At 68.5% G+C, this 57,132-nt stretch carries 55 protein-coding genes and 1 tRNA gene (1 of these 56 only partly in view); 23 read left to right on the top strand and 33 right to left on the bottom strand.

Annotated features, from left to right (window positions below):
* From MOQ72_RS14470 to MOQ72_RS14455, 4 genes are all read left to right on the top strand, one after another.
* Positions 1-354 carry the 3' portion of a YbaB/EbfC family nucleoid-associated protein gene (locus MOQ72_RS14470; RefSeq protein WP_242183966.1) on the top strand. Its footprint begins 114 nt before the window's first position, so only the last 354 of its 468 coding nucleotides appear in the window; its start codon lies beyond the left edge, outside the window; the stop codon is at positions 352-354.
* Between the two features lie 15 nt (positions 355-369).
* Entirely contained in the window at positions 370-672 is a 303-nt protein-coding gene (locus tag MOQ72_RS14465) for a type VII secretion target (RefSeq protein WP_242183965.1), read from the top strand.
* Positions 669-1,946, top strand: coding sequence for a WXG100 family type VII secretion target (locus MOQ72_RS14460; protein WP_242183964.1), 1,278 nt, complete (start codon positions 669-671; stop codon positions 1,944-1,946). Before MOQ72_RS14465 ends, MOQ72_RS14460 begins: the two co-directional genes overlap by 4 nt.
* A 279-nt stretch (positions 1,947-2,225) precedes the next feature.
* Positions 2,226-2,786: a ferritin gene (locus MOQ72_RS14455; protein WP_242183963.1), complete on the top strand. Its 561-nt coding sequence runs from the start codon at positions 2,226-2,228 to the stop codon at positions 2,784-2,786.
* A 24-nt stretch (positions 2,787-2,810) separates the two neighbouring features.
* On the opposite strand, the gene MOQ72_RS14450 is transcribed toward MOQ72_RS14455, so the two are convergent.
* The 16 genes from MOQ72_RS14450 to MOQ72_RS14375 all read right to left on the bottom strand — a co-directional run bounded on the left by MOQ72_RS14450 (position 2,811) and on the right by MOQ72_RS14375 (position 18,166).
* The gene (locus tag MOQ72_RS14450) at positions 2,811-3,311 is read right to left on the bottom strand and encodes a hypothetical protein (RefSeq protein WP_242183962.1); all 501 of its coding nucleotides are present in this window, start codon (positions 3,309-3,311) and stop codon (positions 2,811-2,813) included.
* Positions 3,311-3,889 carry a SigE family RNA polymerase sigma factor gene (locus MOQ72_RS14445; RefSeq protein WP_372495368.1) on the bottom strand — a complete coding sequence of 193 codons (579 nt, stop codon included), beginning with the start codon at positions 3,887-3,889 and terminating at the stop codon, positions 3,311-3,313. Before MOQ72_RS14445 ends, MOQ72_RS14450 begins: the two co-directional genes overlap by 1 nt.
* A 122-nt stretch (positions 3,890-4,011) precedes the next feature.
* Positions 4,012-4,962: a DUF5926 family protein gene (locus tag MOQ72_RS14440; protein WP_242183961.1), complete on the bottom strand. Its 951-nt coding sequence runs from the start codon at positions 4,960-4,962 to the stop codon at positions 4,012-4,014.
* Positions 4,963-5,109: 147 nt separating this feature from the next.
* Positions 5,110-5,940 carry a glycerophosphodiester phosphodiesterase gene (locus tag MOQ72_RS14435; RefSeq protein ID WP_242183960.1) on the bottom strand — a complete coding sequence of 277 codons (831 nt, stop codon included), beginning with the start codon at positions 5,938-5,940 and terminating at the stop codon, positions 5,110-5,112.
* A 66-nt stretch (positions 5,941-6,006) separates the two neighbouring features.
* On the bottom strand, positions 6,007-6,924 hold the full coding sequence (locus MOQ72_RS14430) for a DUF4328 domain-containing protein (RefSeq protein ID WP_242183958.1): 918 nt from the start codon (positions 6,922-6,924) through the stop codon (positions 6,007-6,009).
* Positions 6,921-7,280, bottom strand: coding sequence for a rhodanese-like domain-containing protein (locus MOQ72_RS14425; RefSeq protein ID WP_372495367.1), 360 nt, complete (start codon positions 7,278-7,280; stop codon positions 6,921-6,923). The genes MOQ72_RS14430 and MOQ72_RS14425 overlap by 4 nt, the downstream gene beginning before the upstream one ends.
* A 397-nt stretch (positions 7,281-7,677) precedes the next feature.
* The gene (locus tag MOQ72_RS14420; RefSeq protein ID WP_242183956.1) at positions 7,678-9,294 is read right to left on the bottom strand and encodes a monocarboxylic acid transporter; all 1,617 of its coding nucleotides are present in this window, start codon (positions 9,292-9,294) and stop codon (positions 7,678-7,680) included.
* Complete coding sequence (locus MOQ72_RS14415) at positions 9,291-9,605, bottom strand: DUF485 domain-containing protein (RefSeq protein WP_242184074.1); 315 nt, start codon at positions 9,603-9,605, stop codon at positions 9,291-9,293. Before MOQ72_RS14415 ends, MOQ72_RS14420 begins: the two co-directional genes overlap by 4 nt.
* Positions 9,606-9,944: 339 nt before the next feature.
* Entirely contained in the window at positions 9,945-11,687 is a 1,743-nt protein-coding gene (locus MOQ72_RS14410) for a sodium/solute symporter (RefSeq protein ID WP_277954069.1), read from the bottom strand.
* Positions 11,688-11,732: 45 nt separating this feature from the next.
* A complete protein-coding gene (locus MOQ72_RS14405) occupies positions 11,733-12,143 on the bottom strand; it encodes a hypothetical protein (RefSeq protein WP_242183952.1) in 411 nt (136 codons plus the stop codon).
* Between the two features lie 16 nt (positions 12,144-12,159).
* Entirely contained in the window at positions 12,160-12,936 is a 777-nt protein-coding gene (locus tag MOQ72_RS14400) for a LytR/AlgR family response regulator transcription factor (protein WP_242184072.1), read from the bottom strand.
* A gap of 665 nt (positions 12,937-13,601) precedes the next feature.
* Positions 13,602-14,507: a S49 family peptidase gene (locus tag MOQ72_RS14395; protein ID WP_242183951.1), complete on the bottom strand. Its 906-nt coding sequence runs from the start codon at positions 14,505-14,507 to the stop codon at positions 13,602-13,604.
* A gap of 9 nt (positions 14,508-14,516) precedes the next feature.
* On the bottom strand, positions 14,517-15,779 hold the full coding sequence (locus MOQ72_RS14390; RefSeq protein ID WP_372495378.1) for a GAF domain-containing sensor histidine kinase: 1,263 nt from the start codon (positions 15,777-15,779) through the stop codon (positions 14,517-14,519).
* A 159-nt stretch (positions 15,780-15,938) separates the two neighbouring features.
* On the bottom strand, positions 15,939-16,790 hold the full coding sequence (locus MOQ72_RS14385; RefSeq protein ID WP_242183949.1) for an Fpg/Nei family DNA glycosylase: 852 nt from the start codon (positions 16,788-16,790) through the stop codon (positions 15,939-15,941).
* A gap of 154 nt (positions 16,791-16,944) precedes the next feature.
* Positions 16,945-17,382 carry a DUF983 domain-containing protein gene (locus MOQ72_RS14380; protein WP_242183948.1) on the bottom strand — a complete coding sequence of 146 codons (438 nt, stop codon included), beginning with the start codon at positions 17,380-17,382 and terminating at the stop codon, positions 16,945-16,947.
* Between the two features lie 184 nt (positions 17,383-17,566).
* Positions 17,567-18,166 (bottom strand): RNA polymerase sigma factor, encoded by a 600-nt coding sequence (locus MOQ72_RS14375; protein ID WP_242183947.1) that lies wholly within the window; start codon positions 18,164-18,166, stop codon positions 17,567-17,569.
* 110 nt (positions 18,167-18,276) lie between these two features.
* On the opposite strand from MOQ72_RS14375, the gene MOQ72_RS14370 reads away from it, so the two are divergent.
* The gene (locus MOQ72_RS14370; RefSeq protein WP_242183946.1) at positions 18,277-18,687 is read left to right on the top strand and encodes a PPOX class F420-dependent oxidoreductase; all 411 of its coding nucleotides are present in this window, start codon (positions 18,277-18,279) and stop codon (positions 18,685-18,687) included.
* Positions 18,688-18,757: 70 nt separating this feature from the next.
* Positions 18,758-18,830 (top strand) — tRNA-Gly (locus MOQ72_RS14365).
* 224 nt (positions 18,831-19,054) lie between these two features.
* Here the strand turns inward: MOQ72_RS14365 and MOQ72_RS14360 are convergent.
* Positions 19,055-19,264: a dodecin gene (locus tag MOQ72_RS14360; RefSeq protein ID WP_242183945.1), complete on the bottom strand. Its 210-nt coding sequence runs from the start codon at positions 19,262-19,264 to the stop codon at positions 19,055-19,057.
* Positions 19,265-19,593: 329 nt separating this feature from the next.
* Here MOQ72_RS14360 and MOQ72_RS14355 point away from each other — a divergent pair, with 329 nt between their 5' ends.
* Positions 19,594-20,676: an alpha-hydroxy acid oxidase gene (locus MOQ72_RS14355; RefSeq protein ID WP_308197874.1), complete on the top strand. Its 1,083-nt coding sequence runs from the start codon at positions 19,594-19,596 to the stop codon at positions 20,674-20,676.
* A gap of 166 nt (positions 20,677-20,842) precedes the next feature.
* Here MOQ72_RS14355 and MOQ72_RS14350 read toward each other — a convergent pair whose 3' ends face one another.
* Both MOQ72_RS14350 and MOQ72_RS14345 read right to left on the bottom strand, forming a co-directional pair.
* Positions 20,843-21,616 carry a hypothetical protein gene (locus tag MOQ72_RS14350; protein WP_242183943.1) on the bottom strand — a complete coding sequence of 258 codons (774 nt, stop codon included), beginning with the start codon at positions 21,614-21,616 and terminating at the stop codon, positions 20,843-20,845.
* 93 nt (positions 21,617-21,709) lie between these two features.
* A complete protein-coding gene (locus MOQ72_RS14345) occupies positions 21,710-21,997 on the bottom strand; it encodes an antibiotic biosynthesis monooxygenase (protein WP_242183942.1) in 288 nt (95 codons plus the stop codon).
* A gap of 334 nt (positions 21,998-22,331) precedes the next feature.
* On the opposite strand from MOQ72_RS14345, the gene MOQ72_RS14340 reads away from it, so the two are divergent.
* On the top strand, positions 22,332-22,772 hold the full coding sequence (locus MOQ72_RS14340; RefSeq protein WP_242183941.1) for a hypothetical protein: 441 nt from the start codon (positions 22,332-22,334) through the stop codon (positions 22,770-22,772).
* Between the two features lie 82 nt (positions 22,773-22,854).
* Here MOQ72_RS14340 and MOQ72_RS14335 read toward each other — a convergent pair whose 3' ends face one another.
* The 4 genes from MOQ72_RS14335 to MOQ72_RS14320 all read right to left on the bottom strand — a co-directional run bounded on the left by MOQ72_RS14335 (position 22,855) and on the right by MOQ72_RS14320 (position 27,228).
* Positions 22,855-23,154: an antibiotic biosynthesis monooxygenase gene (locus MOQ72_RS14335; RefSeq protein WP_242183940.1), complete on the bottom strand. Its 300-nt coding sequence runs from the start codon at positions 23,152-23,154 to the stop codon at positions 22,855-22,857.
* Between the two features lie 486 nt (positions 23,155-23,640).
* The gene (locus MOQ72_RS14330; RefSeq protein WP_242183939.1) at positions 23,641-24,501 is read right to left on the bottom strand and encodes a restriction endonuclease; all 861 of its coding nucleotides are present in this window, start codon (positions 24,499-24,501) and stop codon (positions 23,641-23,643) included.
* Between the two features lie 333 nt (positions 24,502-24,834).
* Positions 24,835-25,491, bottom strand: a complete 657-nt coding sequence (gene msrA, locus MOQ72_RS14325; protein WP_242183938.1) for a peptide-methionine (S)-S-oxide reductase MsrA — start codon at positions 25,489-25,491, stop codon at positions 24,835-24,837.
* Between the two features lie 21 nt (positions 25,492-25,512).
* Complete coding sequence (locus MOQ72_RS14320; RefSeq protein WP_242183937.1) at positions 25,513-27,228, bottom strand: acyltransferase family protein; 1,716 nt, start codon at positions 27,226-27,228, stop codon at positions 25,513-25,515.
* Positions 27,229-27,450: 222 nt separating this feature from the next.
* Here MOQ72_RS14320 and MOQ72_RS14315 point away from each other — a divergent pair, with 222 nt between their 5' ends.
* Positions 27,451-28,725, top strand: a complete 1,275-nt coding sequence (locus tag MOQ72_RS14315) for a flagellar basal body-associated FliL family protein (RefSeq protein WP_242183936.1) — start codon at positions 27,451-27,453, stop codon at positions 28,723-28,725.
* 32 nt (positions 28,726-28,757) lie between these two features.
* Here the strand turns inward: MOQ72_RS14315 and MOQ72_RS14310 are convergent, their stop codons facing one another.
* Positions 28,758-32,003 (bottom strand): glycosyltransferase, encoded by a 3,246-nt coding sequence (locus tag MOQ72_RS14310; protein ID WP_242183935.1) that lies wholly within the window; start codon positions 32,001-32,003, stop codon positions 28,758-28,760.
* A 185-nt stretch (positions 32,004-32,188) separates the two neighbouring features.
* Between MOQ72_RS14310 and MOQ72_RS14305 the strand changes: the two genes are divergently transcribed.
* The 3 genes from MOQ72_RS14305 (at position 32,189) to MOQ72_RS14295 (ending at position 34,773) form a co-directional block, all read left to right on the top strand.
* Positions 32,189-32,443 carry a hypothetical protein gene (locus MOQ72_RS14305; RefSeq protein ID WP_242183934.1) on the top strand — a complete coding sequence of 85 codons (255 nt, stop codon included), beginning with the start codon at positions 32,189-32,191 and terminating at the stop codon, positions 32,441-32,443.
* Positions 32,406-33,911, top strand: coding sequence for a sensor histidine kinase (locus MOQ72_RS14300; protein ID WP_242183933.1), 1,506 nt, complete (start codon positions 32,406-32,408; stop codon positions 33,909-33,911). The genes MOQ72_RS14305 and MOQ72_RS14300 overlap by 38 nt, the downstream gene beginning before the upstream one ends.
* 199 nt (positions 33,912-34,110) lie before the next feature.
* Positions 34,111-34,773 carry a response regulator transcription factor gene (locus MOQ72_RS14295; RefSeq protein ID WP_242183932.1) on the top strand — a complete coding sequence of 221 codons (663 nt, stop codon included), beginning with the start codon at positions 34,111-34,113 and terminating at the stop codon, positions 34,771-34,773.
* Between the two features lie 40 nt (positions 34,774-34,813).
* Here MOQ72_RS14295 and MOQ72_RS14290 read toward each other — a convergent pair whose 3' ends face one another.
* Positions 34,814-35,941: a baeRF11 domain-containing protein gene (locus MOQ72_RS14290; protein WP_242183930.1), complete on the bottom strand. Its 1,128-nt coding sequence runs from the start codon at positions 35,939-35,941 to the stop codon at positions 34,814-34,816.
* A gap of 283 nt (positions 35,942-36,224) precedes the next feature.
* Between MOQ72_RS14290 and MOQ72_RS14285 the strand changes: the two genes are divergently transcribed.
* The 3 genes from MOQ72_RS14285 (at position 36,225) to MOQ72_RS14275 (ending at position 40,004) form a co-directional block, all read left to right on the top strand.
* Positions 36,225-37,124, top strand: coding sequence for a DMT family transporter (locus MOQ72_RS14285; protein WP_242183928.1), 900 nt, complete (start codon positions 36,225-36,227; stop codon positions 37,122-37,124).
* Between the two features lie 189 nt (positions 37,125-37,313).
* Complete coding sequence (locus MOQ72_RS14280; RefSeq protein WP_242183925.1) at positions 37,314-38,837, top strand: SLC13 family permease; 1,524 nt, start codon at positions 37,314-37,316, stop codon at positions 38,835-38,837.
* 9 nt (positions 38,838-38,846) lie between these two features.
* On the top strand, positions 38,847-40,004 hold the full coding sequence (locus MOQ72_RS14275) for a glycerate kinase family protein (RefSeq protein WP_242183924.1): 1,158 nt from the start codon (positions 38,847-38,849) through the stop codon (positions 40,002-40,004).
* Positions 40,005-40,060: 56 nt separating this feature from the next.
* On the opposite strand, the gene MOQ72_RS14270 is transcribed toward MOQ72_RS14275, so the two are convergent.
* Together MOQ72_RS14270 and MOQ72_RS14265 are read right to left on the bottom strand one after the other, a co-directional pair.
* A complete protein-coding gene (locus tag MOQ72_RS14270) occupies positions 40,061-41,869 on the bottom strand; it encodes a gamma-glutamyltransferase family protein (protein ID WP_242183923.1) in 1,809 nt (602 codons plus the stop codon).
* A gap of 268 nt (positions 41,870-42,137) precedes the next feature.
* The gene (locus MOQ72_RS14265; RefSeq protein WP_242183922.1) at positions 42,138-43,430 is read right to left on the bottom strand and encodes a UDP-glucose dehydrogenase family protein; all 1,293 of its coding nucleotides are present in this window, start codon (positions 43,428-43,430) and stop codon (positions 42,138-42,140) included.
* A 156-nt stretch (positions 43,431-43,586) separates the two neighbouring features.
* On the opposite strand from MOQ72_RS14265, the gene MOQ72_RS14260 reads away from it, so the two are divergent.
* The 4 genes from MOQ72_RS14260 (at position 43,587) to MOQ72_RS14250 (ending at position 46,946) form a co-directional block, all read left to right on the top strand.
* Positions 43,587-44,549, top strand: coding sequence for an aldo/keto reductase (locus MOQ72_RS14260; protein ID WP_242183921.1), 963 nt, complete (start codon positions 43,587-43,589; stop codon positions 44,547-44,549).
* Between the two features lie 342 nt (positions 44,550-44,891).
* A complete protein-coding gene (locus MOQ72_RS44500) occupies positions 44,892-45,014 on the top strand; it encodes a hypothetical protein (protein ID WP_277954067.1) in 123 nt (40 codons plus the stop codon).
* A 104-nt stretch (positions 45,015-45,118) separates the two neighbouring features.
* Complete coding sequence (locus MOQ72_RS14255; protein WP_242183920.1) at positions 45,119-45,877, top strand: SDR family NAD(P)-dependent oxidoreductase; 759 nt, start codon at positions 45,119-45,121, stop codon at positions 45,875-45,877.
* 22 nt (positions 45,878-45,899) lie between these two features.
* Entirely contained in the window at positions 45,900-46,946 is a 1,047-nt protein-coding gene (locus tag MOQ72_RS14250) for an NAD(P)-dependent alcohol dehydrogenase (protein ID WP_242183919.1), read from the top strand.
* 49 nt (positions 46,947-46,995) lie between these two features.
* Here MOQ72_RS14250 and MOQ72_RS14245 read toward each other — a convergent pair whose 3' ends face one another.
* Positions 46,996-48,627 (bottom strand): TM0106 family RecB-like putative nuclease, encoded by a 1,632-nt coding sequence (locus tag MOQ72_RS14245; RefSeq protein ID WP_242183918.1) that lies wholly within the window; start codon positions 48,625-48,627, stop codon positions 46,996-46,998.
* A 224-nt stretch (positions 48,628-48,851) separates the two neighbouring features.
* Here MOQ72_RS14245 and MOQ72_RS14240 point away from each other — a divergent pair, with 224 nt between their 5' ends.
* Positions 48,852-49,370, top strand: a complete 519-nt coding sequence (locus tag MOQ72_RS14240; RefSeq protein ID WP_372495377.1) for a DUF6474 family protein — start codon at positions 48,852-48,854, stop codon at positions 49,368-49,370.
* Positions 49,371-49,543: 173 nt separating this feature from the next.
* On the opposite strand, the gene MOQ72_RS14235 is transcribed toward MOQ72_RS14240, so the two are convergent.
* The 5 genes from MOQ72_RS14235 to MOQ72_RS14215 are packed head-to-tail and all read right to left on the bottom strand — an operon-like array spanning position 49,544 to position 54,786.
* Positions 49,544-50,560: a glycine betaine ABC transporter substrate-binding protein gene (locus tag MOQ72_RS14235; RefSeq protein ID WP_242183916.1), complete on the bottom strand. Its 1,017-nt coding sequence runs from the start codon at positions 50,558-50,560 to the stop codon at positions 49,544-49,546.
* On the bottom strand, positions 50,557-51,324 hold the full coding sequence (locus MOQ72_RS14230; protein ID WP_242183915.1) for an ABC transporter permease: 768 nt from the start codon (positions 51,322-51,324) through the stop codon (positions 50,557-50,559). The genes MOQ72_RS14235 and MOQ72_RS14230 overlap by 4 nt, the downstream gene beginning before the upstream one ends.
* The gene (locus MOQ72_RS14225; protein ID WP_242183914.1) at positions 51,321-52,505 is read right to left on the bottom strand and encodes an ABC transporter ATP-binding protein; all 1,185 of its coding nucleotides are present in this window, start codon (positions 52,503-52,505) and stop codon (positions 51,321-51,323) included. The genes MOQ72_RS14230 and MOQ72_RS14225 overlap by 4 nt, the downstream gene beginning before the upstream one ends.
* Positions 52,498-53,145 (bottom strand): ABC transporter permease, encoded by a 648-nt coding sequence (locus MOQ72_RS14220; protein ID WP_242183913.1) that lies wholly within the window; start codon positions 53,143-53,145, stop codon positions 52,498-52,500. Before MOQ72_RS14220 ends, MOQ72_RS14225 begins: the two co-directional genes overlap by 8 nt.
* Before the next feature lie 3 nt (positions 53,146-53,148).
* Entirely contained in the window at positions 53,149-54,786 is a 1,638-nt protein-coding gene (locus MOQ72_RS14215; protein WP_308197878.1) for a BCCT family transporter, read from the bottom strand.
* 299 nt (positions 54,787-55,085) lie between these two features.
* On the opposite strand from MOQ72_RS14215, the gene MOQ72_RS14210 reads away from it, so the two are divergent.
* The 3 genes from MOQ72_RS14210 (at position 55,086) to MOQ72_RS14200 (ending at position 57,025) form a co-directional block, all read left to right on the top strand.
* On the top strand, positions 55,086-55,667 hold the full coding sequence (locus MOQ72_RS14210; RefSeq protein ID WP_242183910.1) for a hypothetical protein: 582 nt from the start codon (positions 55,086-55,088) through the stop codon (positions 55,665-55,667).
* Positions 55,668-55,805: 138 nt separating this feature from the next.
* Complete coding sequence (locus MOQ72_RS14205) at positions 55,806-56,492, top strand: YcnI family copper-binding membrane protein (protein ID WP_242183908.1); 687 nt, start codon at positions 55,806-55,808, stop codon at positions 56,490-56,492.
* On the top strand, positions 56,489-57,025 hold the full coding sequence (locus MOQ72_RS14200; protein WP_242183907.1) for a copper resistance CopC family protein: 537 nt from the start codon (positions 56,489-56,491) through the stop codon (positions 57,023-57,025). Before MOQ72_RS14205 ends, MOQ72_RS14200 begins: the two co-directional genes overlap by 4 nt.
* Positions 57,026-57,132 lie beyond the last annotated feature (107 nt).

Here is a 57,132-nt window from a genome sequence, read left to right as displayed (position 1 = left end):
AGCGCCAACGGGGTCCGGCTCACCGTGAACGCCAATGGCGCGCTGCAGGAGCTGGAGATCAGCCGGGAAGCGATGCAGCGCGGCCCCACCGAACTGCGCAACACCATCCTGCGGCTCAACGGCACGGCCCAGGGCAGCGTCGCCCAGCGGGTCGCGCAGGCGGTGGAGCCCGTGGCTGGCGCGGACGCCATGCAATTCCTGCGCAGCCGCATCACCGAAGCCGAAGAAACCGCCGCAGCCAGCCCCGCGGCTCCGACCCCCGCGCAGCGCCCAGCGCCCCAGCAGGCACCAAGACGCGGCGCTGCCGACTACGACGACTTCGACGACGACATGCCGCAGACGTTCCTGCGCTGAACCACTGGAGCGACCATGAGTTTCACCGTCACCCCGCATCGCCTGGCCACGCACGGCGAGTACCTGAGCGGCCTCGCCGACCAGATCGACGCCGCCGGGAAGTCGGGCGGCGGCATCGACTTCGGCATCGAGAGCTTCGGGCTCGTCGGCCAGATCTTCTCGCTGGACGCCCGGGAGACCTCGCGGCGGGCCGCCATCGAGATCGGCAAGTTCGCCGAGCACACCCGCAAACTCGCCACCGGCGTCGATGACTGCGCCAAGGACTACCGGCAGACCGACGACGACATCGCGTCCTGCCTCGAAGGGATCGAGCCGTGACCGACGTCTTCCGCGACGTGAACACCGCTTCCGGGTTCACCTCTGGAGCCGGACCCGTCGACTCGGCGCGGGCCACCTTCACCGCGCTGAGCAACGAGGACTGGGGCGAGTTCGCCGCCAGCGCGGGAGTCCTGGCGCTGGACGGGCTGATCACCGCGATCGACCCGATCGGCGTCGCGCTCGCCGCCGGAGTCGGTTGGCTGATGGAGCACTTCTTCGTGTTCCGCGACATCCTCGACTTCTTCGCCGGTGACCCGGTGGCCATCAAGTCCGGTGCCGACACCTGGCAGCAGGTCCGCGGCGACCTGGAGAAGCTGGCCGGGCAGATCCCCAGCACCGTCGACCAGCACACCGCCGATTGGTCCGGCCCGGCTGGCGATGCCTACCGGCAGCGGTCCGAGGAACTCGCGCACGGCGTCGCAGCGATGTCCGTGGCGGCCGGTACCGCCTCGGCCACCATCGCCACCGCGGGCACGATGGTCGCCACCTGCCGCGGCCTGATCCGCGACATCATCGCCGCGGTGGTCGCCGAACTGGTCAAGGGCGCGCTCGCGGCCATCGCGAGCTCGGTGATCAGCTTCGGCGCTTCGGTGGCGGGCTTCCTCGGCTACGCGGTCGGCCGCATCGGCATGACGGTGGCGAAGTGCACCGCCAAGATCGCCCAGCTGGTGGCCAAGCTCGGCAAGGCGGGCAGCTACCTCGCCAGGGCGATCGACGACATGGCCAAGACGATGGCCGAGGTCGGCGGCAAACTCGCTGGCGCTGACGGCAAGCTAGGTGCGACGGGCAACGCGATCAGCAAGGGCGGCGACGCGCTCGGCGCGACGAGCAGCGCGCTGGCCAAGGGTGGTGGCTCGCTCACCGGGGCGGCGGGCAAGGTCTCCGACGCCGGGACGAGCCTCGGTCGCAAGGCCGACGACTTGGCCGAATCCGGCACCGCGCTGCGCGGTCGCGCCGACGACCTCGGCCAAGCCGCCAAGAACCGCACCGAGACGGCTGTCGAGAAGGCCCCGCCGTGGCAGGAGCCCTCGGGCAGCGGCAGGGTCTACCACGCCGCCGAACAGATCTCCGACGTGCGCAAGCCCGGCAGCATCGTGATGCGCGGCACGCTCGGCGGCGAGCAGTACCACCAGCAGAACTACGCCGAGGACGGCGGCCGCTACTACGACGGCTACAACTTCTGGGGCAACAACACCCCGGACAGCGATGACGGCTTCCACGACTTCGTGGACAGCTCGGTCCCGAAAGCCGACGACCAGTTCCCGACCACTTGATCGGGTGGATATTTGAAGGGCACCCTTGACCGATGCGACTCGGCCCTGGGTGCCCCTTCGCGGGAAAAGCTTCGCCGAATACCGCGGACAATGGGCGCCGAATGGTGGCGCAGTGGGCACGCAGCGCAGCAGAGGCGCTACCAGCACAAACAGCGTAGGTTTGGCTTGGCTTAATTATTTGAGGATTGCCTCAGCTAAACGCTCCCCACCAAGGCGAACCACACCATTCTTAGGTTCGCCTGAAATGAATCTGGAGTGATTCCAGAGTATATTGGTTGCATGGCTGTCACCGCGAAGAAGATTCAGCACAAGGAATCGAAGTTCGAGCACCTGCTGCAGGAGCAGATCCGAAATGAATTCACTGCCGCGCAGCAGTACATCGCGGTCGCGGTCTGGTTCGACAACGAGGACCTGCCGCGGCTGGCGGGGTACTTCTACCGGCAGGCGCTGGAGGAGCGCAACCACGCGATGATGATCGTCCAGTACCTGATGGACAACAACATCAAGCCGACCATCCCGGCAATCGAGCAGGTGCGCAACGACTTCACCGAGACGCGCGAACTCGTCGCGCTCGCCCTGGAGCAGGAGCGCGAGGTCACCCGCGAGATCGAGACGCTGGCCCGAACCGCCCGCGAGGAAGGCGACTACCTCGGCGAGCAGTTCATGCAGTGGTTCCTCAAGGAGCAGGTCGAGGAGGTCTCCTCGATGTCCACGCTGCTCAACGTCGTGGACCGGTCCAAGGGCAACCTGTTCGACGTCGAGAACTACCTGGCCCGCGAGTCGATCGGCGACGACAGCGTCGACGCGAGCGCCCCCAAGACCGCTGGCGGCGCGCTCTGAGACCATCGCGCCCCGTCACCACTATCAGGGCCCTGGTGCGTCGGGCTCGGTAGCGGGTTGTTGCGACGCGGACTCGGACGGGTTGCTGGTGACCGGCGGCTCCGAGGTCGTCGGCCTCGGCTTGGAAGTGGTGGTCCGCAGGAGCGTCGGCGGTTCGCTCGTGCGGGTCGGTCTGCCCGGGATGTTCGGATGCACCGGCGGCGCGTTTCCGGGCACCTGCGGTACGGGTGGCAAGCCTGGCGGTTGCGAAGGTTGCAGCGGTGCGGTCGAACGCGGGTCGGGAACCGTCTGCGAGATGGACGGCACCGCGGGCTGCACCGGCTGGTCCGATTGGTTGCTGATCACCGCCACCCCGGCGCCCACCAGCAATGTCGCGGCGAGCGCGCTGCCCATCGCGGCCAGCATGCCGGTGCGCTGGCGGCGGCGGCGCGCTCCAGCGACCAGTGACCACTCCGCCCCGGTGCGGACCGGGATGTCCAGCCGATCGTCCCGGAGAATCCGCTGCAGCTCGTCCTCCAGATCCATCACACGCCACCTCCCCCCACCAACGGCCCGAGTCGCTTGCGCAACGTCGCCAGCGCCTTGCTGGCCTGGCTCTTCACCGTTCCGCAGCTGACGCCCAGGGTGTCGGCGATCTCCTGCTCGGAAAGCCCCTCGTAGTAACGCAGCACGACCACCGCGCGTTGCCTCGGCGGCAGCGACCGCAGGGCGACCCACAGCGGCTCGTCCTCCAGCCGATCGTGCTGGATCGCGGCGGGGACGTCCGGGAAGTCGGCGAGCAGGGTTTCGCGACGGGTCCGACGCCACCGGCTGACGTGCGTGTTCGCCATCGCCTTGCGCACGTAGGCGCTGGGATCCTCGCAGTTGCGGTTGATCTTCGCCCAGCGGGCGCCGACCTTCTCCAGCACCGTCTGCACCAGGTCCGCGGCGTCGTGCGGATTGCCGGTCAGGGCGTGGCCGTAGCGGATCAGTCCGGGCAGCGCTACCCGGACGAACTCCGCGAAGTCATCTTCTGTTGCCGCCATGTCCCCCTGACGCGCCTGCCCGTGGTAGACACCGGTCGCCTCGGCGGCGGTCGGTACTGCGGGCAGGTGCGCGGTCACCTCTACACCCCCTCCAGGGTCGGATATCGCCGTGGAGGGAACGTCACAACGCGATGTCGGGTTGCCTCTTCGAGGCGTTGATCACCCGTTCGGCCCAATGGTCCGGTTTCGGATTTCCCGGGTCAGCGGATGGTGATCTGGCGGCCCCGGAGACCGTCGCGGGCTCGGCGCTCTGCCGCGTCCAGCGGCTGCGCGTCCAGCGATCCAAGGGCCTCGCTCAGCCGACGCCCCAGCTCGGCGGCGGGCTCGTCCCACTCGCGCGCGTGCTTCTCCCGGTCTAGGTCCCACACCGGCACCAGCAGGCCGTGCGCGCGGAAGGATCCGGCGTACTTGCTGTCCTCGCCAAGCGCGAGCTCGCCGCGGGCGGACAGCCGCGCGAGCGCGGCGAGCAGCTGCTCCTCCGGCTCCGGGCGCACCCACCGCAGGTGGGCCTTCTCCCCGGCATCCACCCAGTACGCGGATTCCACACCATCGGCGGACAGTCGCTCGGTGGGCATGATCGCCGCATTCGCCCGCTCCAGGGACAGCGCCACCTCGCCGGTCGGCTCCACATCGTCGGGCAGCCACCAGGAGAAGTCCTTGTGCAGCTCGACGTCCAGGGGTGCGGCCGGGTCGAGCAGGTCCTGCAGGCGGGTCGGGATGGTGCCGACTTCGGCCGTCTCCGGGCCCACCACGGACAGCGACGCACCGGGCTCGGCCGAGCGCACCCACTCGACGGCCCGCGCTAGATCGCGGCTGATATCACCGGAATGGGTCTGCACCTGGAGCCCGACGAATGCCTTGTCGTCGTTGCGCCGCAAGGCCGCCGCAGCCATCGGCAGCACGGTCGCGAGGGTGACCACCCCGTCGTCCCGCAGCGGCAGCTCCGCGATCGCCGATGGCACGAACTCGCGCAGCGCCACCAGTTCGCACTCGGCGGCCAAGCCCTCGAACGGCCTGGTCACGATCACGTCGGCGACGCCACCGGCGGCCCCGTGGCAAGCCTTGTAGCGCTTGCCGGAACCGCACGGGCAGGGCTGGCGCGGTTTGATCCCGGTGTCTGCCTGGGGCTTGGGTGCGGTTCGCTTCGACACTGCAGATCCCCTCGCTCGCGGTCACTTCGCGGTGACGCTACCGAACTGCGAAGAATCGGATATAGAGGGTGGCGCGAACGACTCACGTCCACGGCCACCCAGCGGATCACCTGCGGAATTCCCAGCTCGGCCGGGTCCAAACCCAGGTCAACGTGCCAGCGCCGGTGAACTGGCCAGGTGGAACCGGGTGGAAGCGGGCGCATTGGTGGCCACGTAGCGCACTCCGGCGCTGCTGCACAGCGCCACGTCCGCGGGCTCGTCGACGGTCCAGCAGTAGGTGTCGGTGCCGAACGCGGCGGCACGCGCGACGAATTCCGGGTGTTCGCGGACCAGTTGGATGTCCGGTCCGGCGAGGTCCGCCCACTGCGGCAGCACCCCGAACCGCCACGACCCGCGGAACCTGTTGAACAGCAACACCGTCGGCACACCGGGCGCGGCCGCGCGGAACCGGCGCAGGGCCCACTGCGAGAACGACATCATCAGCACCGGCGAGGTCTCCCGGTCCACCGGTGCCGCCAGGCCGTGCCGGGCCAGCAGCGCGACCAACTTCTGCTCCACCAGCCCGCCGTAGCGCACCGGGTGCTTGGTCTCGACGAACAGCCGGACCGGACGCGGGTGGTCCTGGACCATGCCGAGGAGTTCGTCGAGGGTCAGCACGCCGTGCTCCGGCGCGGCGGCCGGGCGGCGGATCAGCTCGTCCGCCGACTCCGGCAGTTCGCGGTGGCTGCCGAAGTCCATTTCGGACATCGCGGTGACGGTGAGCTCGCTGACCACACCGCGACCGCTGGACGTGCGATCGATGCGCCGGTCGTGCACGCAGACCAGCTGCCCGTCCCGACTGACCCGGACATCGCATTCGAGTGCATCGGCGCCCTGTTCGAGAGCCAGTTCGTAGGCACCGCGAGTGTGCTCGGCGCGGTGTGCCGAGGCTCCCCGGTGCGCAACAACGTCAGGGCTCGGCTGCCGCACGCGGCCCATTATGCGGGCGCGGGCTGACGCACTGCCGTCATTTGTGACGCACACCCGGCTCGGCGCGGCGGTCGGTCAGCGGGGCGCGTTGCTGGGGCGCTCCGGTTTGGGGGGCAGCGGCGCCGCTCGAACGTCGCGGACCCGGAAGTGCTTGAGCTCGGTCGAGTCCAGCGGTGCGAGCAGCCGCATCAGGTACTTGATCAGCCCTGCGGTCAGGACGGCGAGCACGGCTACCAGCGCGTTGTTGAGCGCATGCAGCACGACGCCGTCCGCCAGGGCCTGGACGCTGCCCCGGAATCCCCAGAGGAAGGCGAACCAGCCGAGCAGCAGGGTCGCGACCCACACCGCCCACCACAGCCGAACCCGCAGGGTCGGGAACGGTCGCACGCCGCGCTTCCGCGCGCCCTCCGCCACGAGCACCGAATGCTCCAGTTCGGCCAGCGCCGAGCCGGGCACGAACAGGTTCAGCCCCGGCACCAGCACACCGACGACGACCTGCCAGTCCGGTCGGACGTTGTGCACCCCGATGCGCTCGGCGGCTGCGGCGCGCGCCCGCAGGCCCCACAGCACGACGAACAAGCCGCAGAGCACGCCGAGCAGCCAGAGGATCAGGCCGGTCGTGCCGACCAGCGCGTCGGAAACCGCCAGGCTCGTGCGCGGTAGCGCCTGAGTTCGGCTGATCAGCAGCAGGACGTACCGCCAGCCCTCCGCGAAGGTGGCCAGCACCGCCACACCGGCGGTGATCCACAGCGTCGCCGTCGCGGTGGCGGCGGCCGACTCCGCGCGCATCATCGGATCGGCCTGCGGCCGCGTCGGCAGCGCCAGCGGCCACCGCCAGGCCAGCGGTGGGAAGCCCCACCGCGGCACGGCCGGGTAGGCCGGTGGACCGGTGTAGCGGCGCGGCCGACGCGGCGGCCGGATCCGTCGCGGGCCGCCCGGTGGGGTGGCGATCCACTCCATGCGCGGTCCGGGGCCGGGCGGTTGGGTGCTCACAGCACGTACGGCTCGCTGTCGGCGTCGTCGGAAACCAGCGGCCGACCGATGGCCGACCAGCCGTTCATGCCGCGTTCGACGTTGACCGCGTCCCAGCCGTTCGCGTTGAGGTACGCGGTGACCTTCGCCGAACGACCGCCGGAGCGGCAGACCACGTAGACCTGATCGGCTTCCGGGATCTCGTCGAGCCGCTGCACGAGCTCGCTCATGGGGATGTGCACGGCCTCGGGCGCGTGCCCGGCCTGCCACTCGTTCGCCTCGCGGACGTCGAGCAGCACGCTGCCCTCGGGCAGCTGGGCGGGCACCTCGTCCGGCTGCACGCCGGGCACCTGAGAACCGGGAACTGGGGTAGTCACACCCCGATGCTGCCACGCCACCCGTGGTGCCCGCGTAAGACCCTGTCTTGGAACTCGTTTTGCTTTGCGGTGCGGGTAGCGGAACCTCACACGCCGTCTCGGTCCGGGATCCCCGACATCATGTACGCCCAATACACCACGCCGAGGTAGGTCCTCCCAGAGAACGCCAGTGGGCACAGCCTGAGAACCCGCCGCGGTGCCGGTTGCGAGCGTGGGCTAAGCGGCTGGCGCCGCTTCAAAGAACAAGAACAAAGACAGACACCAAGACCCTTCCCCGCCGAACGCGCTGCCGTATGCCCGGTGCGAGTGGCACCCACCCCGCAGCCTGTCGAGCAGCGTGACAGCAAAGCGCCCCGCTCGGCGGGGGGCCGGGCGGGGCGCTTTGGCGAAGGACGGGTCAGTGCGAGATCGCCTTCTCCGAACCGGCGCCGGTCAGCGACCGGACCTCCATCTCGGCGTACTTCGCCTCGTTGTTCGCGTCCTTGCTCAGCACCGAGCCGAGGTACCCGAGCAGGAACGACAGCGGGATCGACACCAGGCCCGGGTTCTTCAGCGGGAACAGCGCGAAGTCCAGCGACGGGAACATCGCGTCCTCGGCACCGGAAACCGCTGGCGAGAACACGATCAGCACGATGGTGACCGCCAGACCGCCGTAGATGCTCCACAGCGCGCCGTTGGTGTTGAACCGCTTCCAGAACAGCGAGTACAGCAGCGTCGGCAGGTTCGCCGATGCGGCGACCGCGAACGCGAGCGCCACCAGGAACGCCACGTTCTGCCCGTTGGCGGCGATACCACCCAAGATCGACACGACGCCGATGACCACGGCGGTGATCCGGGCGACCCGGACCTCCTGAGTCTTGTCGTCGACCTCGCCCTTCTTGATCACGTTCGCGTAGATGTCGTGCGCGAACGAGGCGGACGCGGTGATGGTCAGACCCGCGACGACCGCCAGGATCGTGGCGAACGCGACCGCGGAGATGAAGCCGAGCAGCAGCGGACCACCGATCTGCAGCGCCAGCAGTGGCGCGGCCGAGTTCACCCCGCCAGGTGCCTCCTTGATCACGTCCGGCCCGACCAGCGCGCCCGCGCCGTAGCCCAGCACCAGCGTGAACAGGTAGAACAGGCCGATCAGCCAGATCGCCCAGACCACCGAGCGGCGGGCTTCCTTGGCGGTGGGCACGGTGTAGAAGCGCATCAACACGTGCGGCAGACCCGCGGTGCCGAGCACCAGGGCGATGCCGAGCGAGACGAAGTCGAGCCTGCTGGTCCCGGTCTTGCCGTACTGCGCGCCGGGGTTGAGCACCTTGTCGCCCGCGGCGTCGGCGGCGGCGCCGAGCAGGCCGGACAGGTTGAAGCCGTACAGCCCGAGCACCCACACGGTCATCACGAAGGCACCGGCGATCAGCAGCGCGGCCTTGATGATCTGCACCCACGTGGTGCCGCGCATACCGCCGACCAGCACGTACAGGATCATCAGCGCACCGACGACGGCGATCACCGCGGCTTGCCCGGCCTTGTTGGTGATGCCCAGCAGCAACGCGATCAGACCACCGGCCCCGGCCATCTGCGCCAGCAGGTAGAAGAACGTCACGGCCAAGGTTGAGATGGACGCGGCGGTGCGCACCGGACGTTCCTTCATCCGGAAGCTGAGCACGTCGCCCATCGTGTACCGGCCGGTGTTCCGCAACAGCTCCGCGACCAGCAGCAGGGCCACCAGCCAGGCGACCAGGAAGCCGATGGAGTACAGGAAGCCGTCGTAGCCGTAGACCGCGATGGCACCGGCGATGCCCAGGAACGACGCCGCGGACAGGTAGTCACCGGCGATGGCGACGCCGTTCTGCGGGCCGGTGAAGGCGTGGCCAGCCGCGTAGTAGTCCGAGGCGGTCTTGGTGTTCCGGCTGGCCCGGAACACGATGACCAGGGTGACCGCCACGAACAGCGCGAAGATGCTGATGTTCAGCACGCTGTGGTCGGCGGTGTCGCTCTGCGCGAGCGGGGGAAGTGCGTTGATCACTTCTGGCCTCCCTCGACGTCGTTCTTGATCTCCTCCGCGATCGGGTCGAGGTTCTTGTTCGCGTATCGCACGTACCAGGTCGTGATGGCGAACGTGGACACGAACTGCAGCAGGCCCAGCACCAGGCCGACGTTGATGTTGCCGACCAGCTTGATGCTCATGAAGCCATGCGCGTAGTCGGCGAGCAGCACGTAGACCAGGTACCAGGCCAGGAACAATGCCGAGACCGGGAAGACGAAGGTGCGCAGTTTGCGTCGCAGCGTGGCGAATTCGGGGCTGCTTTGGGCAGCGGCCCAGGTTTCGGCGTCAATACCGGACCCGGACCCGTTTTGGTCCGTGGCGCTCACGGTGTTCCTCCCACAAGAAAAGGCTCCGCCCGGGTGCCGCCGGTACGCGAGCCTAACTGATCAATTCAACGCGGGAACGCTACGTAGTTCGGAGTCCGCTGTGAAGGCCCGTTGGGAGTACGCAAGCTAACGATCGAGTGAAGTTGGTTGAGGCCAACAGGATGCACCGAATTGCACCGAATCGTAGGTTTTTCACTCGCTTGGCCCATTGATCCATTTGGTTCATACCAATTAGGGCACAATGTAGTTGAAAATTGATCAAAATCCACTCGGATGGCCCAACGGGCGCCAGGAGCAGCGCACTCAGCGCTGATGGCGGCCTTCGGTCGACGGCTGCTCGACGGCACCCGCGGTGAGCCGACCGTCGAGGAAACCGAGCCGGTCTGGTGCGTGCAGCCGCAACATCACCCGACCCACCCCGGCCGGGATCCTCGCGCGGGTGGCCCGGCTGATCGCATAGGTCACCGCGAACGCGATCGGCACCGTGACCAGCGCCGGTTGCCGGACCAGCGTCACCCACCAGCTGTCCGCGTACTCGGTGAACTGCGTCAACCCCACCGCGGTCATAACCAGGCTGCCGCCGACCACCATGCCGCTGGCCGCCCCGGCCGCGGTGAGTCCGCGCCACCAGATCCCGAGCACCAGAACAGGGCAGAACGTCGAGGCCGCCATCGCGAACGCCAGCCCCACGCTGCGTGCGATGTCGTGGTTGTCAGCGGGCAGCGCCAGCACGGTCGGCACCAAGCAGGCCAGCACGGCGGCGAACCGGAAGTCGAGCGTCCGGCCGCGCATCACCTCCCGCGACGACAGCACCCCGGCCACGCTCACCACCAGCCCCGACGAGGTCGACAGGAACGCGGCGAACGCTCCAGCCGCGGTGATCGCCGCGAGCAGTCCGCCCAGCCAGTTGCCCAGCATCGCTTGCGGCAGCAGCAGAACCGCCGCGTCGGTCTCACCGGTGACCAGCAACTGCGGCACGTAGAGCCGGGAGAGCAGGCCGAAGATCGTCGGGAAGAGGTAGAACGCGCCGAGCATCGCCAGCACGTAGAGCGTGGTGCGGCGCGCGCCGTGGCCGCTCGGGTTGGTGTAGAAGCGGGCCAGCACGTGCGGCAGGCCCATCGTGCCCAGGAAGGTCGCGATGATCACCGAATACGTTTCGAGCAGGCCGGAGATCCCGTCGTCCTGCGGCCGCAACCAACTGGCGTTGTCCGCTTCGGCGCCCGCGACCACCGGGACCGCCGCGCCCGCCGGGAACCGCAGGTCGGTACCGGCTGCCATCGAGTACTCGCCGGGCTGCAGGTAGACGGTCCCGGTGCCATCGGCCAGCCACACCGGCTCGCTCACCTGCAGCCGCACGTCCGCGTCGATGTGCACGGTCGTGTCCTGCGGGAAGACCGGCGGCACCGGCTCGTCGAGCGCCTGGTGCGGCGAGCTGGCGAAGAACACCACGAACAACGCGAACGCGGGCAAGGTGATCGCGAACAGCTTCACCCAGTACTGGAAGGCTTGCACCAGGGTGACGGCGCGCAACGCGCCGGTCGCCACGCTGATCAGCACGATCAACGCGACGGCGGAAACGCCTACCCAGTAAGGACTTCGGACGATCGCGGCCAAGGTAAGGCCAGCGGCCTGCAACTGCGGCACCAGGTACAACCAGCCGATCAGCACCACCAGCGCGGTGCACAGCGCGCGCAGCCGCAGCGAATCCAGCCGCGCCTCGGCGAAATCCGGCAGCGTGTACGCACCGGAGCGGCGCATCGGTGCGGCGACGAACAGCATCAACGCCAAATACCCGGCGGCGAAGCCGATCGGGTACCAAAGCGCATCCACGCCGTCCTTGACCACCAGCCCCGCGACGCCCAGGAACGACGCCGCCGAAAGGTATTCGCCGGAAATCGCGGCGGCATTGTGCTCCTCGCGCACCAGTTGCCGCGCGGCGGAGAAGTCGGAAGTGGTGCGCGCCGAACGGGAACCCCAGACCCCGATGCCGAACGTCGTCGCGACGATCAGCACAGCACCTAGCAAAGACCAAGAGTTTGAAACCATCGCACCGTGCCTAGGCGTGTGGACAACCGTCGTCGATCATGCGCGCTACTGCTCCACCATGTGGATGAAATCGCGTTCGTGCCGTTCCGCGCTCCGCGTGCACAGGTACCCGATCAGCACGAGGAACGGATAGGCCAGCACGCCGAGCAGCAGCCACGGCAGCCGGAGACCGAACAGCGCCACATCCCCGATCGACGGGACCGCCCAGAAGGCCAGCGGCAGCCCCAGCAGCACGACGGCCACTACCCCGGTCAGCAACAGCGCGCTGCGCAACTGCACCTTCACCAGGTGGCGGACCAGCACTTCGCCGACGCTGGTCTGCTCCTCCAACTCCATGATGGTGCGGGCGACCTGCCGGGTGCGGCGGCGGTCGTTGAGCACCACGCGCTTGCGGCGCGGCCGAGGCGTGGCATCCCCGAGCCGCCCGCGGATGTCGAAACCGTGGTCCGGGCTCATCCCGGCGAACCGGTTTTCACTGCGGGCCCCAGCCCTGCCGCGGCGCCCGGACCAGCCGGTCCTTGAGCTCGCGGGTGTGCCGACGGCTGACCGGCAGTTCCTGGGGTGGACCGCCGCCGAGCACCACCGAGTACCCGGACGACGACATGCGCAGCTCGGTGACCAGCGACAGCGACACCAGGAATGACCGGTGGATCCGCAGGAACCCCGCTTCCGCCCAGCGTTCTTCCAGCTGCGCCAACGGGATTCGCACCAGGTGCGATCCGTCGGTGGTGTGCAGCCGCGCGTAGTCGCCCTGCGCTTCGACCCAGCGCACGTTCTTGCGCGGGATCATCTTGGTGGTGCCCGCGAGTTCCACCGGGATGACCTCGTCGTCATCGGCTGCCGGGGCCTCCAGCGCGCGGGGGCCCTTCGCCGCCTGGAGCTTGTTCTTCTCCACCGTGCGCAACGCGCGGTCCACCCGCTCGGCGTTGGCCGGTTTCATGATGTAGTCCAACGCGCCGACCTCGAAGGCTTCCAGCGCGTTCTCCTCGTGTCCGGTGATGAACACCAGAGCCGGTGGGTTGCGGAACGCGGTGAGCACCCTGGCCAGCTCCATCCCGCTGAGTCCGGGCATCGACACGTCCGCGAACACAGCGTCCACAATGGACTCATCCTGGTCGCGGCGGCCGATCAACTCGGGATCGTCGCTGCGCAGTAAGCGCAACGCCTCGGCCGCGTCGAACGCGGTCAGCACCCGCCCAACCCGAGGATTGTTGCCGAGCAGGTACTTCATCTCGTCCAGCCCGGCCATCTCGTCGTCGACGGCCAGAACGACGAGACCCGCTGGATTCTCTCGTGTACTCACTGCAACGCCATATCCTGCCGCGCCCACGGCGCACTGTCCATGATCGAACGAACGTCGGCTCGCCCCCACCGGAGCGACCTGGGGCCACGCCAGCCGACGAGTGAAGTCAGTCACGCCTGCCAACAAAGCTAGTTGCTAACGGAGCGCGCAGGACACCAGGGGGTATGGAGCAAGGATTTCGGCTCAGCGGAGCCACTTTTCGCCCATTCGGCCGATCAACTGCGGCCGAACGAGTGACCCCTTCCAGCGCAGTGATCTACGCAGCGCGATCACACCGATTACCGTCCGTTTCCTAGCCGCGAGTCGTCTGTTCGCTTGCAATGCCTGGGCTTTGCTGCAAGCTGCTTCCGCCTGGCCAAGTCCCGTGAGTGTTTCGGCCTACAGAGGCTGCCTTCGAAGTGGGTCTTGTCTTTGAAGCGGCGCAGCCGCTTAGCCCACCCTCGCAACCGGCACCGCCGCGGGTTCACGGTGCCCACCCCTCTGGGGTTCTCCCCGCGAGGACAGCCCCGACGCCGCGTATCGGACATACATGAGTCGGGGATCCCGGAGTCGAGAATGCCTCTGAGGTTCCGCCACCCGCACCGCAAAGCAAACCGAGTCCGGAAGCAAGATCAAAGACCGAAGCGGTTCCACATGGCTCGGTGTTCCAGCGCCTCCACTGCGGACAGCACCGAGTCCGCGCCGCCTCGGCCGAATCGGACCGACGACGCCATGCCGAGCCGGGCCAGCAGCGCCTTGCGCGGCTCCACAGTCACCAGGTGGGCGTCCGGGAACTTCTTGCGCACGACGTCCCGCAGGGTTCCCAACCCGTCGACGAGCCCGAGTTCCGCGGCCTTCGTCCCGGTCCACACCTCACCGGAGAACAGATCGTCGTCCGAGCCGGTCAGCTTGCCGCCCCGGCGCTTGCGCACCCAATCCCGGAACTGCTCGTGCAGCTCGTCCTGCAGTCCGCGCAACCACTGCACGTCGTCGTCCTTCTCGGGGCGGAACGGATCGAGCCGCACCTTGTTCTCCCCGGCGGTGTGCACCCGGCGCTCCACGCCGAGCTTCTCCAACAACCCGGTCAGCCCGAAACTAGCGCTGACCACGCCGACCGAACCGACCAGCGAAGTCTGATGCGCGTAGACCTCATCGCCAGCGCAGGCCAGCCAATACCCGCCGGAGGCCGCGACGTCCTCGCAGAACGCCAGCACCGGTACCTGCTTCTCCTCGGCCAGACCTCGGATCCGGTCGGCCACCAGCGCCGACTGGGTCGGCGCGCCACCCGGCGAATTGATCGACAGCGCCACGGCCTTGAGCCGGTCGTGGCCGAACGCGCGGGTCAGCGCGGATTCCACGGTCTGCAGCGAAATCGTCGGACGGCTCATCGGCGACGGGGTCGGCGTGATGACGCCGTGCAGCTTGACGACGGCGACCACCGGCCCGCGCTCGGCGCGTTCGGCGAGCTTGCCCGGCAGCTTCGCGGACAGCTTCTCGGTCAGGAGGTCGGTGAACTTCTGCGGCGCCTTCTCGTCCATACCTCGACGTTACCGGCTCAGCTGCGGCCCGGCGGCCAATCCGATGTCCGGTTCGTCGATCGACTGCGGTGGCACCGGCCGCACGCCCGGCGCGAACTTCGGCACCCGCATGATGACCTTCATCCCGGCGCCCTGCTCGGTCTCCACGACCAGGCCGTAGTCGTTGCCGAAGGTGGCCCGCATCCGGTTGTTGATGTTGCCCAGCCCGACGTGCGCGCCGGTCAGGTGCGCGTTGGCCAGTTCCGCGTCGAGCAGTTCCGGATCCATCCCGACGCCGTCGTCGTCCACGCTGATCAACGCTTCGGTGCCGTTGTCCTCGGCGATCACCGTCACCGTGCCGCCACCGGGCTTGTTCGCCAGGCCGTGCCGGACGGCGTTCTCCACCAGCGGTTGCAGCGCCAGGAACGGCACCACCACCGGCAGCACTTCCGGGGCGATCTTGAGCTGCACGTTCAGCCGGTCCGGGCCGAAACGGGCGCTCTCCAGCGTGAGGTAGCGGTCGATGTTGCGGATCTCGTCGGCCAGCGTGGTGTAGAGCCCGCTGGTGCGGAACGAGTAGCGGGTGAAATCGGCGAACTCCTGCAGCAGGTCCCGCGCGTGCTCCGGGTCGGTGCGGATCAGCGAGCCGATGGTGTTCAGCGCGTTGTAGATGAAGTGCGGTGAGATCTGCGCCCGCAGCGCGCGCACCTCCGCCTTGGCCAGCCGTTCCTTGGACTCCTGCAGCTCGGCGAGTTCGAGCTGGGTGGACACGTGGTGCGCGACTTCGGCGGCGCCGCGCAACAGCCGTTTTCGATCACCAGCGGCGATGATGGCCAGCGCGCCGCGGTTCTCGCCCTCGACCTCCAGCGGCACCACCACGGCGTGCCGCATCGGACAGGGCCGTTGATCGCAGGTCACGTCGCCGTGGTCGAGGAATTCGCGCTTGCCGGTGCGCAGCACCTGCTCGATCTTGGGGCGCAGGTCCTCGTAGTGGTGGTTGGCCTCGCCGTCCCAGCTCAGCAGGGTGCCGTCGGCGTCGACGATCCCGACGGCCACGCAGGCCAGCAGCTCCCGCAGGTGCGGTGCGGTCTTGTCGGCGGATTCCAGGTTCAACCCAGCTCGCAGGAAAGGGGCCGCGCTGGTCACCCGGTGCAGCGCCGCCAGCGTGGCGTCCTCCACCGAGGTGCTCACCCGACGCGCTCGGCACAGCAGCACGAACATGCCGAGCACGGCGAGTGCGGCGAGCGTGGTCAGAACCGTCCGCTCAGTCAACAACTCGGGCACAACATCAATCTGCCCGACCGACACGCATGGAATCAAGGCAGCTACGCTCAGTGCACGCTTTCCGTCGGTGAGCGGTACCCGACTCTTCCATTCAGTGGAAGAGAGTGGTTCAACCAGCGGGTATGCGACTGTGTACAACCGGACGAATTGTCCACAGCCTGTGGACAACTACTTCAGCAGCCGAGACAACCGACGATCCGCCAACTGCTTCCCACCGGTCTGACAGGTCGGGCAGTACTGCATCGACCGGTCCGCGAAAGACACTTCCCGCACCGTGTCACCGCACACGGGGCACGGCATTCCGGTGCGTCCGTGCACCCGCAGCCCCGAACGCTTCTCCGCCTTGAGCCGCGCCGCGTCCTGCTCCAGCGAACGCGCCACCGCGTCCCGCAAGATCTCCTGCATGCTGTCGTGCAGCCGCTCGACTGCGGCGGCATCGAGCTTGCCCGCGGTCGCGAACGGGGAGAGCTTCGCGGCGTGCAGGATCTCGTCGGAGTAGGCGTTGCCCACCCCGGCCAGCGTGGACTGATCGGTGAGCAGCGTCTTCAGCCGCTCGGTGCGCCCCGCCAAGATCTCGGTCAACCCGCCGACGTCCAGGCTCAACGCATCCGGCCCCAGCTTCGCGAGCCGCGGCACCTCGTCGGGCGAGGCGACGACCCACACCGCGAGCTTCTTCTGGGTACCGGCCTCGGTCAGGTCGAAGCCCACGCCGCCCAGGTTGACCCGCAACGCGATCGGCCCCTTGCCGGGCTTCGGCGGCGCTGGCGAGAGGTTGTCCGACCAGCGCAGCCAACCGGCCCGCGCCAGGTGGCAGACCAGGTGCAGCCCAGCGCAGTCGAGATCGAGGTACTTGCCGTGCCGCACCGCGCCGGTGACCTCGCGACCGTGCAACTCCGTCCAAGGCGGGCTGGCGGTCTTCAACACGCTCATCGACGCGACATCGACACGAACAACGGTCCGGCCCACGGCATGATCGCGGAGGTGCTGGGCCAACGCCTCCACCTCGGGAAGTTCCGGCACCACCCCAGTGTGCCGCAACAACAACACCCAGCGAGTGATTTACCTCACGAAGCACCTGTCCCGGACCCCATGCGCACCGCTCGCTTCCCGTTGGGGTGAAGAGTGAGGGGCACCCGTGACCCAGTTACTTGGTCACAGGTGCCCCTCACTCCGACTACTCCACGGGTTGGAGGCTGCCGTTCATGTCGGGTTCCGCGTAGAGCTCGATGTGCCGGGCCACCAGGGACATCTCCTGGCGGACGCTGACGAAACCGCGGACCACACCCACCCAGGTCTCCGGCGGGTTCTCGTCCTGATCACCGGGCGTCGCGGCGGTGATCGTCCACGGCCGCCGCAGCACCCAGCGGACCGGGAAGAACAGCACGGCGACCACCAGCAGCAAGATCAACCAAGTCGGCACGATCACCTCGGCGGGCGTCCAAACCACGAACATCACGACCAGGAACAACAACACCGCACCCATCAGGATGGCCGGTGCCGGGCCCCCGTTGACGTCGTGTTCGAACTCGTCCGCCGCGATCGGATTCGACCACTCCAAACTCGCCTTGATGGTCCACTCCCGGCCGTCGGAGCCCCGCACCACCCGGTTCATCGTCGCCTCCCCGCCCACCCGGGCTGGTCGCTTCGGATCATCGTCTCGCCACTCGAATCCCGTCGGTCACCGAGCGTGAAGCAAAGGTACCGCGTGCGTCATGGGCCCGACGGGTGACAGTCATCCCCGAACGGGCCCATTGTCGATCATGCGCGGCGTCCGGGCCAGCCCCGAACGCGAACCATCAAGCGCGGCGCAGGCACCGCGCCGCGCGCCGCACCGGCAACTCCGACGCCTGCTGGTACGCCTCCCGCAACCCGCGACGCGCCCGGTGCGCCAACACCGCCGTCGCATTCGGGGTCAGTCCAAGCTGATCGGCGATGCTCGCCGGTTGATGCCCCTCGACCTCGGTGCGCCACAACACCTCTCGCCAGCGCGCTGGCAACCGGTCGAACGCGCGCGCCAGCAACTCACCCTCGGCCTGCACGAACTGGTGGTCCCGCTGCCGCGGCGCGTGCTCGCCGAGCTCATCGGCATTCATCGGCTCATCCCGACGGGCCGCCGACCACTCCCCCAACACCCGCCGGACCGCCGTCAGCAAATAGGTGCGAATCGTCTCCCGCGGACCATGCCCGGTGCGAACCGCGCGCAACGTCCGCAAGAACACCTCGGCGACCACGTCGTCCACATCGATCCCCGGTCGCGGCCTGCTCAACGCGAACCGCCGCACCACAGGCGCATGCCGCCGGTACAGATCGCCGTAGGCGAGATCATCGCCCGCCCGCAACCGCTCCAGCAGCGCCCGATCATCCGGCGACGGACCCGCCTCCACAGCATCGCTCATCCCCATGCTCTCCCCCCAGACCGGCCCCGACGAATATCGCGAGACCGGCGAAATCGCTACCGTGGACGTCCCGGAGTCACGGTGTCACCAGGCACAACACGGAGGTCGCAGTGGATCTCGACGAAGCCCGCGAAGTGATCGGCAAACAGCACCGCGCAGTGCTCAGCACGCTGCGCGCCGACGGAACCCCCCAGATGACACCGGTGCTGGCCACGACGGACAGCGCCGGACACGTCACCGTGAGCACTGTCGCTGGCTCCGCCAAAGTCCGCAACCTGCGCCGCCACCCCCGCGCCTGGCTGTGCGTCCTACCCGACCAGTTCTTCGGCCACTGGATCCAAGTCGAAGGCGACGTGGAGATCGTCGAACTCCCCACCGCCCTACCGCCGCTGGAGGAGTACTACCGGAGCATCTCCGGCGAACACGAGGACTGGGCGGCCTACCGCAAAGCCATGCAGGAAGAACACCGCGTGCTGCTGCGCCTGACGCTGACCCGCGCGGTCGGCTCCCCAACCCGATGACGCCCCCAGCCCAACAGGGTTGAAACGATGCGTTAAAGTGGTGCCAACAGCCCGGCAGGGCACTGAAGATGCGGATGTAGCGCAGCTGGTAGCGCATCACCTTGCCAAGGTGAGGGTCGCGGGTTCGAGTCCCGTCATCCGCTCGCTCGGGGATGGGGACGTGTGTCCACGGATTGCGTGGACCTCGTCCCCTCACCACTATTTTGGGGGGATCGAATCCCCCCAAGCCCCCCTACGGTGCGGTGGTCACCCTTCGCCCGCTCCTTGCGATCCGGGGTGTTCCCGGCCTGCTCACCCACCAGCCTCATCGTCACCTTCGCATCGGGCTCCAGCCTTCGGCTGTTGGTGCTTCTTTTGGTTGTGGTTTCTAGTCTTCTAGGCGGAAGCCTATTTTCAGGGTTACTTGGTAGTGGGCCAGTTCGTTGTTTTCTACGTGGCCTCTTACGTTTATTACCTCGAACCAGTCTATGTTTCTCAGGGTTTGTGATGCTCGGTTCACCGCTTTTTTGATTGCGTCGTCGACTCCTGTTTTCGAGGAGCCCACTACTTCTGTTACTCGGTACACGTGGTCCGTCATGGGTTGATGGTTGGGGGGACCGGCGGTGGGCGCAAGCCGATGTTGGGTGGTCGTGGTTGTCGGCCTTCGGCCGTGTGGTGGTGGTTGGTCGGCCTTCGGCCGTGTGTGTGGAGGGGTCTTTGGGGTCGGCCTTCGGCCGTGTGGTGGGGATTGTCGGCCTGCGGCCGTGTGGTGGGGATTGTCGGCCTTTGGCCGTGTTTTGGCTTGGGCTTGGTTGCTTTCTTTGTGGGTTTTGATTTGGGGTTGGGTCTTGGGTGGGTGGGTGTTGGATCCAGCTGATTGGACCTTATGAATGGGGGTGGGTGGGGTCATCATGGGTTTGTCGGCTGATGAGAGGGGCGTTGCTGATGTCCGAGATTCCACCCGCGCCCATCACCGGCGAGGCCGAACAGGCCGCTGCTCGGGCCGTTCTCACCGAGCCCACCTGGGCTTTCGTCAGTGGGGCTGCTGGTTCTTCGGAGACCTCGAAGGTTGCCAACCGGCTTGCTTGGGACAGCGTCTTCCTCGAACACCAGTTGCCCGTTGACGTTTCGCGTAGTTCTACTCATGGCGTTGTGTTCGGGGTTGCTTCGGAGGCTCCGATCGCGGTTGCTCCGATGGGGTTGGCCGGGTTGGTTTGGCCTCATGGGGACTTGGAGATCGCCGCCGCTTGTGCCGAGGTCGGGGTGCCCGTGGTTGTCTCCACCATGGCTTCGGCTCGGGTTGAGGACATCGTGAAATCCGGTGCGCAGTGCGCCTTCCAGCTGTACTGGTTGCGGGACTCCGCCGTTCGGCGGGAGTTGGTTGATCGTGCCGAGCAGGCCGGTTGCGTTGCATTGTTCGTCACCGTCGATGCGCCGGTGCGGCGTGGCAGTGAGCGCGAGCGGGCTGCGGAGTTCAGTCCGGGCGGTGACGTCAGACCGGCCATGACCGACAGCACTGAGCTCGACGCTTCGCTGGGGTGGGCGGACATCGAGCGGCTCGTCGCGTCGACGTCATTGCCGGTCTACGTCAAGGGAATCCTGTCTCCCGAGGCGGCGCAGCGGGCCCACGCCGCTGGTGCGGCGGGCGTTGTGGTGTCCAACCACGGTGGGCGGCAGCTGGACTGCGCACTGCCCACCGCACTCGCCTTGCCTCGGGTCAAGCGGGCGCTGCCGGAAAACGGCCGTTCTTTCGACGTGTTGGTCGACAGCGGCATCACGACCGGTACGGACGTGGTCAGGGCGCTGGCCCTCGGAGCCTCGGCGGTGCTGGTCGGCCGACAGATCCTCTACGGCCTGGCCCGGGGCGGCATGCAGGGCGTCCTCAACGTCCTCCGCCGAATGACGGCGGAGCTCGGCCAAACCCTGATGATGACCGGCTGCACCACCCCAGCGGAAGCCGAAACCCTACCGGCCCACATCCTCAACTACGGCCAACAACCCGAACTCTGACCGGCAAACGCAACGGGGAGGCTTCCCGTGAGAACGCCTCCCCGTCGACGCGTTGGTCGTCAGGCCCGGTCGAACCGGCCCGACTTGATGGACACGATCATGGCCTCGAACGCGCTCGGGGCCAGCAACAACGAATCCTGACCCCACAACGGGTTTGCGCCGGAAGTCAGCGGTACTTCTGCAGTTCCTCGTGCACGAGGGCCAGTTGGTCCGATGCCTTCAGGTCTGGAAACGCCATCACCCCGGCCAACCTCGCCTTGTTGCGCCGCATGCACTCCGGGCCGTCCGGACCGTCGTCCTTGAATTCCCAGTTCTCGCCGCCGTCGTCGGTTCCGATCAGTTCGCCCACCACGCCGTTGCCGGTAATCGCGACGGGACCAGTGGACAGCTCTTCTTCGGCGGAGTCGTGCAAGACGACCTCCACGACGGCGACGGCCGGGTCGTCGAACGACGACATGTCGACCGAGATCGTGAGCTGGTCCAGCCTGCCGTCCTGCACCGCGAACGGGGCAGATTCCCGTACCACCTCGTATTCGGGTGGCGCCTCCTCCTTGACGACGAAATCGTAAGTCGCCGACGACACGACCAATCCCCCGACCTTGCTGCAAATATTGAGGCTCGCCGTTTTCAGCACGCGCAGCTTGATCTGGTCGATGAGCCCCTCGCCGTTTCCGGAGTTCCGCAGCACGATGTCGATGCGCGGACCAGGTGGCCTGCCGTCCGCCGCCTCAATCTCTCCCGCGCGGTTCAGGTCGTCCGGCGCATAGGAACGCACCGCTTCGATCGCCAGGTCGCTGGGGCGTTGCATCTGGTACCAGGTGAAATACACGGCCACCAGGCTGATCACAGCCGCGACCGCGGCGATCAGCGTGCTCGGTTCCTGCCAACGCGAGGCCGCAGCCCGGTTGCGGTTCCTCTTTTCGAGGCGTTTGTTGATCATAATTAGCGTCGATGGTGCCGGTGGGCAAAATTCCACCATCACTCGACTGGCCCAGAACCTCGCCTAGAGCCCAGCTGTCCGGTTGGACAGGGCTCATTGGGGTGGGTCGAGGTGGAGCCAGACGTCGTAGGTTTCCACGCTCTTGATCGTCTGGCCGCTTTCCTCGGCGACCTGGGTGCGTATCTTCTTCGCCTCCGCGGCGCTGTCCCGCGCGGCTTCCGCGCTTTCCCAAACCGTCATGGTCACCAATTGGCCGCAGGTGCGGCCGACGAGGACGTAGGCCCCCTGGAAGCCGTCGAGCTGCCGGACTTCCCGCGCTATCCGGCCAAGGGCTTGAAGCAGCTCCGCACGTCGTTCGGACGGGCCCGCATAGGTGCTCACTCGCGCTTCCACGGCCTTCTCCCGCCTGGCTCCGCTGCTACCCAGCACCGTGTGACGCCCTGGCCTGCGCGCGCAAGTCGCGCTGACGCCTGCCCGTGGATGCCCCTCCTGCGGAGTTGAGAGTTCCGCTGTTGCCCTGTCCTGTGCAGGGCGGAAGCCTGTCGATCACCGGCCCGACAGCTGCGCGCGCATTCTCTTGCGCCCGAGCTCGAACCGTTCGCCGCTCCGGGACGTGTTGGTCTCAGACGCGCCCGCACCGGGCGCAAGCACGTCGGCCGGGGCCCAGCCTGCGGGTCCCGGCCACCGGGTTCCTCGTCTTGGAAGGATGGCAACAGTGCGCGAACAGCTCACGATCTCGGTGACCGTGACCATCACGACCGACCGCGCCACCTGGTACCGCGAGCACGGCGACGATGCCGCTGTCGGAATGCCCGACTACGTCCTGACCACCCTGCGCGAGCTTCCCCGCATCCAAGCCAGCGACGGCCAGGTGCGACTTGCCCGGCTCACCCGGCGGGGCCGTGCCGCCACTCGGCAGCTCCCCCGACACCGGTCCCCCGTACCCGACCCGTTCCTAGTCGACCGGACGACCATCAACCCGAACCGAACGCACCGGCACCGCCTCAACCGCCACCCGGAGCCATTCCTGGCCCGCGCGGTTTCGCGTATCGCGCGGAAAGCCTTTTCATCGATCAATTGCACGAACGACCCGATGCCCAAGAGCCCGTCTGGACAATTTCTTCACAACAGTTTGACCCTTGATCCGCACAGCTAATGCGGGCAGTGCTTTCACCGGACGGCCCCCAACCGGTCGAGTTCGTCGCCGACGAAAGCCCAGCTGCCTGGATTTGCAGAGCTCATCGGATTGGGCCGAGGTGTAACCAGACCTCGCAGGTTTCCACGCTCTCGATCGTTTGGCCGCTCTCCTCGGCGACCTGGGCGCGTATCTTCTTCGCCTCCGCGGCGCTGGCCTGGACGGCTTCAGCGCTTTCCCAAACCGTCATGGTCACCAACTGAGTGCAGGGGCGACCGACGAGGACATAAGCACCCCGAAAGCCGTCGAGCTGCTGAACTTCCCGCGCTATCCGACCAAGAGCGTGAAGCAGCTCCTCGCGCCGTTCGGACGGGCCAGCGTAGGTGCTGACTCGCGCTTCCATTGCCGTCTCCCGTCCCAAACCCACAAATCGAAAAGGAATCCCGTCCCCGAGCTGACGAACAGCCCTCGGCGTTGCGCCTATCCACAGCCTTGTCCAGAGCGCGCACGAGGGGACCCACGCGAGACTACAGATACGTCGACCTCAACCACGCACTCGTTGGCATGGCGCAGTCCAGACTTCCTGGAACCGCCGCGGGGAAAGTCTACACGGGCCAGCCCGGAGACAGCTTTCTACAAGATCACCCTGTGGCTAAGCTGAGAAACGCCAGCGGCCATTGGTGCTCGGATTACTCATCGAATCGAGCCTCACCGGGCACCCCAAGGCCGCAGTGACCATGGGAATTCTCAGCTTTTCCACAGATTGAGCTTTCTTTCCGGAGCGACGCCAACTCCGGCGGCCTGCCAACAGACCGGAGAACCAGGAGCCGGGCGGTATAGATCAACGTGAGAAGCCGGTGCCGCCGGTCTCCTGTACCTATTCCCCGACTCAGAAGTCCTGAAAGAATTCCGGAGTTACCAAGACGTCCTCGACTTGTCGCACGGTGGTCTTCACTCCGAGCTCGTATTCCTTGAGCAGTGCACAAAGCCGCTGGCCATCGATCAAGTCAACCGGCGGCGCACCGTCACGAGTGGCCTCCGCCTTCGCTTCGCTGGTGAAGGAACCGGTTGTGATGAGCAGTCCCTTGTCACCCCTGCCAGCCATGGCTCCGCGGAAGTCGCGAATCGCTGCTGAACCGACACTTCCCTTGTAGCGCTTGCACTGGAAGAAGACCGGGAATGAGACGAGGGACATGCGGTACACGCCGAGACCGTCGATCCCGCCATCACCAGTTCGGCGGGTGACAGTCGCGTTGATAAAACCCGCCTCACGGAGTAGGCGCTGAGCAAGACGTTCAAACGCATCCGGCTTCAACTCCAGGAGCAAATCGAGAAGTTGATCTCGCCAGTCCGACCCGTCCTCGTCGTCGCCACTCGTGCTACCCGTGGGCGCAGCGCTGCGGCGTCGTTTCTGCTCGTCTCGAAGGCGTGCGGTGTATTCCTTGTGCCTGGCGGCGATCTCATCCACGACGACGTGCCTGCCCTCCTCGGTGAGGCTCCACACGCCACGTCGGCTGTTGACCAACAGCCCCATTCCTTTGAGATAGGTGCGCGCCCAGGCCAGTCGATACTCAATCTCCGTTTGCGGCCCATCACCGTGAAGCACTTGTTGTTGCTCCTCGGAGAAGTTCTGCTGTTCCAGGACCTTCTCGACGATCTCCTCGATCGACGCGGAACTCCCGAGTGCTCTGGCAGCGAGAACAGTGGGCCACAGGAGCTCGGTGTACGCCGGTACGGATGCGTTCGTCACGAATACAGCATGCCGCAGGCTGTGGCGGTGTGATCGAGGACGTCAGCACGGGCGGAGATCGATCTCGTCGATCTGCTCAACAACACCGCCTGGGCAAACGAACAGCTGCTTGGCTACACCCGCTGGAGTGGCTCCTCGTCGCCAGCGGCGTGTTCAGGAGCCGTCTGCTGTAAGACCCACCAGGCAGCAGACACCTGTGCCGCCGAGTGTGTATCTGACGCTCGGCGGAGGCCGCTGATCTTCCGGCTACGCGGCGGAACTCCGGGGATCGAACCGCACAACGAGCTCAACACCCAACGCAGGTGCCAACCGCTCAAGAAGCGGGATGGTGCGCTAGATGCTCAAGCCCACTGGGCAGGAGACACCCGTGCCGCCGAGGCCGCAGTAGCCGTTGGGGTTCTTGGCGTCGGAGAGGTACTGCTGGTGGTAGGTCTCCGCGTAGTAGAAGTCGCGCAGGGGGGCTACTTCCGTTGTGATCTCGCCGAGGCCCGCTGCGGTCAGGGCTTTTTGGAAGGCGGCCCGGCTGGCTTCCGCTTCGGCCTTCTGCTGGTCGTCCGCGTAGTAGATCGCCGAGCGGTACTGGGTGCCGAAGTCGTTGCCCTGGCGCATGCCCTGCGTTGGGTCGTGGTTCTCCCAGAAGACCTTCAGGAGCTGCTGGTAGCTGATCGCGGCCGGGTCGAAGACCACCAGGACCGCCTCCGTGTGGCCGGTTAGACCGCTGCACACCTCTTCGTACGTCGGGTTCGGCGTGAAACCACCGGCGTAGCCGACGGCGGTCGTCCACACGCCATCGGTGCGCCAGAAGGTTCGCTCCGCGCCCCAGAAGCACCCCATGCCGACCACCGCGGTGGCGTAGCCCGCCGGGAATGGCGGCACGATCCGGCGATCGGAGAACACCGCATGCCACTCCGCCACCGGCAGCGGGGTGGAACGGCCCGGCAGCGCGTCGGCCGGATCGATCAGGCTCATCTTGTCACCGAAAAGCGCCATGCATCCGAGGGTACGCGGTGTTCACGGGCGGTCCTGCCGCTTGGGATGCGGCCGAACCGGGCGGGTTTCCTCCTCCGGGGCCGGTGGCGGCTCGGGTCGGGCGTGCCGCCCGGCCGACCGGCGGACCGGTGGGCGCGGGCGCGCGGTCGGGGCCTGCGGGGCGTCCAGGTCGCCGGAGAGCCGCTTGGCCAGCACCGATTCGTCCGGCGGGGTCGGCGGGCGGACCGGCGGACGATCGGACAGGCGGCGCGGACGCGGGTACGGCCGGTCGAGCGGCGGCTGGGTCCCGTTCATCGGCAAGCCGTTGAGCCGGGCGCCATTGGGACGATCGAGTGCATTCGGTTGGGCAGCGCCGTTCACCGGGGTGCCGGTGCGGGGGGCGCTGGTCGGCGTACCCTTCGGCGGCGTGCCCTGCGGTGCTCGGGCGTGGGCCGGGCCGGTGCGTTCGGCCGCGATCGGAGTCATCTTGGTCGGCGCCTCCGGTGGGGCAGCACCGTTTCGGCTGGGCGCCGGTGGACGGGGCAGCGGGCGGCGCATCGTCGTCGCCTCGCGGTCCGGCTGGGCGTCGTCCGGCTCGTCGTCCTCGACCTCGTCCGGCTCGTCCTCGTCGAGGTCTTCGAGCTCGTCCAGGTCTTCGAGGTCGTCCTCGGCTGGTTCGGGTTCCTTCTTCGGCGCCGGGGTGAAGAAGTGCCGCAGCTTCATGGTCGGCTCTTCGACGAACTTCCACGACAACGTGCCGATGAAGTAGGCCAGCGGCGCCGCGCAGATCAGCATCAGCCACTGGTTGCGGATCCCGCCCATCGCCAGCAACTGCTGGATCGGGAAGCCCCACACGTACACGCCGTAGCTGCCGTTGACCCACACCCCCGGCACCGTCAGCCGGGACGGCCAGAAGTGCCCGGCGACCACCACCGAGTAGCTGACCACGAAGGTCATCCAGAACGACGCGGTGATGCTGTTGGGCATCAGCACCAGCACCGCGATCCCGGCGAGGGCAGCCAGCGGGGAAAGCGGGATCCGGTACAGGTTGAGCACCACGCCGAAGGCGAAGGCGACCAGGAACGCCACCAGCGATTCGACCGGCACGCTGAGGAACGAGCCTGCCGACTCCGAGCCGGGCGACTGCTCCAGGTACCGGTCCCACGCGACGAGCCCGATCAGCGCGACGACCGCGAGCCAGCGGTACCGGTGCTTTCCGGCACCCAGCAGCAGGAGTGCGTAGAGGCCGCCGTAGGCGAGCAGTTCCATCGGCAGCGTCCACAGCGACCCGTTCACCGCATTCGGCCACGGGTTGTCCACGAACACACCGGGCAGCTCGTGCTTGAGGGTCAGCAGTCCGGCGTTGTTGACGATGTAGCCCCAGGTGCCGTGGGCCGCGAAGTACTCACCGACCGGCAATGTCGTCACCAGCGGGCCGACGAGCAGCGCCATGCCCAGCGAGACGGTGAGCATGGGCGGCCACAACCGCAGCACCCGCTTCGCGGCGAACCTGGCGGGATGCGGATCCCGCATCCAACTCTCGGTGATCTGGAAGCCACTCATCGCGAAGAAGCCCATCAGGACGCCCTCGTCCGGCTGCAACGCCCATTCCTTGGGGAACAGATCACCCGCTCCGACCAGCGGCGAACTGTGGCCGTAGATGACCAGAACGGCACCGATCATCCGGATCCAGGCGAACCCGTGGTGCGGCTCGGCGAACCACTCCGGGCGGGTGTGGACGACCCGCGCGTCACCCACCCAGATCACCCCATCAAGTCATGTCCCCGGCCGGAGAAGTCAACGCTGCGTAGCCTAGCTTGGGTCTCGATGGTTGTGGACCCATTACCTCCTCGCGGCCCAGTCCGACCAGACAGCCCTTCGGATCGTTATCCGGCCGGTGCACCCCGCACCCCCTCCTGGGTGCCAGAATGGCGTCGATCGCAAATGGGGGCGTTCGCGAAATCCGGAAAGGGCGCATCGGTGACCTGGCAAGACGAGCTGCAGAACCTCGACGCTGAACTCGCGGCGGGGCGGATTTCGGCCGAGGAGTACCGCCAGCGGCGCGACGCGGTGCTCGGCCGTGCCCAGAGCGGGCAAACCGGGCCGTCGTCCGGCGAATTCCCGCAGCAGCAACCAGGTACGCCATCCGGTGGGCTTCCTCAGCAGCAGCCCGGCACTCCTTCTGGTGGGTTCCCGCAGCAGCAGCCCGGCACGCCCGCTGGTGGGGTTCCGCAGCAGCCCAACCCGTTCCCGCCAGCGTTCAGCTGGGGCGACGCCGCCCAGAGCGCTGCGCAGCAGCCACCGCAACCGCAGCAGGGCGGTGCGCCGGAGGAAGCCACGCAGGTCGTGCCGAACCCGTTCGTCGGAGGTGCGCCGCAGCCACCGCAGCCCAGCGACTCGGAGCGCACCCAGGTGGTCAACGTCGGTCAACAGCCGCAGTGGGGCGGACCGCCGCAGTGGGGGCCGCAACAGGGTTGGGGTGCCGCGGAAAGCACTGGTACGCCGTGGGGTGACGACCTGCCGGGAACTCCGGAGCACGGCGACGCTTCGTGGATGCGGCAAGGCCCGGAGGTGTTCGAGACCGCTGGGAAATCCGGCAAGGGCAAGCTGATCGCCGGACTGTCCATCGGTGGCGTGCTGCTGGTCGGCGTGATCGTCGCCGGGCTCTTCTACTTCACCAGCGGCGACACCGGGACCCCCAGCGACTCGACCGCCTCGGCACCGCCGAGCGCGGCACCGACCCAGCAGCTGCCCGCGCCGCCGCCCGCGAACCCGACCCCGCCGGACAGCTCGAAGGACGCCCTGGTCCTGGTGCCCGGCCCGGCGCACCCGTGGACCGGGGTATTGGACGTGCCCAGCCTGCAGGGCTCCAAGGGCGGCCTGCTGCAGCCGAAGGACGTGCTGGACACCGCGATCCAAGGCGGCCTGATCGACGGCTGGTTCAACGGCACCGACGGCGTCACGCCGAAGTCCACGCTGCTCGCGCTGCGGATGCCCGACCAGAACGCCGCCAAGAGCGTGGTCGACGCGTACCTGGACGCCCAACAGGGTCTGTCCACTATGGATGACCTGTCGTACCAGGGCGTTCGGGTGGTCAACACCGGCGGCACGTTCCGCACCGCCTACGTCACGCACAACTGGGCGGTCATCATCGACGTCAGCGGGACGTCCGACCAGAAGCAGGCGGCCCAGCAGGCGTTCAAGACGCTGCTGGACCAGCAGATCAACCACGCCCCACCAACAGTCCGCGACTGACCCCTCACGTTCGAGTCATCATGATCGTCGGGTCAGGGTTGGTGGTCGGCGGTGGTTAGGAGGTCTCGGAGGGCGGCTCGGGAGATCTCCGGGCCGAACTGGGCGGCGATGCCCGCCTTGCCCGCCTCCGCCAGCTGCCGCCAGGTTTCGTCGTCGGTCAGCAGCCGGACCGTTGCTTCGGCCAGCCCGGCCGCGTCGTCGGCGGCGAGCACGTCCTGGCCGTTCTTCAGGTGCATGCCCTCGAACGCCACCGTCGTACCGACCACCGGCACCCCGAGGCTCAGGCTCTCGCCGACCTTGCCCTTGACTCCGGCACCGAATCGCAGCGGTGCGAGGGTGACGCGGCTGGCGGCGTACTTCGCCTCCAGCTCCGCCACCCAGCCGTGCACCTGCACCCCCGGACCGACCAGCTCCCGCACCTCGTCGGTCGGATTGCTGCCGACCACGTGCAGCACCGCATCCGGGCACTTGTCCCGCACCAGCGGCATGATCTCGCGCGCCGCCCACCGCGCCGCGTCGATGTTCGGCGGGTGGTCGAAGCTGCCGACGAACAGCACGTCCTGGCGGCCGTCCAGCCGCGCCGGGCTCCAGTCCACCTCGTGCACGTTGGACAGCACCCGCACATCGACGTCCGGGACCAGCTCGCGCAGCAACGCCTGCTCGGCCTCCGACACCACCAGCGTGACGTCGCAGGACCGGGTCAGCCCGAGCTCCATCTGACGCGACGCGAATGCCTTGCGCCGCAACGCTTCCGCCCGCGCGGGCTCGCCCTGCCGCTCCGCCAGTTCGGCCTGCCGCTCCAGCCGGAGGAAGTGCACGTCGACGGTGTCGTAGGCGATCACGGCCTGCGGCGCGCAGGTGCGCAGCTCCTCCACCAGGCTCCAGGCGACCTGCGGTCGGGACAGCAGCGCCAGTGAGATCTCCGAGCCCGCCTCGTGCAGGAACGCTTGCTGCAACTCGGGTTGTGGCAGCACGGTGACGCCGAGTTGTTGCAGATCAGTGGTGTAGGGCTGCAAGGGGGCGTGGTTGCCGGGGAAGAACACCACCCGGCAGCCGAGCTCGACGAACTGCTCCAGCACCCGGCGGATCCGCACCGAACCGGAGTCGAAGTCCGGGCGCGGCACCTGGTGGTCCTTGACCAGCACGATCGGCCCGTGGTGACCGCGCGTGCCGCGTTGCCGGGCGAGCCAGAGGTTGCGCGGCGAGGCTTGCGGCAGGTGTTCGGCGGCCAGCGTGTCCGCCCACTTCGCCACGAACGCCTTGCGGTTGAGCTCCTGGTGGCGCTTCACCCCGCTGTTCAGGTCGGTGCCGTTGGACACGCCTTCGTGGTGCACGACGACCGCCTTCGGCTGCACCACAGTCCGGTATCCGGCGGCGCGCACCGCGAACGCCAGGTCGGTGTCCTCGTAGTAGGCCGGTGCATAGCGGGCGTCGAAGCCGCCGACCTGCTGGAACACGTTGGTGCGCACCAGGATCGCGGCGCCGGAGCAGTAGTCGACGTCGCGCACGACGTTGAACTCGGCGCCGCCCGGATCGGTGTTGCGACCGTAGTTCCAGCCGTTGCCGTCGGACCACACGATGCCGCCGCACTCCTGCAGCCGACCGTCCGGGTAGACCAGCTTGGCGCCGACCAGCCCGATGCGTTCGTCGGCGCGGATCGTGTCCACCAGGATGTCCAGCCAGGACTCGGTGACCTGGGTGTCGTTGTTCAGGAAGAACAGGTAATCGCCGCGCGCGTGCTCGGCGCCGAGGTTGCAGGCACCGATGAACCCGAGGTTGCGCTCGGCGCGGACCAGCAGGACGCCTTCGCAGGCGGCGAGCTTCTCGGCGCTGTCGTCCGGTGATGCGTCGTCGACGACGATCACCTCGAAGGGCACGGACACCACGTGCCCGGCGAGGAACCGCAGGCACTGCCGGGTGTAGGGCCACTTGCCGTGCACCGGGATGATCACGCTGACCAGCGGTCGGTCGCTGTGCGGCACCGGCAACGGCCCGGTCTCGGTCGCCTCGTCGACCTGCGGCAGGCCCGGCTTGCGCCCGAGCACGATCTCGTACGCATCGCGCCGCGCGGTCCCGCGCGGCGCTACGCGCTCGACGACCTTCCGGTACTTCGCCACCGCGCGCTGCACCAGCGCGGAGTTCTGCGCCGCCAGCTCCGCGTTCGCCGCGCCGAGCTCCGCGGCTTGCCGCTCGGCGTCCGCTACGCGTCCTTCGAGCCGCGCCACGGTGTCGCGCAGCCACTCGATGCGCGCCGCATCGCGCTCCGCGCTCTGCTGGCGGTCGTGCAGCTCGCCGCCGATGCGGTCCAGCTCCGCTCGCAGCTTCGCCTGCTCGCGAATCCCCTGGTCGGCGCGATGTTCTTCGGTCTTGCGCAGCTCTTCGAGCCGCGCTATCACGCTCTTGAGCTCCTCGGCCTCGGCCCGGTTGCGCTTGTAGAGCTCGTTGAGCTTGGCCACGTCGGCCACTGCTGCGTCGCGTTGTTCGATGATCGGCGCGACGTCCGGCCCGCGGCGGGCAAGAGTGAGGTTGGCGTCGGTCAGCACGGCCGCGGCGGGCAGTTTCGGCAGGTGCTTGTCGGAGGCGATGCCCAGCAGGTAGGTGTGCGGGACGCCTTGCCGGATGGCCCATTCGCCGCCGTCGCCCCGCTCGATGGTCTGCAGCCGGACGCCTTCGATCGCGGTGTCCAGGTCGCCGTGGTCGGCAGGGGTCAGCAGGGAGCCGACGGTCACGTTCTGCTTCAGCACGGCCACGTGCCGGAACGCGTTCTCCAGCAGCGTGTCGTACTGCTTCGCGGTGAGTTCCTTGACGTGGAACGGGTTGTCGTTGCCGTGCTGGTGCGAGTAGATCGCGGTGTCCGGGGTGCTGCTCAGGAACAGTCCACCTTGGACCAGCCGGGACTTGACCAGCCGCAGCACGGCGTCGTGGTCTTCGACGTGTTCGATCGCCTCGAAGCAGACGATCACGTCGAAGGGTTTGGCGTCGGCGAGCAGCTCGGGGTCGGTGATCGACCCGGTGTGGAAGCTGACGTCGCGACTGCCGTAGTTGTGCTGGGCGTGCTCGACCGTGTCCGGGTCGATGTCCACGCCGACCACCTCGGCGCCCTCGGCCGCGAGCAGCGCGGCGCCGTAGCCCTCGCCGCAGGCGAGGTCGAGCACCCGCTTGCCGCGCGCGAAGCGGGCCGCCAAGGCGTAGCGGTGGTAGTGCTCGTAGATGACCTGCACGTCATCGGTCCACGGCACGCAGCGCTCGCCGGTCCAGTCGATCAGCCGCTTGTCCATCCGGTCCCTCACCGCGTATGAAAATCCCACAGCAGGCTAGCGTCCCCGGTCAGCGAACGTGGTGCGACGCCGAAATACCGTTGCGGATCTGAGCGGTTTCCGCGATGCGAAATCCCGGCAGCAGATGAAGAGGTTCTCATCTTGTTTTCATGCTCAGCTCGCGACCGGGCACCAGGGTGGCAGGCATGAGGTCGGTTCCGAAGGCAGTCCTGCTGATCGCAGCGCTGGCGCTGCCGATCGCCGCGGTGCTGGTGAGCTTCGCGCTCACCGATGCGCCGCGCACTCCCCACGTTCCGGCGAGCGTGCGCATCGGCAGCTCACCTGGACCCGAGCCGACGCAGCTCGTACCGGCGCCGGGCGCGACCAACCCACCTGCCGAACTGCCGCCGCCACCGCCGGACGATGACGACGACGATGATGACGACGACCGCGACGGCTGAACCGAGCACGCCGACTCGACCGCTGCCGAAACTCCCCAACCGAACCGGCACCCGCATCCCGGCCCGCGCCCAGATCATGGGCTGGCTGCTGCTGGTGCTGCTCGTGGTCCTCCTGGCGGTGATCCTGATCGTCCGCCAGTTCCTGCACAACGACGTGGACAACCAGGTCACCGCGTCGCTGGAGCAGGAGGCGCAGGAGTTCGCCGCCTTCGCCGCGACCGGCCGCGACCCGCGCACCGGGCAACTGCTCACCACTCCGGAGCAGCTGTTCGGCTCCTACCTGGGCCAGCAGTACCCGGATCGCGACGAAGCGCTGATCGGCGTGTGGCGAACGCCCACCGGCCTGCATCCGCTGCCCCAGGCGCAGGAGGACCGCATCGACCGGCTCGCCGTGGACCAAGCGCTGGTGAACCAGATCGTTGCCCACCCCAACAACTCCGGCACGATCGAGACCCCGATCGGACCGATGGAATGGATCAAGGTGCGGGCGCAGTCCGAGCAGGGCGAGGAGTCCTGGTTCGTCGTCGAGCGCTACACCGCCGGGGCGATGGCCGAAGCCAACCGAACCGTGCAGTTGTTGGTGCTGGTCAGCGCGCTCGGCGTGGGGCTCGCCGCACTGTCGTCGTGGGTGGTGGCGGGGCTGATCCTGGCGCCGGTGCGGGCCGTGCGGCAGGCCGCGGCCGAGATCAGCGAGCACGACCTGACCAGGCGCATCCCGGTCGAGGGCCGGGACGACATCGCGGCGCTGGCCGACCAGTTCAACGCGATGCTCGACCGGTTGGAGGACGCCTTCCGCATCCAGCGCGAGTTCGTCGACGACGCCGGGCACGAACTGCGGACGCCGATCACGATCGTGCGCGGCAACCTGGAGCTGCTCGGCGACGATCCGGCCGAACGCGAGGAAGTGGTGCGGCTGTGCACCGACGAGTTGGACCGGATGACCCGCATCGTCAACGACCTGCTGGTGCTGGCCAAGGCCGACCGGCCCGATTTCGTCACCCCGGCACCGGTTCCGCTGGCCGAGCTGACCAGCGACATCGAGGCCAAGGTGCGGTCGCTGGCGGACCGCCGCTGGGTGCTCGCCGACATCGGCGAGGGCCAGGTGATGGTCGACGAGCAGCGGATCACCCAGGCCATGGTGCAACTGGCGCAGAACGCCGTGCAGCACACCGAGCAGGGCTCGGAGATCCGCATCGGATCGGCCGCGGCGGGCGGCACGGTGTCGCTGTGGGTGACCGATCACGGCCCCGGCGTCGATCCGGGCGAGGTGGAGAAGATCTTCGACCGCTTCACGCACGGCAGCAGCCACGGCAAGGGCGGCGCCGGGCTCGGTCTGGCGATCGTCAAGGCCATCGCGGACGCGCACCACGGCCGGGTGCGGGTGGTGTCCGAACCGGGCCGGGGCGCCACCTTCGGCCTGGAACTCCCCGCGTTCCCGCCGCACAACCCGACCGAGGAGGTCGCATGAGGAAAACCTGCTCGCCTCCTCATTCGACCGACCGGGTGCGGGACCGAGGAGATCAACGCGTGAGTAGCCCTGCGTCAACCTCAGTCCCCCTCAACCGCACCCCAGGGGACCGTGACGCAAACCAGCCACAAGAAACCACGAAACGGGAGATTCAGCTGAACGCAACCACCACTGAGAAACGCGGAGAGGCGGACAGCCAGTGAGCAAGATCCTGATCGTCGAGGACGAAGCGCGCATCGCGGCCTTCATCGAGAAGGGGTTGCGGGCCAACGGTTTCACCACGACCGTCGTCGGCGACGGCGACACCGCGCTGGACTACCTGCTCACCGGCGATTTCGACCTGGTGGTGCTCGACCTGGGACTGCCCGGCAAGGACGGCTTCTCGGTGTTGCGGGCGGTGCGCGCCCAGCACGTGACCGTGCCGGTGATCATCCTGACCGCGCGGGACACGGTGCACGACACGGTCGCCGGGCTGGAGGGCGGCGCGGACGACTACATGACCAAACCGTTCCGGTTCGAGGAGCTGCTCGCGCGGGTGCGGCTGCGGCTGCGGCCGGTCGACCGGGTCCCGGAGGTCACGGTGCTGCGCGACGGCGAGCTCTCGTTGGACCTGCGCACCCGTCGCGCGCAGGTGCCGGAGGGCACCGTGGACCTGACGGCGCGGGAGTTCGCGATGTTGGAGCTGTTCCTGCGGCACGCCGGGCAGGTGCTCTCCCGCGAGCAGATCCTGTCGCACGTGTGGGGCTACGACTTCGACCCCGGTTCCAACGTGGTCGACGTCTACGTGCGCGCCCTGCGCCGCAAGATCGGCATCGAACGCATCCGAACCGTCCGAGGCATGGGCTACCGCCTGGGCGTCTGAGGTCGTGAGCGCGAAAGCCGGTTGGAGCCGGTTTTCGCACTCACGACCTCATGGTCGTGTAGCGGAGGATCGCTGCGGTTTCGCCACTGCCCGGGATGTCCTCGCGGCGCAGCGCGAGGACTTGTCCGCCGGTCAGCCAGACGCGGCGCGCGATCTCGTCCACCACGCCGTAGGCCACGGCGTCGTCGGTGTCCTCGAACCGGACCGCTCCCGCGTCGTCGATGAAACCCGGCACCGTGTTGTCGATGTCGACGAAGACTGTGTCGACCGCGCCCATCGTCGCCTGCCGGGCCACGTCGGAGATGTCGGTGATCGTCCGGCCCTGCCCGGTGCGCCGCTCGAACAGCCGGTGCAGCTCGCGCAGCCGGTCGGCATGCAGGTCGTCGAGGACGTCGCGGGCCGCCGAGCCCAGCTCCCGGTCGCTGCTCTCCTCCGGATTGCCGGTCAGGCCGATCCCGGCGAGCTCCGGGGCACCGCTGACCGAGCGGAAGATGCTCTGCAACGGCTCGGTCGCGGCGAGGATCAGCGGCACGTCGCCGCGCAGCACGGGCCGCAGCGCGCGGTCGACCTGCCGGGCGAACTGCCGGATGCGCACCTTCTTGCCCTCGTCGGCCTGCAACCGGCGCATCCGCGACCGGTCGGCGGTGAAGGCCCGGCCCACCGCGCTGTCGATGTCCGTCGGCATGCCCGGCACGTCGATGGTCACCGGATCCATCTCGGGCACGACTTCCAGCAGCCGCACCGAGTTCTGCGCCAGCGCCAGCACCAGCGCGGTCTGCGGGAAGGTGATCGAGCGCAGCAGCGGTTTTAGGTGGAACCGGTCCGAAACCTCCACGGCTGCCCGCAGGTGGTTGGGCAGTCGGAAGGTGTTGATCGCCGCCGGGGTGGCGAACACCGCGAGACTGCGTGCCTGGTACCGGAAGAACTCGTCGTCCTCGGCGAGGTCGGCGAGGTGTTCGGCCAGCTCGGCGATGGCGTCCTTGTCCGCTCCGGCGGTCCGGAGCTGCTCCAGCGCCTCGTTGGTCAGGTTCTGCAGCTCGATGCGCTCGGCCTCGCCGTTGGAGGCCGGGTTCGTCGGCAGGTACAGCGACACGCTCTCCGGCGCGCGTGCGGTCAGCAGCCCGTCGACCTGCGTCCGCGTCGGGATGTCGGTGTGCAAGATCGCCATCGGAACCTCCCCGGAAAACGTCCGGACCAGCGACGTTACCGACGGTGCGGGGAACCGGCAGGGCGGCGCGAGATGTTTCGAAACGCGTGGTCGGCCGGTTAGGGTGTACCGCGTGAACTCGCATTGGCATCGCGTTCTTCCGCCGCCGTCCCGCTGACGGGCGGCGGATTTCCCGATGACCCGGACAGCACGCAGCTGTCCGGTTCAGTCGCGTAGTTGCACCCGCAACCGCACCGCGCCCGTTCGACGATTCCCTGCTGGTTCGCGAACGGAAGAGTTCACTGTGTCCAACGAATTGCTCACCGCACCCAGCGCTGCCCGGACTTTCGTGTCCGGCCCGCTGCCGGTGCTGCTCGCTTCAGCCCTGTGGGGCACCACCGGAACGGCCGCCAGCTTCGCCCCGGCAGCCGCCAGTCCGCTGTCGATCGGGGCGGCCACGATGGGCGTCGGCGGCCTGCTGCTGCTCGCGCTCGGCGGTCCATCGGCACTGGCCGTGCTGCGGTCCGGGCGGATCGGACTGCTGCTCGTGGGCGCCCTGGCCGTGGCGGTGTACCCGCTGGCGTTCTACTCGTCGATGGCGCTCGCCGGAGTCGCCATCGGCACCGTCGTCACGCTCGGCTCGGCGCCGGTTTTCGCCGCGATCTTGGAACGCCTCCTCGACGGCGTGCGGCTGGACGGCCGGTGGGCCCTGGCCGCGGCGGTGTCGGTGCTTGGCCTCCTGCTGATCACCGGTGGCGGCGAGACCGGCGCGGGCTCCGACGTCGTGCTGGGCGCACTGCTCGGCCTGCTCGGCGGTGCCGCGTACGTCGTGTACTCGTGGGCGGCCGGGCGGATGATGCGCGGCGGCCACGGGTCGCGCGGGGTGATGGGCGCGATGTTCGGCGCCGGTGCTCTCGTGCTGCTGCCGATCCTGGCGATCACCGGCGGACCGCTGCTCGGTGCCATGTCCGGGCTGGTGGTCGCGGGCTACCTCGCGGTCATCCCGATGTGCCTGGCCTACGTGCTGTTCGGCGCTGGGCTGCGCCACACGTCGACCAGCGTCGCGACGACGCTGAGCCTGCTGGAGCCGGTGGTGGCGGCGCTGCTGGGCGTCCTCGTCGTCGGGGAACGGCTCGGGGTGGCCGCGTGGTGCGGCATCGGGCTCATCGGCATCGGGCTGGTAATGGTCAGCACTCGCCGGTGACGAGTTGTGCACAGCTGTGGATAACTTTCTCCACAGCTGTGCACAACTTCCCATTTCTTGAATCATTTCCGCAGGTCAAACCACTGGGAATGAACCTGTCCACAGGGCTGTGGACAGGTGTGCAGAACATGAAGCTCTCCTCACCGGCCGTTCACCCACCGCTCAGCGGCGGGACAGATCGTGGACACCATGAACGGCCAGCAGGACGCCAAGACGCGGGTGCGCACCGACTACGCCACGAGCCCGGTGCGCAGCACCGGCATGGCGTCCGATCCGCGCGCCGGACGCGGTTGGGCCATCGGGATCACCTGCGGTGCGCTCGCGCTGCTCGGCGCGTTGGCCGTGTTGACCATGCCGGACGTCGCCGGGCCGGGGCAGCTCGACCGGTCCGGGCTGCTCACCATCCTGGTGTTCGCCGCGGCGGTGATCGGTTGGACGCGCAACCGCATCGACGACACCTTCGTGGCACTGGCCGCGGCCGCTGTGCTCGTCGTGCTGGGCGCACTGGATTCCGAGGAGCTGTTCGAGGCACTCGGTGAGGACCAGATCTGGTTGCTGGTGGCGGCGTTCATCTTGGCCGCCGGGATCAACAAGACCGGGCTGCCCGCGCGGCTGGCTATCGCGCTGATCGGTCGCGCCCGATCCGCGCGCGGACTGGTGCACCTGATCACCCTCGGCCTGGTGGGCACCGCGCTGCTGGTGCCGAGCACCAGCGGCCGGGCAGCGCTGGTGCTGCCCATCTACCTCGCGCTGGCCGCCGCGTTCCCGGACCGGCCGCGACTGGTCCGCGCCCTCGCGGTGCTGTTCCCGACCGTGGTGCTGCTGTCCGCGATCGCCACGCTGGTCGGGGCGGGCGCGCACCTGATCACCAGCCAGATCCTGGACGCCACGATCGATGAGGGCATCGGTTTCGGCGAGTGGCTGCTGTGGGGGCTGCCGTTCGCGGTGGTCAGCTCGCACCTGGCCGCCGAACTGGTGCTACTGCTGTTCACCCGCCACCGGGACCGTCGCGCCCGGCTGCGCGTCGATGCGGCCGGGCTGCGCGGGCAGTTGGAAGTTCCGGCGCAGCTGCAACGGGCCGAGATCCGCGCCGCCGCGCTGCTCGCGGCTGTCGTGGTGCTGTGGAGCACCGAATCGCTGCACGACCTGTCACCTGCGCTGATCGCGTTGGCCGGAGCGCTGTTGATCACCGCACCGCGAGTCGGCACGGTGCGCATCGGCGCGGCCATCGGCGAAATCCCCTGGTCGCTGCTGCTGTTCATGGCCGCTACCAGCGCGCTCGGCACGGCGTTGACCGAGTCCGGGGCCGCAGCGTGGATCGCCGGGAAGGCACTGGTCGGCGGCGACGTCATGACCATGCTGAGCACCGTCGTCGCGCTGAGCATCGCCGCGCATCTGCTGGTGCAGTCGCGCTCCGCGCGGTCGTCGGTGCTCATCCCGCTGGTCGTGCCCGCCGCCTTCGCGGTCGGCATGAACCCGATGGCGTTGGCGTTCGCCTCGACCGCGGCCGCAGGCTTCTGCCACACGCTGCCCTCCTCGGCGAAGCCGGTGGCGATGTTCGCCCGGCTCGACCAAGCCCCCACCTACACCCCGCGCGACCTGCTGAAGCTGTCGGTCCTGCTCGGCCCCGCATTGGGTGCGCTGGTCGTGCTGTTCGCCCTGTTCGTCTGGCCGGTGCTCGGCCTGCCGTTGACCGGATACGTCCACGATTAGGAGAAGATCATGTTGCGTTTCGCCGTCGCCCCGAGCGGCTTCAAGGAATGCCTGGACGCCGACGCGGTCGCCACCGGAATCCGCACCGGCATTCGCCGGGTGGTTCCGGCCGCGATCATCGACACCATCCCGCTGATCGACGGCGGCGAAGGCTCGGCGCGGCTGCTGGCCAGGTCGACCGGTGGCGAACTGGTCCCGGTCGTGGTCACCGGCCCGGTCGGCAAGCCGGTGGACTCGTACTTCACGTTGCTCGGCGGTGCCGGTCCGCGCACTGCTTTCGTGGAGATGGCCGCCGCCGCTGGGCTTTCCCTGGTGCCGCCGGACCAGCGCGATCCCGGTGCCACGACCAGCTTCGGTGTCGGCGAGCTGATCGCCGCCGCGCTGGACGCCGACGTGGCGAAGATCATCATCGGCTGCGGGGATTCCGGGATCTGCGACGGCGGCGCGGGTGCGCTGCAGGCGCTGGGTGCTCGGGTGCTGGACGCCGACGGAGCGGAGGTGGGCCGTGGCGGCGCGGAGCTGGGCCGAGCCCGTCGACTTGACGTCGGTGGCCTGGATCCGCGACTGTCCGAAGTGGACATCACCGTCGCGGTGAACCCGAAGAACGTGCTGTGCGGGCCGAACGGCGTCGCGCGTTGCTACGGGCCGCAGAAAGGCGCGTCGCCGGAGCAGGTCGAGCAGCTCGCCGCGGCCATGCGGAGCTGGGCGGACACCCTGCGGCAGCACTGCGGCATCGAGTTCGCCGAGCTGCCCGGCAGCGGCGCGTCGGGTGGACTCGGCGCCGGGCTGGCTGGTGGACTCGGCGCGCGGTTGGCGTCGCGGTTCGACGTGTTCATCGAGAGCAGCGACCTGGAGCAGCGGTTGCGGGCCGCCGACCTGGTGATCACCGCGGAGGGTGCGATCGACGCGTCCACCGCGCTCGGCAAGATCCCCACCGAGGTGGCGCGGCGGGCGAAGCGGCACGGCAAGCCGGTGATCGCGTTGTGCGGCACCATCGGCCCCGGCGCGGACACCAGCTACGAGCACGGGATCGACGCGATCACCGGCATCGTGACCGGACCGGTGGAGCTGGCCGACGCGATCAGCCGCGCCCCGGAGCTGATCGCGGACGCCACCGCCCGGACCCTCCGGATGCTCCTGGTCGGCCGCACCTTACGAGCAGCGTGATTTGTTGGTCGTGAGTGGTTGTGGTCGCTATAGCGACCATTACCACTCACGACGAGTCAGCGGCCGACGGCGTAGCCCTGGTTGCCTCGGGGGTTGGCGGCGGCGCGCAGCAGGCCGGACTCCGGGTCGCGGGAGACCGCCGAGAGGCGGCCGAGCTCCCATGGACCCGCGTCCAGCACGTCGTGGCCCCGGCGGCTGAGCTCCGCGAGGCGCTCTGCGCCGAGGCGGGACTCCGCGACGACGCGGCCGGGCTCCCAGCCTCGCGGGTAGAAGGAGCTCGGGAACGCGGCGGAGTGCCAGGCCGGTGAGTCGATCGCCTCCTGGAGGTTCAGCCCGGCGTGCACGTGCGCCAGCCAGAAGCACAGCTGCCACTGGTCCTGCTGATCGCCGCCCGGCGTGCCGAAGGCCAGCGTCGGCACGCCACCGCGCAGCGCCAGCGACGGGGTCAGCGTGATCCGCGGCCGCTTGCCCGGTGCCAGCGAGTTCGGCAAACCCCGGTCCAGCCAGAACATCTGGGCCCGGCTGCCGAGGCAGAAACCCAGTTCCGGGATGGTCGGCGAGGACTGCAACCAGCCGCCGGACGGCGTCGCCGAGATCATGTTGCCCCACCGGTCCACCACATCGACGTGCACCGTGTCGCCGCGGCTCTCCCCGCTCGGCGCCACCGTGGGTTCACCGATGCCAGCAGCGCCGGTGTCCTTCGAGCCGTCCACGCCGCGCCCTTCGGCGACGTGCGCGGGCAGGACCGCGTTGCGACCGCCCGGCGCACCTGGGCGCAGGTCGAGCGAGGCGCGCTCGCCGATCAGCGCGCGGCGGGTGGCGGCGTAGTCGCGGGACACCAGGTCGGCGAAGACGTCGGGATCCGCGGAGTCGCCGTACCACGCCTCGCGGTCGGCGAAGGCGAGCTTGGCCGCCTCGACCGCGACGTGCACCGTGTCCGCGTCGGCGATCCCGTCGGTGTAGTTGATCTGATCGGTCAGGCCCTCCAGGATCCGCAGTTGCTGCGCCAAAGCCGGGCCCTGCGTCCAGATGCCGAACTTCGCCAAGGTCCAATCGCCCGGCAGGTCGACGGTCAGCGGCGCCTCGAAACTGGCCTCGAACTCGGCCATGTCCTGCGCGGTGAGGACTCCCGCGTGGTCCCGCCCGGAATTGTCCCGGTGCGGCGTGCGCACGAACTTCTCGACCGCTTCGGCCACGAAACCCTGCGACCAGGCACGGCGGGCGGCGTCGATCTGCGCCTCGCGACCGGCGCCAGCTGCCTCACCTTCGGCGAGCAGCCGCTCCCAGGTGTCGGCCAACGCCGGGTTCTTGAACACGCTGCCCGCAACGGGCGGCGCGCCGTCGGACAGCCAGAGCTGGGCCGAGGTCGGCCAGTGCTCGACGAACATCTCGCGGACCGTGTCGACGGTGGTGTTGATCCGCGCCACGACCGGGAACCCGCTGCGGGCGTAGCCGATCGCGTACTTCAGCACGTCGCGGAGCGTCTTGGTGCCGTGATCGCGCAGCAGCAACAGCCAGCCGTCCCACGCGCCCGGCACGGTGGTCGCCAGGAATCCGGTGCCCGGCACCAGGTCCAGGCCGAGTTCGTCGCGGTAGTGGGCGATCGTCGCCCCGGCCGGGGCCGGGCCCTGGCCGCAGAGCGCGCGCGGGCGCGGATCGTCCGCGGTGGCGAACAGCGCGGGGACTTCGCCGCCCGGACCGTTCAGGTGCGGTTCGACTACCTGCAGGACGAAACCGGCCGCGACCGCGGCGTCGAAGGCGTTTCCGCCGTCCTCCAGCACGGCCATGCCTGCCGCGGAGGCGAGCCAGTGCGTGGAGGCGACCATGCCGTGCGTGCCAGCGAGTTCCGGGCGAGTGGTAAACACGTCAACTACCCTAGGCCCCGATCACCACTTCTAGCGATAGTCGGGCAGTTTTGCCCAAGCGCTTGTCTTTGTTCTTTTGAAGCGGCGAAGCCGCTTAGCCCACCCTCACAACCGGCACCGCCGCGGGTTCTCAGACGTCGTGTCGGGAGGACAGCCACGACGTGGTGTATCGGACATACATGATGTCGGGGATCCCGGACCGAGACAGCGTCTGAGGTTCCGCCACCCGCACCGTCACGCAAGACGAGCTTGGAAGACATGCTCCAAATCAGCGGGTTCTGCCGACGCCGCGCCAGGACAGACCCGCTCGGCGCAGGACGTCCGGGTCGAGGTGGTTTCGGGTGTCCACGACCACCGGGCCGTCCAGCGCGTCGGCCAGCCGGTTCCAGTCCAGCGTCCGGAACTCCTGCCACTCGGTCAGCAGCACCAGCGCCGCGGCGTCCTTCGCGGCCTGGTACGGGTCGTCCACCAACGTCACTTCCGGCGGCAGCTGCGCCTCGTCACCGCGCAGTCCGGGGTCGTAGGCGACGAGCTCCGCACCGCGTTCGGCCAGCAGCCGCGCCACCTCCAACGCCGGTGAGTCGCGCACGTCGTCGGTGCCCGCCTTGAAGGTCAAGCCCAGCAGTGCCAGCCGCACCCCGTCCAGGCTGCCGCCGCAGGCTTCGACGACCTTGGTCGCCATCCGCTCGCGCTGCCGCGCGTTCGACGAGATGGTGGCCTGCAACAACGGGAATTCGAAGTCCACCGCCTCCGCGACCTGCAACAACGCCGCGGTGTCCTTCGGCAGGCAGGAGCCGCCCCAGCCCGGTCCCGGTTGCAGGAACGACTGCCCGATCCGGCGGTCGTAGCCCATCCCCTCGGTCACGTCGGCGATGTCCGCGCCCAGCCGCTCGCACAACTCCGCGATCGCGTTGACGTAGGAGAGCTTCGTCGCCAGGAAGCAGTTCGCCGCGTACTTGACCATCTCGGCGCTTGCCGCGTCGGTGAGCACTGTCGGCGCACCGAGCCGCGCGTACAGCGCCGCCACCCGTTCAGCCGCGTCCTGGCTGTCCGAGCCGACCACGATCCGGTCCGGGTTCAGGAAGTCGCGCACCGCCGAGCCCTCGCGCAGGAACTCCGGGTTGCTGACCACCGCGACGTCATCGCGCCCCACCAGCTCGCGCAACCGCGCCGAAGTGCCCACCGGCACCGTCGACTTGGTCACCAGCACGCATCCCTCGGGCAGCAACTCGCGCACTTCGCCAGCCACCGATTCCACGGCCGCCAGGTCGGCCCGGCCGCCGGAGCCCATCGGCGTCGGCACGCACAGGAAGACCACCTCGGCCTCGGCGACCGCATCGGCCGAGGAGACCACAAAGGACAACCGACCGGCCGCGATGCCCTCCTGCACCAGCTCACCGAGGCCGGGCTCGTGGATCCGCACTTCACCACGGGAGAGCTGCTCGACCTTCGCGGCGTTCACATCGCTGCACACCACCCGGTGCCCGAGCGACGCGAGACACGCCCCGGTCGTCAGCCCGACGTACCCGGTTCCGACCACAACGATCCGACGGGCGAACACCAGTCACACACCCCTTCACCTCGCACGACCGATCGGTCGCGGGCCCCACCGGCATGGTGGCACATCACCTGCCCAGCGGAACCGGCTTCGCCAACTGTTCACGCGCCGTACGTCCTACGTGACGAGCCGGTGACCGGCCGTTTAGGCTCACCAGCCGTGGAACAGCGACGCTTGGGCGAATCCGGTCTCGTGGTGAGTGCTGTCGGCCTCGGTTGCAACAACCTCGGCCGACCGGGCACGGCAACTGAATCCCTGGCTGGCGCACGAGCCGTGGTGGATGCCGCGCTCGATGCCGGGATCACCTTCTTCGACGTAGCCGACGTCTACGGCTCGCCGCGCGGGCGCAGCGAGGAGTTGCTCGGGCAGGCGCTGTCCGGACGCCGCGAGCACGCGATCATCGCCACCAAGTTCGGCATGGACATGCAGGGCAACAACGGCCCGGACTTCACCGCGCGCGGCTCCCGCCGCTACGTGCGCCGGGCCGTCGAGTCGTCGCTGCGCCGCCTGGCCACCGACTGGATCGACCTCTACCAGCTGCACCGACCGGACCGGCTCACGCCGATGGAGGAAACCCTGTCGGTGCTCGACGACCTGGTGCGCGAAGGCAAGATCCGCTACCTCGGGCACTGCAACCTGGCGGGCTGGGAGATCGCCGACGCGTCGTGGACGTCCTCCTCGTCCGCGTTGACCGCACCGGTGTCGGCGCAGAACCACTACTCGCTGCTGGCGCGGGAGGCCGAACGCGAGGTGGTCCCGGCCTGCAAGCGGTTCGGCGTCGGGATCATCCCGTACTTCCCGCTTGCCAACGGGCTGCTCACCGGCAAGTACCGGCAGGACCAGGAACCGCCTGCGGGCAGCCGGTTGGCGAACCGGAACCAGATGCTGGCGGACGCGCCGTGGGAACGCATCGAGCGGCTGCGAACCTTCGCCGAACAGCGCGGCATCCCGATGACCTCGGTCGCGGTCGGCTGGCTGGCCGCGCAAGAGGTGGTCGGCTCGGTGATCACCGGCGCCACCACGCCGGAGCAGGTCCAGGCGAACGCGGTGGCTGGCGAATGGCGCCCCACCCAAGCGGATCTGGAGACCATCGACACGATTTCCCCACCTCTGCAACGCTGAAAGCCTGTCTTCGAACTCGTTCTGCGCGGCGGTGCGGGTAGCGGAACCTCACACGCCGTCTCCGTCCGGGATCCCCGACATCATGTACGCCCAATACACCAGGTCGAGGTAGGTCCTCCCAGAGAACGCCAGTGGGCACAGCCTGAGAACCCGCCGCGGTGCCGGTTGCGAGCGTGGGCTAAGCGGCTGGCGCCGCTTCAAAGAACAAGAACAAAGACAGACACTGAGATGAGCCATTTGGGCTATGACCACGGTCGGTGATGGGGTTTTCGCTCGGACGGACAGCAGAAATGCACCGGTGGCCGACGCGCCGGGCCGGTTTCACCGACCACGCTCTTTCGCATGGAGCTGATCGGGATCGCCGCACTGTTCGCTGGCCTGGCGCTGCTGGCCGCGCTGCCGCTGGTGGCGTTGCTGGCGCTGGTCGAGATGACTTCGCAACGACGGGTGCAACGCCATCGCTGACCGCCGATTCGCCGCCTGTCCGTTCCGCGTCAGATGCTGGGCAAGGCCGTTCCCGGGTGTTAGACATGCCGGGATACCCGCAACAGACGCAAAGGAACGAGCAGATGCTGATCACCGACACCGCGGCGATCGTCACCGGCGGGGCTTCCGGCCTTGGCGCGGCCACCGCGCGAGCACTCGCCTCACGCGGAGCGCAGGTGTTCGCGGTGGACCTGCCGGACGCCGCGGCCGCCGCGCCGGTCGTCGACGGGGTCACCTACACGGCCGCCGACGTCACTGACGCGGACCAGGTGCGGACCGCGGTCGAGCAGGCCGCCGGCGCCGGGACCCCGCTGCGGATCGTGGTGAACTGCGCGGGCATCGGGCCGTCCGCGCGGATCGTCGGGCGGCAGGGCCCGCACGACTTCGACCTGTTCCGCAAGGTCATCGAGGTCAACCTGATCGGCACCTTCAACGTGCTGCGGCTGGCCGCGGCGGCGATCGGGCAGACCGAACCCGATCAGCAGGGGCAGCGCGGCGTGGTGATCAACACCGCCTCGGTCGCCGCGTTCGACGGGCAGATCGGCCAGGCCGCCTACGCGGCGTCCAAGGGCGGGGTGGCGAGCCTGACGCTGCCCGCCGCACGCGACCTGGCCTCGGCCGGGATCCGCGTGATGACCATCGCGCCGGGCATCGTGGACACCCCGATGCTGGCCACCATCAGCGACGAGTTCCGCACCGGGCTGGCCGCGAGCGTGCCGTTCCCGAAGCGGCTGGGCACGCCCGACGATTTCGCGCAGCTCGCGGTGGACATCGTCGAGCACGACTACCTCAACGGCGAGGTCATCCGGATGGACGGCGCACTGCGGATGGCACCGCGGTAATCGGTGGGAGGGAGCTTCGCCGATGGGCGAGGTCATGAAGGCCGTGCAGTACCCGCGCATCGGTGCGGGACCGGTGGTCGTCGAGGTGCCCAAGCCCGAACCCGGCCCCGGCCAGGTGCTGCTGGCGGTGACCGCCGCCGGGATGTGCCATTCGGACGTCGCGCTGATGAGCTGGCCAGCGGAGCGGCTCCCGTTCCAGCTGCCGATAACCCTCGGGCACGAAGGCGTTGGCACGGTCGCCGAACTGGGCCCCGGCGCACGAGGTGTGACCGAGGGCGATTCCGTCGCGGTGTACGGCGCATGGGGCTGCGGGGTGTGCCGGAACTGCGCGCAAGGCAAGGAGAACTACTGCACCAGCGCCGCCCGGCTGGGCATCCGGCCACCCGGCCTCGGCTGGCCCGGAGCGATGGCCGAGTACCTGCTGGTGGACGACGTCCGGCACCTGCTTCCGCTGAACGGCCTGGATCCGGCGCAGGCCGCGCCGCTGACCGACGCCGGGCTGACCCCCTACCACGCGATCAAGCGGTCGCTGCCGAAGCTGGTCGGCGGCAGCACAGCGCTGGTGATCGGCGCGGGCGGCCTCGGGCACCTCGCCGTGCAGATCCTGCGCGCCACCACCGGTGCGCAGGTGATCGCGCTGGACGTGGCGGACGAGAAGCTGGCGCTGGCCCGGCAGGTCGGCGCGCACGAGGCGGCGCGTTCGGACGACATGGCGCCGCAGCGGGTCCGGCAGTTGACCGGCGGGCTGGGCGCGGACGTGGTGCTGGACTTCGTCGGAACCGAGTCGACGGTGCGGATCGCCGCGCGGTCGGTCGCGGTGGCAGGCGACATCACCATCGTCGGGGTCGGTGGGGCGCCGCTGCCGGTGGCGTTCGGGCTGCTGCCGCACGAGGTTTCGGTGACCTCGCCGTACTGGGGTAGCCGCGCGGAGTTGATCGAAGTCCTCGACCTGGCCCGGTCGGGCGAGGTGCGGGCGCACGTCGAGACCTTCGGCCTCGACCAGGCGCCGGAGGTGTACGAGCGGCTGCACGACGGCCAGGTCAACGGCCGCGCCGTCGTCGTGCCGTAGGGTCGTGAGTGCTCAACCGGGCTCCAACCCGGTTTGGCGCTCACGACCTTCAGAGGTCGGCCGCGTACGGGATTCGGTGGGCCGCTTCGGAAGTCATCCAGCGGCGGATCGTCCAGGTCGCGCGCACGTCGTCCTCGTTGTAGCGCAGGATCCGGTCGCGCTGGGACAGCACCGGCGCGTCGCCGCACAGGCCCACCGCGTCGCGGTACCAGCGCATCGAGTTCTCGCCGCTGGCCTCGGCGTCCCGCCAGCCGAACCCGGCGCTCGGCGCGATCACCTTCAGGCCCTTGCCGTTCGGGCAGAGGAACTGCTCCCGCACCGAGGCGAACAGGTCGACCCACTCGGCGGAGTCGATGAACTCGCGCACCTCGGCCACCGACGGCACACCCGGCTTCCCGGCGAACCGCTCGGCGGACGCGAGCATCCAGCGGTTCTCCGCGAGCTCGTTGTAGCAGTAGGCGCGGAAGCTCAAACCGCGCTCGTACGCGCGGCGGCGCACCGAACCGAACCACGTCCAGAACTCCGCGAAGGAACGCGCCTCGTCGTCGGAGGGCAGCGGCTCCCAGCTGACGAACGCCTGGTAACCCGGTTCCTCGCCGATGTCCACCCCGGACAGCCAACAACCCCACAGGTAGGCCCCGGCGTCGGCGTAGCTCTCCATGTCCACGTCGACTTCCACGTCCGCGCGCGGCACCGTCAGCTCGCGCACCCGTCGCACCAGCGGCAGGTTCCGCAGCCATGCCTTGGCGAGCAGGATCGCATCGGTGTTGCGGACCCCGGTCAGCGGCAGCTGTTCGGCGCTGTCCAGCGGCACCGCGGCCAGCTGCTCCACTGTGGACACGCCCATGTCGCGCAGCGCGACGGCGTCCTCGCCGCGCACCACCAGGCTGACGTCGCTGGCTTCGCGCAGCCGCGCTTCGCAGGTCGGCCACCACGGGCAGCCCTTGCACTCGGTGATCCGGGAGGGCAGCGCCAGCGGTTCGTCCTGCGCGGCAGCGGCCGAGGCCACCGCCAAGCGGTCGGCGAACCGGACCTCGTACTCGGTGAGCGCGGTGCGGCCACCGGGCCAGTTCGGCACCTCCAGGTCGTGCCACAGCACCACGTCGGCCTCAACGCCGATCACGCCACCGACGTGCTCCGTCGCACCCATCTCGCATGCCTGCAGCAGCCGGACGGCGTGCGCCAGGCGGAGTTGGTCGCGGGGCTGCGCCCGCACCTTGCGGGTCGGATCGGTCCGGGCGGCTGCCAGTTCGGGCCGGTCGATCGGCGACACGCGGGCGCCGCTGCCCGGATCGGTGATCTTGTGCCGCACCACCAGCACCGGTACGTAACCATCGTCGGTGCGCACCAGCAGGTCGACGACACCGCGCCGACCACCGATCTCATCCGTTGGCAGTTGGGCGGTGGAGATGTAGCGGGTCCCGGCGCGCATCGCGGCCAGCGTCAGTTCCTCGCGGCTTTCCGCGCCGCCGCGCGGGATTTCCGTCCAGTCCGCGCCGAGCACCCTGCTCAGCCACTTCGCGACGGCCTGGCGGTGCTCCGCGGCGTCGGCGATGCGCTGTTCGATACCCAGGTCCACCGGCGCGAGGGGTTGGTCCCGCATGGCAGGGTCGTGCTCAAGATGTACGCGCCGACGACAACGAGTCACGACGCCAGCATCGAGCAGCACCCTTTCCTTCACGGGTAAAGGTTATGCCGTCGCCCTGACAGGCGCGCCCATCACCCCGGTGACATGACCCGGACTCGATTACGCAGCGTGCACGATCAGTGGTCAGTTGATGTCGTGCCGCCTGGAATCCGGACTTAGAGTGACCGCAGTGGAACCGCCGAACAGGGGAGACCTGGGTGAGAAAGCGCACTGCCGGGCGCCGCGGCCGCAAGGAGGTCCCGACCGACTCCCGCAAGGTGGCCAAGCAGGCGAAGAAGGCGGACAAGAAGGCCGCCAAGGCGATGAAGAAGGGCGAGCACGGGCACATCACCCCCGGCAACGCCAAGAAGGTCATCGGGGTGGCCAAAGTGGTCGGGCCGGTGCTCGCCCCGTTCGCGATCCGCGCGGTGGCGGCCGTCCGCGACGGCTACGACCGGATGCGCGCGCGACGACTAGGGGTGCCGGTCGACCAGCTCGGCAGCTTCACCGGCAAGGGTGCGGCGCTGCACGCGAGGATCGCGGGCGACGCGAACGCGTTGCGCGACCTGCGCGCGCAGTCGGCGGATGGTGCAGAGGCGAAGCTCGCCGCGGAGCAGTACGCGGAGCGGACTGCGGCGCGGCTGGAGCAGCTGACCAGCGCGGTGCGCGCGGCGGAGCGGATGCCCGCGCAGCGGCGGAAGTCGGCGCATCGCGCGGTCAACGCCGAACTCGGCCGGATCGAGGGCGAACTCCTGACCCGCCTCGGCATCCCGACCAAGAACGCCAAGTGGCCCTGATTCCACAATGCGAAACCGTTGTCTCGAAACGGCGGTTTTTCCAAGACGGGCTCTAAAACCAGCCGTCCATTTTGCCTCTTTTGCGCGTGTCCGTCTTGGGCAAAACTGACACTTCACCCGTGCCGGGGTGGATGGCGCCGTTGGCGGTCAGCTTCGCCAACGGCGCCTTCGGGTCAGCGGCCCGCGGCTTGGCCGCCGCCGGGGAGCGTCACCAGGCCCTGCTCGACCATCCAGTCGCGCGCGACGTCGGCCGGGTCGCGGCCGTCGACGTCCACCTGGGCGTTGAGCTTGATCAGCTCCTCGTTGGTCAGCTTCGCCGACACCGGTTCGAACACGGCGGTGAGCTGCGGGTAGCGCTTGAGCAGCTCGTCGCGGGTGGTGATGCCGATGTTGTACCGGGGGAAGAACAGCTTGTCGTCGGCGAGCACCTTCAGGTTCAGCGCCTGGATCCGCCCGTCGGTGGTGAACACCTCGCCGAAGGTGCAGGTCCCGTTCGCGGTCGCCTGGTAGATGCTGCCCTCGGTCAGCGTCTTCGTCTTCGACTTGTCGGCGGTGAAGCCGTACTCCTTCTCCACGCCGGGCATGCCGTCGTTGCGGTTGGCGAACTCGGTGTCGATGCAGAACGTGGCCTCGTCCGGGCGTTCGGCGATGATCCTCGGGATGTCCGAGAGCTTCTCCACGCCCAACCGCCGCGCCGCGTCCTGGTTGACCGCGAACGCGTAGGTGTTGTCCACCTGGTAGTCGATCGCGGTCCAGGCGACCCCGTTGCGTTCCAGGTCCTGCCGTTTGACCGCCTCGAACTGCTGACGGGCGTCCGGGATCGGATCGGTGTTGCCGTTGTAGCTGATCCAGGACGTTCCGGTGTAGTCCCACAGGACGTCGATCTGTTCGCTGACCAGTGCGCGCCGAGCGGTGGAGGAGCCGACGATGCTGCTCAGGTCCCGCACGTTCGCACCGGCCGCGGACAGCGCGAACTGGGCGATGTAGCCGAGCACCAGCTGCTCGGTGAACGCCTTGGACCCCACCGTGAAGGTGACGCCCTCCAACTCCGGAATCCGCTGGATGGAGCCGGATTCCACTTGCAGCGGCACCGAACTACCGGAGCTCAGGCCGCAGCCGGACAGCAGCACGCCGGTCATCGCCAGCGACACCAGCTTGACCGCACTGCGGCGCGACATGCGCGGCTTCATCGCAACCCCCTCGGCGCCAGGTACGTTTCGGCCAGCGCGCCCAACCAGTCGACCAGCAGCGCGAGTGCCATCGCCAGCACCGCGCCGACGATCATGACCGTCCAGTCGTTGAGCTTGTAGCCGGTGTCGATCATTTCGCCGAGCCCACCGGCGCCGACGAACAGCGCCAGCGTCGCGGTGCCCACGGCCAGCACCAACGCGGTGCGCAGACCGGCCAAGATGTAGGGCACCGCCAGCGGCAGCTCGATGCGCGCCAGCACGCCGGTCGCCGACATGCCGATCCCGCGCCCCGCATCGGTCAGTGCTGGATCGACCTGCTGCAACCCGACGATGGTGTTGCGCAGCACCGGCAGCAGCGCGTAGAAGGCGATCGGCAGCACCGCGATCCAGAACCCGGTGGATCCGCCGGTGAACAGGAAGAACAGCACCAGCAGACCCATCGAAGGCGCGGCCTGGCCGATGTTGGCGATACCGATGACCACCGGTACGGCCGGACGCGCCCAGCTGCGGCTGAGCAGCACGCCCAGCGGCACCGCGACCACGATCACGATCAACGCGACCGCGAGGCTGATCAGGAAGTGCGTCCAGGTCAGGCTGAGGATCGACGTCGCGTTGATGCTGCGCGCGGTCACCTCGTCGTTGTCCTGGCTGAACGCCCAGCCCAGCACCGCGGCGACCAGCACCACGACAGCGATCGGCTGCACCGCCAACCGCAGCCGCTCGGCCCTGCGGGACCCGGAATCCGAAGCGAACTGGCTGCTCATGACTGGCCCTCGGCGGGTTCGTCGGCCGCGTGCTCCTCGCGCAGCGCCTTGATGGTGTTCATCACCGTGTCGATGTCGACCACGCCCACGTACTCGCCGCGGGAACCGATGACCACGGCGACGCCGTCGTCATCGGTGAGGATCGCTTCCAGCGCGTCCTGCAAAGTCGACGCCAGGGACACGCTGTCCTCCACCGGCCGACCGGCCCGCTCCAACGTGGACACCGCACCCGCCTCTCGGGCGGTCGCCCAGCGCAGCGGGCGGTTGCGCTTGTCGAGCACCAAGCCGATCGCGCCGCGGCGGGTGCCCAACCGTTCCTTCAACACCGTCGGCGACTCGTCCACGGTCACGGTCGGCACCTGGCCGACCTCGATCTCGCGGACCCGCCGCAAGGTGAGCTGCTTCAGCGCGGCACCGGCGCCGACGAAACCGGCCACGGTGTCGTCGGCCGGGTTGGCCAGGATCGCGTCCGGGGTGTCGTACTGCAGGATTTTGGAGCGATCGCCGAGCACCGCGATCCGGTCGCCGAGCTTGACCGCCTCGTCGAAGTCGTGCGTGACGAACACGATCGTTTTGCCCAGGTCTGCCTGCAGGCGCATCAGTTCGTCCTGCAGCACACCGCGGGTGATCGGGTCCACCGCGCCGAAGGGCTCGTCCATCAGCAGCACCGGCGGGTTGGCCGCCAGCGCCCGCGCCACGCCGACGCGCTGCTGCTGACCGCCGGAGAGCTGCCGCGGGTAGCGGTCGCGGAACTCGGCGGGATCCAGGTTGACCAGGTCGAGCATCTCGTCGACCCGCTCACTGATCCGCTTCTTGTCCCAGCCGACCAGGCCGGGCACCACGCCGACGTTCTCGCCGACGGTCAGGTGCGGGAACAACCCGGCCTGCTGGATCGAGTAGCCGATCTCGCGGCGCAGCTTGTCCGGGTCGAGGCCGAGCACGTCCTGCCCGCCGATGGTGATCTTGCCGGAGGTCGGTTCGATCAACCGGTTGATCATCCGCATGGTGGTGGTCTTGCCGCTGCCCGACGGTCCGACCAGCACCACCATCTCACCGGCCGGAATCGTCATGGACACCGATTCCACCGCGGATTGTTTCTGGCCCGGGTAGCGCTTGGAGACCTCCTCCAGGCAGATCTCCACGCCGTGTCCGCCGGTCGGGGTCGTCTTGTCGTCAGCCACGAATACCTCTCGAAGTCGTCAACCGCCCGAACAGCACGAAGACGGCGTCCAGCAGCAGCGCCAGGATGATCACGCCGACGGTTCCGGCGATGGCCATGTTCAGCGCGTTCGCGCCGCCGAGCTGCTGCAACCCGCTGAAGATCAGGTTGCCCAGTCCCGGTCCCTTGGCGTAGGCGGCGATGGCCGCGATGCCCATCAGCATCTGGGTGCTCACCCGCATGCCCGCGAGGATCGCGGGCCAGGCCAGCCGCAGCTCGACGCGGGTCAGCACGCCGAACCGGCTCATCCCGATGCCGCGGGCCGCGTCCAGGATCGGCTGATCCACTGTGGACAGACCGACGATGGTGTTGCGGATGATCGGCAGCAGCGCGTAGAGCACCAGGGTCACCACCGACGGCGGCACGCCCAGCCCCAGCACGGGGATGAGCAGGCCGAACAGGGCGAACGACGGCACCGTCAGGATCGCGCTGGACAGTGCGGTGGCGATCGCCGCCCCGGCGGGGCTGCGGTAGACCGCAACCCCGACCAGGACGCCGACGATCGTCGCCAGCACGATGCACTGCACCACCATGCTGGCGTGCTGGTAGGAATCCACCAGCAGCGATTGCCACCTGGATACGACGTAGTCCAGGAAATTCACTCGTTACTCTTTCCCACCGGCTAATGCCGTCGCGGTTTCCTCGCCGTTGCCCTCGGCTGGCGTGGTCACCAGCTGGAAGTCGCCGTCGTGCTCCTCGTTGCCCGAGATGACGGCCTGTTCCAGCACTTCGGCGCCCTTGGCGTCGCGCAACGTCAACGGGTCGCTGCGCAGGTCCTTGAGCAGGGCCACGCACATCAACACCATCACGATGGCGAACGGGAGCGCCCCGATGAAGGTGAGGTTCTGGATGCCTTCCAGCGCCTTGTCCTCACCGCCGCCGATGACCAGCATGATCGCGGCGACCGCACCGGTCGCGGCACCCCAGAAGATCACCACCCACCTGCTGGGCTCGATGGAGCCGCGCTGCGAGAGCGTGCCCATCACGATCGACGCGGCATCCGCCCCGGAGACGAAGAAGATCGCCACCAGGATCATCACCAGCACCGAGGTGATCAGCGTCAACGGCAGGTTCGCCAGCACGTCGAAGGTCTGCGCCTCCGCCGAGCCGTCGCCGTAGACCGGGTTGCCCGCCTTCTGGCTGTCGATCGCGGCACCGCCGAAGATCGCGAACCAGACCAGGCTGACCACGCTGGGGACGAGCAGCACGCCGCCGATGAACTGGCGGATCGTGCGGCCCCGGCTGATGCGGGCGATGAACATGCCCACGAACGGCGTCCAGGAGATCCACCACGCCCAGTAGAAGACGGTCCAACCGGCCAGCCACTCCTGCATCTCCGTGCCGCCGGTGGCCCCAGCACGCGAGGCCATCTCGCCGAACTCGCTGATGTAGGACCCCACCGCGGTGGGCAGCAAGTCGAGGATGAACACCGTCGGGCCCACCACGAACACGAAGACCGCCAGCAGCGCCGCCAGCACCATGTTGATGTTGGACAGCCACTGGATGCCCTTGGCCACACCGGAAACCGCCGAGACGATGAAGCACACCGTCAGCACGGCGATGATCGCCACCAGCACGCCGGTGCCAGCTTCGCCGATCGGCCACCCGGCAGCCTGCATCCCGGCGCGGATCTGCAGGGTGCCGATGCCCAGCGAGGCAGCGGAACCGAACAGGGTCGCGAACAGCGCGAGGATGTCGATCAACTTGCCGATCGGCCCCTCGGCGTTGCGCTTGCCGATCAGCGGCAGGAACACCCCGCTGATCGTCTGGCTGCGACCACGGCGGAACGCGCTGTAGGCGATCGCCAGACCCGCCACGGCGTAGATCGCCCACGGGTGCAGCGTCCAGTGGAACAGCGAGGTCGCCATCGCCGTCTTGATGGCCTCTTCGCTCTCACCGGGCACCGTCCCCGGTGGTGGTGAGACGAAGTGGCTCAGCGGCTCGCTAACGCCGAAGAACATCAACCCGATGCCCATACCGGCGCTGAACATCATGGCGATCCAGGAAACCGTTCGGAACTCCGGCTGCTCGCCGTCCTTGCCGAGCGGGATCCGGCCGTACTTACTGAAGGCCAGGAACAGGGCGAAGATGACGAACGCGGTGGCGGCCAGCACGAAGCCCCAGCCGGTGTTGGTGAGCAACCAGCTCAACGCGGCGGACGAGGCCGTGCTGAGCGAGTCGGTGCCCAACGCGCCCCAGAGCACCACGGCGAACATGATTGCCGCAGTGACGCCGAAAACGATCCAATCCGTTCGCGGCTTGCCGAGGAACTCAGGACTTCCTGGATGTTCGGTTGAATGGTGCCCCGCAGCGGGGTCACCACTTCGTTCTGTTTCGGTCGACACAGGTTTCGGCGTCGACTTTCGGCGACGCCCCCTCCTCTCCGTCGTCAGTTACGACGATCTGGAACCAATCGAGCCCGACACATATGCAGGTGGTAGCTCCGGACCGTCTGCAACCCGTAAACCGTGACCCAATCGGGTGAACAAGGCAAGCTCACCTGCGGTCAGCGTGGCCGAACCGACACCTAGACTTGACCGCCGTGGCCGTCAATCTCGCACCTACGCAGGGCGCACTACGCGTCCTGCGCGGTGCCGGGTTGGCCACCACGTCGGCGTCACTGTCCGTAGCCGCGCATGCGGCTGCGGGCGGGTCGCTACCCGATCCGGGTACGACCGTTGTGATCACCGCCTTGCTGGCCGGTGCCGGTGTGGCGCTCGCTGATCGCAAGCGCGGGTCGTGGGGCATTCTAGGGGCTCTGGGGATCAGCCAGCTGGCACTTCACGCATTTCTCCAGCTAGTGGCGTCTCACCAGGACATCGGACACCGGGGAATGCCGTTCGCCCCGCTGACCATGACGCTGGGACACGTCGCGGTGGTGCTGCTGACCGGCTTGCTGCTGGCCCGCGCGGAGCGAGCACTCTTCGTAGTCGCGAAGCTCCTCAGTTCGATCCTGCCCCGCAAGTCCACCCCGTTACCAGTTGTTACGAAGCCGCGCACGGTGTGCATCCCGGCGATCACGGTGCGTGCCCTCGCGCAGCTGATCTACCAGCGGATTCACGCCCGTCGCGGCCCGCCGAAATCTCCTGCGGCCAACTGCGGTCCGGTGGCATTCGCCATCTGATCGTTGCTCCCTCGTCATTTCGCCGCGTACGCGCGCGCGAATAGTTCGAAGTACAGGAGATTTCAAGTAAACATGTCGACAAAGCGATTTGCGGTTCGATCCGCGACACTGACGGCCGCCTGCGGGATTGCCGCACTAATGGGCACCGGAACTGCCCTCGCGCACGTTACGGCGCAGCCCGGCGAGGCCGCCAAGGGCGGTTACGCCAAGGTCGCCTTCCGGGTGCCGAATGAACGGCCGAACGCCTCGACAGTGCAGGTCAAGGTCACACTTCCGGAACAGTTCCCGTTGAGCTCGGTGCGCACCAAGCCGATGCCCGGCTGGACCGCCCAGGTCGAGCGGGTCCAGATCGCCCCGGTCGAGGTGGACGGCGCGCAGGTCACCGAAGCGGTCCGCAGCATCACCTGGACCGCACAGCCCGGCACCCGGATCGGGCCGGACGAGTTCAACGAGTTCGAGGCCACCCTCGGCGCGCTGCCGGACAACACCGATCAGCTCGTGCTGCCCACCACGCAGACCTACGACAACGGCGAGGTGGTGAACTGGGACGCGCCGCCGCCCACCAACGGGGCCGAAGAACCCGAGCACCCCGCGCCGACGCTGAAGTTGGTCGACGAAGCCGAGGGCGAGCACTCGCACGGCACGGCCGCCGCGGGGCAGGAGCCCGCGGCACCGACCGGTGACGACACCGCCCGCTGGCTCGGCGGCGCCGGACTCGTGGTCGGCGCGCTCGGTCTCGGTGTCGGGGCGGGCGCGCTGGCGCGCAGCCGCAGGTCCGACGGGGCCCCGTCCGGTGAGGACCAGCCCGAAGGGACGCAGTCGTGAAGAGGCTGGTGGCCGTCGCGGTGCTGGCGCTGGCCGCGTTGCTCGGCGGCGCGGGTACCGCACTGGCGCACAACGTGCTGGTCAGCAGCGATCCGGCGGACGGCGCGCAGCTGGCCGCCGGACCACGTGAGGTCCGGTTGACCTTCGACCAGCCGGTCCGCTCCGGCGAGGGCTACAACACGGTCACCGTGGTCGGTCCGGACGGCTCGTACTGGACGGATGGGCAGATGCGGGTCGAGGGCAACACGGTCATCGCGTCGGTCCGCGAACTCGGCCCGGCCGGGGTCTACACGATCGGCTACCGGGTGCTGTCCAACGACGGCCACCCGGTGCCGGGCAAGGTCACCTTCACGCTGACCACGGCGGGCAAGGGCGCGCCAGCCCCACCGCCGCAGACCGCGGAACAACCGGGGCAGCAGGCCCAGTCCGAAGAATCGGGCGGCATGCCGATCTGGCCGTGGATAGCGGGAGCGGTGGTCCTAGTGATCGTTGGCCTGGTCCTAGCCCTACGCCTGGGCAAGCCGAAGGGCTGAACATCTCTGTTGTTGAACTCGTCTTGCGTAGCGGTGCGGGTGGCGGAACCTCAGAAGCCTTCTCGGTCCGGGATCCCCGACATCATGTATGCCCAACACCACGTCGA

Origin of the sequence: Saccharopolyspora soli (assembly GCF_022678645.1) — a bacterium.
Classification (GTDB): Bacteria; Actinomycetota; Actinomycetes; order Mycobacteriales; family Pseudonocardiaceae; genus Saccharopolyspora; species Saccharopolyspora soli.
Note: the sequence above shows the minus strand (reverse complement) of the source record. Positions and strands in the feature narration are given on the sequence as shown.

What these genes read in the sequence shown, in the direction of transcription:
- MOQ72_RS14360 (WP_242183945.1), bottom strand. Translation starts at nt 19,264, where the DNA reads ATGACGGACCACGTGTACCGAGTAACAGAAGTAGTGGGCTCCTCGAAA.
- MOQ72_RS14235 (WP_242183916.1), bottom strand. Translation starts at nt 50,560, where the DNA reads ATGAAGCCGCGCATGTCGCGCCGCAGTGCGGTCAAGCTGGTGTCGCTG.
- MOQ72_RS14405 (WP_242183952.1), bottom strand. Translation starts at nt 12,143, where the DNA reads ATGAGCCCGGACCACGGTTTCGACATCCGCGGGCGGCTCGGGGATGCC.
- MOQ72_RS14290 (WP_242183930.1), bottom strand. Translation starts at nt 35,941, where the DNA reads ATGGCGATCTTGCACACCGACATCCCGACGCGGACGCAGGTCGACGGG.
- MOQ72_RS14275 (WP_242183924.1), top strand. Translation starts at nt 38,847, where the DNA reads ATGTTGCGTTTCGCCGTCGCCCCGAGCGGCTTCAAGGAATGCCTGGAC.
- MOQ72_RS14280 (WP_242183925.1), top strand. Translation starts at nt 37,314, where the DNA reads ATGAACGGCCAGCAGGACGCCAAGACGCGGGTGCGCACCGACTACGCC.
- MOQ72_RS14455 (WP_242183963.1), top strand. Translation starts at nt 2,226, where the DNA reads ATGGCTGTCACCGCGAAGAAGATTCAGCACAAGGAATCGAAGTTCGAG.
- MOQ72_RS14230 (WP_242183915.1), bottom strand. Translation starts at nt 51,324, where the DNA reads ATGAGCAGCCAGTTCGCTTCGGATTCCGGGTCCCGCAGGGCCGAGCGG.
- MOQ72_RS14355 (WP_308197874.1), top strand. Translation starts at nt 19,594, where the DNA reads ATGAGAGGGGCGTTGCTGATGTCCGAGATTCCACCCGCGCCCATCACC.
- MOQ72_RS14310 (WP_242183935.1), bottom strand. Translation starts at nt 32,003, where the DNA reads ATGGACAAGCGGCTGATCGACTGGACCGGCGAGCGCTGCGTGCCGTGG.
- MOQ72_RS44500 (WP_277954067.1), top strand. Translation starts at nt 44,892, where the DNA reads ATGGAGCTGATCGGGATCGCCGCACTGTTCGCTGGCCTGGCGCTGCTG.
- MOQ72_RS14300 (WP_242183933.1), top strand. Translation starts at nt 32,406, where the DNA reads ATGACGACGACGATGATGACGACGACCGCGACGGCTGAACCGAGCACG.
- MOQ72_RS14465 (WP_242183965.1), top strand. Translation starts at nt 370, where the DNA reads ATGAGTTTCACCGTCACCCCGCATCGCCTGGCCACGCACGGCGAGTAC.
- MOQ72_RS14435 (WP_242183960.1), bottom strand. Translation starts at nt 5,940, where the DNA reads ATGGGCCGCGTGCGGCAGCCGAGCCCTGACGTTGTTGCGCACCGGGGA.
- MOQ72_RS14250 (WP_242183919.1), top strand. Translation starts at nt 45,900, where the DNA reads ATGGGCGAGGTCATGAAGGCCGTGCAGTACCCGCGCATCGGTGCGGGA.
- MOQ72_RS14335 (WP_242183940.1), bottom strand. Translation starts at nt 23,154, where the DNA reads ATGGAAGCGCGAGTCAGCACCTACGCTGGCCCGTCCGAACGGCGCGAG.
- MOQ72_RS14410 (WP_277954069.1), bottom strand. Translation starts at nt 11,687, where the DNA reads ATGGTTTCAAACTCTTGGTCTTTGCTAGGTGCTGTGCTGATCGTCGCG.
- MOQ72_RS14400 (WP_242184072.1), bottom strand. Translation starts at nt 12,936, where the DNA reads ATGGCCGGGCTGGACGAGATGAAGTACCTGCTCGGCAACAATCCTCGG.
- msrA (WP_242183938.1), bottom strand. Translation starts at nt 25,491, where the DNA reads ATGGCGCTTTTCGGTGACAAGATGAGCCTGATCGATCCGGCCGACGCG.
- MOQ72_RS14395 (WP_242183951.1), bottom strand. Translation starts at nt 14,507, where the DNA reads ATGGACGAGAAGGCGCCGCAGAAGTTCACCGACCTCCTGACCGAGAAG.
- MOQ72_RS14255 (WP_242183920.1), top strand. Translation starts at nt 45,119, where the DNA reads ATGCTGATCACCGACACCGCGGCGATCGTCACCGGCGGGGCTTCCGGC.
- MOQ72_RS14450 (WP_242183962.1), bottom strand. Translation starts at nt 3,311, where the DNA reads ATGGATCTGGAGGACGAGCTGCAGCGGATTCTCCGGGACGATCGGCTG.
- MOQ72_RS14350 (WP_242183943.1), bottom strand. Translation starts at nt 21,616, where the DNA reads ATGATCAACAAACGCCTCGAAAAGAGGAACCGCAACCGGGCTGCGGCC.
- MOQ72_RS14380 (WP_242183948.1), bottom strand. Translation starts at nt 17,382, where the DNA reads ATGAACCGGGTGGTGCGGGGCTCCGACGGCCGGGAGTGGACCATCAAG.
- MOQ72_RS14205 (WP_242183908.1), top strand. Translation starts at nt 55,806, where the DNA reads ATGGGCACCGGAACTGCCCTCGCGCACGTTACGGCGCAGCCCGGCGAG.
- MOQ72_RS14375 (WP_242183947.1), bottom strand. Translation starts at nt 18,166, where the DNA reads ATGAGCGATGCTGTGGAGGCGGGTCCGTCGCCGGATGATCGGGCGCTG.
- MOQ72_RS14305 (WP_242183934.1), top strand. Translation starts at nt 32,189, where the DNA reads ATGAGGTCGGTTCCGAAGGCAGTCCTGCTGATCGCAGCGCTGGCGCTG.